Source organism: Sporosarcina sp. FSL K6-6792 (assembly GCF_038004885.1).
Lineage (GTDB): Bacteria > Bacillota > Bacilli > Bacillales_A > Planococcaceae > Sporosarcina > Sporosarcina psychrophila.
In genome coordinates this window covers 1,787,812-1,845,482 of the sequence record NZ_JBBOSA010000001.1, presented here as the reverse complement: position 1 = coordinate 1,845,482, position 57,671 = coordinate 1,787,812, and the positions used below count along the sequence as shown (strand labels likewise).

At 39.1% G+C, this 57,671-nt stretch carries 48 protein-coding genes and 5 pseudogenes (2 of these 53 only partly in view); 31 read left to right on the top strand and 22 right to left on the bottom strand.

Annotation, left to right across the window (positions count from 1 at the left end; translation table 11 throughout):
- From MKZ26_RS08805 to MKZ26_RS08790, 4 genes are all read left to right on the top strand, one after another.
- On the top strand, positions 1–240 hold the 3' portion of the coding sequence (locus MKZ26_RS08805; RefSeq protein WP_340765832.1) for a hypothetical protein. It extends 6 nt beyond the left edge of the window; 240 of the gene's 246 nt are visible here — the last part of the coding sequence; its start codon lies beyond the left edge, outside the window; its stop codon occupies positions 238–240.
- 509 nt (positions 241–749) lie between these two features.
- Positions 750–1,265: a hypothetical protein gene (locus MKZ26_RS08800; RefSeq protein WP_340765831.1), complete on the top strand. Its 516-nt coding sequence runs from the start codon at positions 750–752 to the stop codon at positions 1,263–1,265.
- Positions 1,266–3,045: 1,780 nt separating this feature from the next.
- Positions 3,046–3,507, top strand: coding sequence for a VanZ family protein (locus MKZ26_RS08795; RefSeq protein WP_340741615.1), 462 nt, complete (start codon positions 3,046–3,048; stop codon positions 3,505–3,507).
- A 275-nt stretch (positions 3,508–3,782) separates the two neighbouring features.
- Positions 3,783–4,385 (top strand): hypothetical protein, encoded by a 603-nt coding sequence (locus MKZ26_RS08790; protein WP_340765830.1) that lies wholly within the window; start codon positions 3,783–3,785, stop codon positions 4,383–4,385.
- Between the two features lie 695 nt (positions 4,386–5,080).
- Here MKZ26_RS08790 and MKZ26_RS08785 read toward each other — a convergent pair.
- A pseudogene (locus tag MKZ26_RS08785) lies at positions 5,081–5,613 on the bottom strand (ATP-binding protein).
- A 433-nt stretch (positions 5,614–6,046) separates the two neighbouring features.
- Between MKZ26_RS08785 and MKZ26_RS08780 the strand changes: the two are divergent.
- The 5 genes from MKZ26_RS08780 (at position 6,047) to MKZ26_RS08760 (ending at position 11,903) form a co-directional block, all read left to right on the top strand.
- A complete protein-coding gene (locus tag MKZ26_RS08780) occupies positions 6,047–8,203 on the top strand; it encodes an ATP-dependent helicase (RefSeq protein ID WP_340765828.1) in 2,157 nt (718 codons plus the stop codon).
- Positions 8,200–8,577 carry a fluoride efflux transporter FluC gene (locus tag MKZ26_RS08775; protein ID WP_340765827.1) on the top strand — a complete coding sequence of 126 codons (378 nt, stop codon included), beginning with the start codon at positions 8,200–8,202 and terminating at the stop codon, positions 8,575–8,577. Before MKZ26_RS08780 ends, MKZ26_RS08775 begins: the two co-directional genes overlap by 4 nt.
- Positions 8,574–8,936: a fluoride efflux transporter FluC gene (locus tag MKZ26_RS08770; protein WP_340765826.1), complete on the top strand. Its 363-nt coding sequence runs from the start codon at positions 8,574–8,576 to the stop codon at positions 8,934–8,936. Before MKZ26_RS08775 ends, MKZ26_RS08770 begins: the two co-directional genes overlap by 4 nt.
- 74 nt (positions 8,937–9,010) lie before the next feature.
- A complete protein-coding gene (locus MKZ26_RS08765) occupies positions 9,011–11,050 on the top strand; it encodes a catalase (protein ID WP_340765825.1) in 2,040 nt (679 codons plus the stop codon).
- A gap of 112 nt (positions 11,051–11,162) precedes the next feature.
- Complete coding sequence (locus tag MKZ26_RS08760; protein WP_340765824.1) at positions 11,163–11,903, top strand: thermonuclease family protein; 741 nt, start codon at positions 11,163–11,165, stop codon at positions 11,901–11,903.
- Between the two features lie 143 nt (positions 11,904–12,046).
- On the opposite strand, the gene MKZ26_RS08755 is transcribed toward MKZ26_RS08760, so the two are convergent.
- From MKZ26_RS08755 to MKZ26_RS08740, 4 genes are read right to left on the bottom strand one after another with little or no spacing between them, the layout of a single operon-like run.
- On the bottom strand, positions 12,047–13,228 hold the full coding sequence (locus MKZ26_RS08755) for a hypothetical protein (RefSeq protein ID WP_340765823.1): 1,182 nt from the start codon (positions 13,226–13,228) through the stop codon (positions 12,047–12,049).
- Positions 13,229–13,243: 15 nt separating this feature from the next.
- Positions 13,244–14,074: a hypothetical protein gene (locus tag MKZ26_RS08750; protein ID WP_340765822.1), complete on the bottom strand. Its 831-nt coding sequence runs from the start codon at positions 14,072–14,074 to the stop codon at positions 13,244–13,246.
- Entirely contained in the window at positions 14,071–14,760 is a 690-nt protein-coding gene (locus MKZ26_RS08745) for an ABC transporter ATP-binding protein (RefSeq protein WP_340765821.1), read from the bottom strand. The genes MKZ26_RS08750 and MKZ26_RS08745 overlap by 4 nt, the downstream gene beginning before the upstream one ends.
- 14 nt (positions 14,761–14,774) lie before the next feature.
- Positions 14,775–15,146, bottom strand: a complete 372-nt coding sequence (locus MKZ26_RS08740) for a GntR family transcriptional regulator (RefSeq protein ID WP_067206645.1) — start codon at positions 15,144–15,146, stop codon at positions 14,775–14,777.
- Between the two features lie 737 nt (positions 15,147–15,883).
- Here MKZ26_RS08740 and nhaC point away from each other — a divergent pair.
- The 4 genes from nhaC (at position 15,884) to MKZ26_RS08720 (ending at position 19,127) form a co-directional block, all read left to right on the top strand.
- Positions 15,884–17,281, top strand: coding sequence for a Na+/H+ antiporter NhaC (gene nhaC / locus MKZ26_RS08735; protein WP_340765820.1), 1,398 nt, complete (start codon positions 15,884–15,886; stop codon positions 17,279–17,281).
- Between the two features lie 434 nt (positions 17,282–17,715).
- Positions 17,716–18,081: a hypothetical protein gene (locus MKZ26_RS08730; RefSeq protein WP_340765818.1), complete on the top strand. Its 366-nt coding sequence runs from the start codon at positions 17,716–17,718 to the stop codon at positions 18,079–18,081.
- A gap of 47 nt (positions 18,082–18,128) precedes the next feature.
- Complete coding sequence (locus MKZ26_RS08725) at positions 18,129–18,539, top strand: NUDIX hydrolase (protein WP_340765817.1); 411 nt, start codon at positions 18,129–18,131, stop codon at positions 18,537–18,539.
- Between the two features lie 333 nt (positions 18,540–18,872).
- Positions 18,873–19,127, top strand: a complete 255-nt coding sequence (locus MKZ26_RS08720) for a GlsB/YeaQ/YmgE family stress response membrane protein (RefSeq protein WP_067206657.1) — start codon at positions 18,873–18,875, stop codon at positions 19,125–19,127.
- Between the two features lie 484 nt (positions 19,128–19,611).
- Here MKZ26_RS08720 and MKZ26_RS08715 read toward each other — a convergent pair whose 3' ends face one another.
- Together MKZ26_RS08715 and MKZ26_RS08710 are read right to left on the bottom strand one after the other, a co-directional pair.
- Complete coding sequence (locus MKZ26_RS08715) at positions 19,612–20,142, bottom strand: isoprenylcysteine carboxyl methyltransferase family protein (RefSeq protein ID WP_340765815.1); 531 nt, start codon at positions 20,140–20,142, stop codon at positions 19,612–19,614.
- A 12-nt stretch (positions 20,143–20,154) separates the two neighbouring features.
- Complete coding sequence (locus tag MKZ26_RS08710; protein WP_340765813.1) at positions 20,155–21,234, bottom strand: type III polyketide synthase; 1,080 nt, start codon at positions 21,232–21,234, stop codon at positions 20,155–20,157.
- Between the two features lie 132 nt (positions 21,235–21,366).
- On the opposite strand from MKZ26_RS08710, the gene MKZ26_RS08705 reads away from it, so the two are divergent.
- A complete protein-coding gene (locus tag MKZ26_RS08705; protein WP_340765810.1) occupies positions 21,367–22,371 on the top strand; it encodes an LLM class flavin-dependent oxidoreductase in 1,005 nt (334 codons plus the stop codon).
- 367 nt (positions 22,372–22,738) lie between these two features.
- Here MKZ26_RS08705 and MKZ26_RS08700 read toward each other — a convergent pair.
- Positions 22,739–23,199, bottom strand: a pseudogene (locus tag MKZ26_RS08700) (GNAT family N-acetyltransferase).
- 1,026 nt (positions 23,200–24,225) lie between these two features.
- Here MKZ26_RS08700 and MKZ26_RS08695 point away from each other — a divergent pair.
- On the top strand, positions 24,226–24,372 hold the full coding sequence (locus MKZ26_RS08695) for a hypothetical protein (RefSeq protein WP_340765808.1): 147 nt from the start codon (positions 24,226–24,228) through the stop codon (positions 24,370–24,372).
- A 294-nt stretch (positions 24,373–24,666) separates the two neighbouring features.
- Here MKZ26_RS08695 and MKZ26_RS08690 read toward each other — a convergent pair whose 3' ends face one another.
- Complete coding sequence (locus MKZ26_RS08690) at positions 24,667–25,113, bottom strand: YaiI/YqxD family protein (protein WP_340765806.1); 447 nt, start codon at positions 25,111–25,113, stop codon at positions 24,667–24,669.
- 60 nt (positions 25,114–25,173) lie between these two features.
- Positions 25,174–26,499: a M20/M25/M40 family metallo-hydrolase gene (locus MKZ26_RS08685; RefSeq protein ID WP_340765805.1), complete on the bottom strand. Its 1,326-nt coding sequence runs from the start codon at positions 26,497–26,499 to the stop codon at positions 25,174–25,176.
- A gap of 234 nt (positions 26,500–26,733) precedes the next feature.
- Between MKZ26_RS08685 and MKZ26_RS08680 the strand changes: the two genes are divergently transcribed.
- On the top strand, positions 26,734–27,237 hold the full coding sequence (locus MKZ26_RS08680; RefSeq protein ID WP_340765803.1) for a DinB family protein: 504 nt from the start codon (positions 26,734–26,736) through the stop codon (positions 27,235–27,237).
- Positions 27,238–27,587: 350 nt separating this feature from the next.
- On the opposite strand, the pseudogene MKZ26_RS08675 reads toward MKZ26_RS08680, so the two are convergent.
- The 3 genes and pseudogenes from MKZ26_RS08675 to MKZ26_RS08660 form a co-directional block, all read right to left on the bottom strand.
- Positions 27,588–28,798 (bottom strand): annotated as a pseudogene (locus MKZ26_RS08675) (IS3 family transposase).
- Positions 28,799–29,183: 385 nt separating this feature from the next.
- Complete coding sequence (locus MKZ26_RS08665) at positions 29,184–30,212, bottom strand: DUF4097 family beta strand repeat-containing protein (RefSeq protein WP_340765797.1); 1,029 nt, start codon at positions 30,210–30,212, stop codon at positions 29,184–29,186.
- Positions 30,205–30,528 (bottom strand): PadR family transcriptional regulator, encoded by a 324-nt coding sequence (locus MKZ26_RS08660; protein ID WP_340765795.1) that lies wholly within the window; start codon positions 30,526–30,528, stop codon positions 30,205–30,207. The genes MKZ26_RS08665 and MKZ26_RS08660 overlap by 8 nt, the downstream gene beginning before the upstream one ends.
- A gap of 348 nt (positions 30,529–30,876) precedes the next feature.
- On the opposite strand from MKZ26_RS08660, the gene MKZ26_RS08655 reads away from it, so the two are divergent.
- The gene (locus MKZ26_RS08655; RefSeq protein WP_340765793.1) at positions 30,877–31,062 is read left to right on the top strand and encodes a gamma-type small acid-soluble spore protein; all 186 of its coding nucleotides are present in this window, start codon (positions 30,877–30,879) and stop codon (positions 31,060–31,062) included.
- 127 nt (positions 31,063–31,189) lie between these two features.
- Here MKZ26_RS08655 and MKZ26_RS08650 read toward each other — a convergent pair whose 3' ends face one another.
- A complete protein-coding gene (locus tag MKZ26_RS08650) occupies positions 31,190–31,864 on the bottom strand; it encodes a DNA alkylation repair protein (protein WP_340765791.1) in 675 nt (224 codons plus the stop codon).
- A gap of 451 nt (positions 31,865–32,315) precedes the next feature.
- Between MKZ26_RS08650 and MKZ26_RS08645 the strand changes: the two are divergent.
- Positions 32,316–32,857, top strand: a pseudogene (locus tag MKZ26_RS08645) (amino acid permease); the annotation flags it as partial.
- 69 nt (positions 32,858–32,926) lie between these two features.
- On the opposite strand, the pseudogene MKZ26_RS22350 reads toward MKZ26_RS08645, so the two are convergent.
- From MKZ26_RS22350 to MKZ26_RS08630, 3 genes and pseudogenes are all read right to left on the bottom strand, one after another.
- Positions 32,927–33,214, bottom strand: a pseudogene (locus MKZ26_RS22350) (LysE family transporter); the annotation flags it as partial.
- Between the two features lie 124 nt (positions 33,215–33,338).
- Positions 33,339–34,571: an MFS transporter gene (locus tag MKZ26_RS08635; RefSeq protein WP_340765787.1), complete on the bottom strand. Its 1,233-nt coding sequence runs from the start codon at positions 34,569–34,571 to the stop codon at positions 33,339–33,341.
- Between the two features lie 151 nt (positions 34,572–34,722).
- A complete protein-coding gene (locus MKZ26_RS08630; RefSeq protein ID WP_340765785.1) occupies positions 34,723–35,349 on the bottom strand; it encodes a LysE family transporter in 627 nt (208 codons plus the stop codon).
- A 329-nt stretch (positions 35,350–35,678) separates the two neighbouring features.
- On the opposite strand from MKZ26_RS08630, the gene MKZ26_RS08625 reads away from it, so the two are divergent.
- Entirely contained in the window at positions 35,679–37,064 is a 1,386-nt protein-coding gene (locus tag MKZ26_RS08625) for a leucyl aminopeptidase family protein (RefSeq protein ID WP_340765784.1), read from the top strand.
- Positions 37,065–37,334: 270 nt separating this feature from the next.
- On the opposite strand, the gene MKZ26_RS08620 is transcribed toward MKZ26_RS08625, so the two are convergent.
- Positions 37,335–38,522 (bottom strand): ABC transporter permease, encoded by a 1,188-nt coding sequence (locus MKZ26_RS08620; RefSeq protein WP_340765781.1) that lies wholly within the window; start codon positions 38,520–38,522, stop codon positions 37,335–37,337.
- Positions 38,523–38,767: 245 nt separating this feature from the next.
- Between MKZ26_RS08620 and MKZ26_RS08615 the strand changes: the two genes are divergently transcribed.
- Positions 38,768–40,315 carry a sensor domain-containing diguanylate cyclase gene (locus MKZ26_RS08615; protein WP_340765779.1) on the top strand — a complete coding sequence of 516 codons (1,548 nt, stop codon included), beginning with the start codon at positions 38,768–38,770 and terminating at the stop codon, positions 40,313–40,315.
- Positions 40,316–40,383: 68 nt separating this feature from the next.
- On the opposite strand, the gene MKZ26_RS08610 is transcribed toward MKZ26_RS08615, so the two are convergent.
- Both MKZ26_RS08610 and MKZ26_RS08605 read right to left on the bottom strand, forming a co-directional pair.
- The gene (locus MKZ26_RS08610) at positions 40,384–41,268 is read right to left on the bottom strand and encodes a TRM11 family SAM-dependent methyltransferase (protein ID WP_340767631.1); all 885 of its coding nucleotides are present in this window, start codon (positions 41,266–41,268) and stop codon (positions 40,384–40,386) included.
- Positions 41,269–41,342: 74 nt separating this feature from the next.
- Complete coding sequence (locus tag MKZ26_RS08605; RefSeq protein ID WP_340765777.1) at positions 41,343–41,924, bottom strand: branched-chain amino acid aminotransferase; 582 nt, start codon at positions 41,922–41,924, stop codon at positions 41,343–41,345.
- 237 nt (positions 41,925–42,161) lie between these two features.
- Here MKZ26_RS08605 and MKZ26_RS08600 point away from each other — a divergent pair, with 237 nt between their 5' ends.
- Positions 42,162–42,815, top strand: a complete 654-nt coding sequence (locus MKZ26_RS08600; protein WP_067206706.1) for a DUF1232 domain-containing protein — start codon at positions 42,162–42,164, stop codon at positions 42,813–42,815.
- Between the two features lie 20 nt (positions 42,816–42,835).
- A complete protein-coding gene (locus MKZ26_RS08595) occupies positions 42,836–43,816 on the top strand; it encodes an LCP family protein (RefSeq protein WP_340741640.1) in 981 nt (326 codons plus the stop codon).
- Positions 43,817–43,867: 51 nt separating this feature from the next.
- Here MKZ26_RS08595 and MKZ26_RS08590 read toward each other — a convergent pair whose 3' ends face one another.
- Positions 43,868–44,770, bottom strand: coding sequence for a cation diffusion facilitator family transporter (locus MKZ26_RS08590; RefSeq protein WP_187046984.1), 903 nt, complete (start codon positions 44,768–44,770; stop codon positions 43,868–43,870).
- Positions 44,771–45,159: 389 nt separating this feature from the next.
- On the opposite strand from MKZ26_RS08590, the gene MKZ26_RS08585 reads away from it, so the two are divergent.
- The 4 genes from MKZ26_RS08585 (at position 45,160) to argH (ending at position 50,467) form a co-directional block, all read left to right on the top strand.
- A complete protein-coding gene (locus MKZ26_RS08585; RefSeq protein ID WP_340765775.1) occupies positions 45,160–46,644 on the top strand; it encodes a spore germination protein in 1,485 nt (494 codons plus the stop codon).
- 3 nt (positions 46,645–46,647) lie between these two features.
- Positions 46,648–47,727 carry a GerAB/ArcD/ProY family transporter gene (locus tag MKZ26_RS08580; protein WP_187046986.1) on the top strand — a complete coding sequence of 360 codons (1,080 nt, stop codon included), beginning with the start codon at positions 46,648–46,650 and terminating at the stop codon, positions 47,725–47,727.
- A 2-nt stretch (positions 47,728–47,729) separates the two neighbouring features.
- A complete protein-coding gene (locus MKZ26_RS08575) occupies positions 47,730–48,833 on the top strand; it encodes a Ger(x)C family spore germination protein (RefSeq protein WP_340765772.1) in 1,104 nt (367 codons plus the stop codon).
- Positions 48,834–49,138: 305 nt separating this feature from the next.
- Positions 49,139–50,467, top strand: coding sequence for an argininosuccinate lyase (argH, locus tag MKZ26_RS08570; RefSeq protein ID WP_340765770.1), 1,329 nt, complete (start codon positions 49,139–49,141; stop codon positions 50,465–50,467).
- A 597-nt stretch (positions 50,468–51,064) separates the two neighbouring features.
- Here argH and MKZ26_RS08565 read toward each other — a convergent pair.
- Positions 51,065–51,844, bottom strand: a complete 780-nt coding sequence (locus MKZ26_RS08565; RefSeq protein ID WP_340765768.1) for an enoyl-ACP reductase FabI — start codon at positions 51,842–51,844, stop codon at positions 51,065–51,067.
- A 217-nt stretch (positions 51,845–52,061) separates the two neighbouring features.
- Between MKZ26_RS08565 and argC the strand changes: the two genes are divergently transcribed.
- The 5 genes from argC to MKZ26_RS08540 all read left to right on the top strand — a co-directional run.
- The gene (gene argC / locus MKZ26_RS08560; protein WP_340765766.1) at positions 52,062–53,096 is read left to right on the top strand and encodes an N-acetyl-gamma-glutamyl-phosphate reductase; all 1,035 of its coding nucleotides are present in this window, start codon (positions 52,062–52,064) and stop codon (positions 53,094–53,096) included.
- 15 nt (positions 53,097–53,111) lie between these two features.
- Entirely contained in the window at positions 53,112–54,338 is a 1,227-nt protein-coding gene (argJ, locus tag MKZ26_RS08555) for a bifunctional glutamate N-acetyltransferase/amino-acid acetyltransferase ArgJ (protein WP_340765764.1), read from the top strand.
- Positions 54,301–55,080, top strand: a complete 780-nt coding sequence (argB, locus tag MKZ26_RS08550; protein WP_340765763.1) for an acetylglutamate kinase — start codon at positions 54,301–54,303, stop codon at positions 55,078–55,080. Before argJ ends, argB begins: the two co-directional genes overlap by 38 nt.
- The gene (locus MKZ26_RS08545) at positions 55,059–56,228 is read left to right on the top strand and encodes an acetylornithine transaminase (protein ID WP_445683413.1); all 1,170 of its coding nucleotides are present in this window, start codon (positions 55,059–55,061) and stop codon (positions 56,226–56,228) included. The genes argB and MKZ26_RS08545 overlap by 22 nt, the downstream gene beginning before the upstream one ends.
- Positions 56,229–56,879: 651 nt before the next feature.
- Positions 56,880–57,671, top strand: partial view of a stalk domain-containing protein gene (locus tag MKZ26_RS08540; protein ID WP_340765759.1) — the 5' portion only. Its footprint extends 156 nt past the window's final position; 792 of the gene's 948 nt are visible here — the first part of the coding sequence; it begins with the start codon at positions 56,880–56,882; the stop codon falls past the right edge of the window.

Genomic DNA, 57,671 nt, shown 5'->3' with positions numbered 1-57,671 from the left:
AATAAAGTGATTTTCTTATATCTGTTTTTATTAAGCGGTTTATTGTTTGCTTGTAATTCAGAGGAAGTTGAGAATAAAGTTAAAGCAACTTTTGTAGGAACAATCGAGGAAATCCGTAGTAGTGGAACTGCTACTATTTCTGAACTTGAAGCGAACGATAATAAACTATTAGGAACTGTTGTTATTGATCTCCCTGCGAATGCAGAAGAACCGTTACAAGTAGGTGAAAGTCGGATATGATGGCACGACTTTGGAAATGGCTCAAGTGAGAATTTCTACAATCACTATAGAAAAAGTGGAATAATCTTCATTTTACTTCTTAAACTCCCATGAAAATTAAAAAACGCTCAAAATCTATAAATCTACATAACAAAAAAAGCTCAGGAAATTTTTTTAAAAAAAAGACTGTGCCCTGAGAAGAATAATATTGAATGGATGGGTAAATCAAGAATCAGCTCCATCCTTCAGAAAATATAAGCAAGGCTAGTGCAGTAACCAGAGTAGGATTAATCTCCCATAAGTGCTACCCGTATTGGGTGAGACATTCTGATATGCACCGTGGTCGTTGGAGTCAGACTAACGGATAGGGCTCTACGGCACCATAGTTGATCGATCTTCTTCGCCAGCCGTAGTATCCAATACCCGTACTGCACACATTTTCATCCTCTGTGGTGTAGCGCTGATTTTGCGCTTCATGTATGGCTAACGGCGCAGGTTAGTTTAACAAGAAAGCTGAGAGGATTGATGACATGGTCAAATATAAGTTGGCTAAATTATTCCAAGGTATAGAAATAGGTGCTTTTGATACTGCTAAAGATTGGGGAGATGATACCAAAGACTACTATTATAATTATTTTGATTATAAGGATAATGAGATTCGGGCAGGGGCTATATTAGCTTTTACGGCTATGTTGGGCAATTTGTATAACGGACCAGCAGATGTTTTTCGAACCAAAGCGGGGGTTACGTATTTACCAAAAGAACAATTTTACTTTTTTGAAGATTATCTTACTGTATTTTTAGTAAATGCACACTCTATAAAAAGGGATTTTCCTAACCTATATTCTTATACTGTGTATTATTTGTATAAATTAGATAAACAAAAAGCATTTGAGCTTGTTTTCCCACAAATTGAACAGGAGCTATTTAAAAAAATGAGAGCCCAATTATTCCTAATTGAACACGGTGCTCAAATAAATCCTCCAGCATTTAATAAAATGCTTCGAGAAGTTGGATTACCAACTTTTTTCCCAAGTTGGGATTAGTACTTTAGTTAAACAATCGGATGCCTTTGTAGGGCAGCTTTTCTTATTGAGTAATGGAGTTAAGAACTTCCGTGAACGGCCGTTATGTTAATTTGGTGTGTATGGTCTATACAAGCCCGTCCAGCGATTGAATCGCTGTTTTTACAGTTTGATCTCATGGAACTAATCCAGTTTTTTGTAGAACTAACAGTGCAGGATAATTGAACATGGTTTGGAAAGAATGTCCCTAAAAAAAGTCGAGAAAACGAAAGAATGAGTGTGTAGAATAATGTCCTCGTCTACACCATTACCTCTAAATTCCCAAAGTTTTTTTACCCCTCTACCACGTATTTTGATAATAATATGAGTTATACCAGTGAAAAAAACAGCTGAAATAATCTGCGTAGGAATGGGAAAAAAATCCAATATATTGTTGTGAAATCATACTCACCATTAAAAATATCTTCAAAATAATAAGGAAAGAACATGAATGATACAAGTATAGACGCAGAAAAAATAAATAATGGGGAAATCCAAATATGTTTTGATTGTGTAAAATAGACAATTATGCAACAAACAACAGGGATAATCAAAAGGCAGATAATATAATAAAGTTCAAATTTCCATTCAAAAAACGGTATCAAATTGTTTTCTCCTTCTCAGATATGATAACTGCTTTGCATTCCTGACGTTATGTAAACCTGCTGTGCATAGACCATACAATCCCGTTCAGCAATTAATTCGATGTTATACCGATTAACATCGAGAAACTGGATAATTACTTTAACATTAGATTGAAAAGGAAGTGAAATAACATATGAGCAAAAAAATGGCTTGGAATATTTATCATTGTAATGTTGATAACCATGCTTGTTATTATCCCATTATTCGGTAATCCGTTATACCCCTTATTTGATTTATTTAAATAGTAATAAGCTTTTTGCCTTTCACGACAACTTTTACTTATTGCACTAAAGGGGCAAGTTAGTTTAACAAAACGTATGAACAATTATGGTAATATGGGATTGAAAAGGGGAGTGTTTGTGACCTATCTAACCATTCTTTATATCTGTTTGTTAGCGGTGTTTATCAGTGCTATTGGAGGTTTCCTGAGCTATAAAGTAAGTCGTAAATTTTTTAACGCTGAAGCACTTAGATATATATTGGGAGGCATAGTAGCTTTACTTTTAAGCTACCCAATGACAATATTACTGCAACTTGGTGGAGTATGGTTCTATCACTTGCCTATCGCAGTGCTGGCGATAGTGTTATATGTCGCGTTCTATTTGAATTCAAAGGGTAATTGGAAATTGATAGCGTGGTTCGGTTTAGTTGTGTTAACTGTAATTATTGCAGCACACGTTTATCTAATCATAATCTCTATCTTCTTAAGCTAACTGTGTACGCGCGACAAGTTCTGTTATAAATGTTAACAGCGTGAAAGACAGGAGATTCTGTGATTTTAAATCTCAACTTTACAAATGAGGGTAGGAATGAAGGAACCACGTCACCTAAAACTATCTCGTTAATACTTCTGCTTGCATTATGACTGACAGGTTAGAAGTTCTGAAGCCAGATGAAGTCTACAGAACAAAGACTAAAGACATTCCTAAGGAAAAGGTATGCCGAGCGGCTGAAAAGCTAGACATGGTGAGAATAGTTCCTTTATAAAGGAACTGACGGACTTTCCAAAAGGTTTAAAGTTAGAACATGAGGAAACTCATATCCTATCCAACGATGGGCTAAATGGTGTAAAGTGAAAAAAGCACCTTATGAATAACAGCAAGTGCAGGGGGAGAAAATGAAGAAAGAAATTAAGATTGTATTTAGTATAAGTTTTATATTTTACTTATTGGTATTGGTGTTTATATTATTCTTAGGTTTTAGGGGTTATAGGTATGACCTGCCATTCTTAGAGTATATGAAAAACTCTTCAAATTTCGTTCCATTTAAAACTATAAATACATATTTTCATGCAATACTTGATAGAAGTATAAATTTGGATATCCCTATCAAAAACCTTTTGGGTAATTTTATTTTGTTTTTACCAATGGGTATTTATTTACCATTTTTCATAAAGAAAACAAATAAAGTAATGGTATTTTCTATTTCAATGATTGTATTATTATTTATTATTGAGGTAATGCAATTAGTTACAAGAAAGGGTAGTTTCGACGTTGATGATTTCATCCTAAATATGCCTGGTGCTTTAATAGGGTTTGGAATTTGGAGAACAAAGTTTGTTCAGAAACTACTTAAATAGAATTGTAATTATTCTTCAACTATCTGGGGCTTTTAGTGAAGAGTCGGCTGCCTTTCACGGCGGCTTTTTCTTATTAAGTAATGGTGAGGTGGGTTATTGTGTTTATAATGGCTTTATCCGGTCAGAAAAGAACAGATGAAATTAAAAAAATTACTTTTAATCAATTTGGAATTGCGATCCTAATTTCTATTGGTTTAATGATTTTGGCTATTGGACTTATGAGTATAATGGAATAAAAGCAAATGTAGGATTGAGCGAAGCTAGGATGTGATTGAATGTTTCAAGATGGATTTCCAAATTATTTGAGAGAGGATGTAGCCGCAGTGGTTGGAATGATTCCTCATAAAAATAATGAAAATGTCACTAGTGGTGTGTCTCAGGATACTATTCAATACTTTCAAGATAATACCATGATTAGGTTTCCTTATCGCATCTACTACAATGATAGTTTAGATGAAGTTATAGACAATTTAAGTCTGCGACAAAAAATGATTTTGCATTGTATTTATTCAAGAAGTTGTGACGGGTTTGTTCGCCAAAAGCATATGTTTTCGTTGCTTCAGATGGATTATGAAGATTGGGCTATTCCTTATATCGTAAAAATATGTGATGAATATGTCGTAGAGATAATAGAAATGACTTATGATGCTTTAAAAGAACAGGATACAGAACGGATTAAGAGATTTTGTCTTGAAAATATTGTGCCGTTTAGCAAAAGTTACAATAGAATGATTAGCTATTGGAACGAATATTACAGATATAGAAACAATGATTTCAAAAAATATATTGGCAGGAAGTTATTTAGAGATTGTTTTGGTTACTCTAAATCCATGGAACGCAGAAGAAAAGAAGTTTGTGAAACATATCACTTAAAGTAACGGTTGCTGGTTTAGTTAAACGAGAATTGGCAGCCTTTTCTTTGAATTAAAGGATAAGAATACTTCCATGAAGGGGTGTAATATCAACTAGTGGTAAATAGTGCATACATTAGTTATGGGGATTTGTTTGAAATAAAAAAACATGAAAGTAAAATGTGTGAGTACTGAAAAAAGGAGTTTTTATATGCGAAACTTATCTATACTTAGCGTAGTTCTAGCAGCAATATTTTTATTAATACATATAGTATTTGATTTTAAAAACCACATGTCGGTTTTAATGGCCAACATTTTAATAGCCATTTTCACTTTTGTTTTACTTTTATCTGGAATTTATTTAGTCAATCAAAAAAAGAAACGCTTTTTTCTTTAACTCATCACGCTCTCCAATGAATTCCGAACGTTCGTTATATGATTCACATTCACCGATTACTTTTCCCTGAACACTTCGGGTGTATGCAGCATCCAAACTCGCATTAGAACAGTAAATGTATAAAAGTATGCTTGGGAAAATTGCAAAACTATCACAATACAAATATGTTAGATTTGCGAAAAGTCTCACTTTTATTTAGAAAGGGAGACTTTTTTATCTATTGCTGGTGTCATAACTTAAAAATCACGACACTGTTATGATGTGACAAAATCTGATAAAAGGATTGACCATTTTGCTCAACTAATCCGATAGCACAATATTTTTTTCAGTTCGAACTTAAATAATTGAGGACTATATTCACTCGCTCTTTTACCGTATCGTCACCTTCTATTCTCAATACCGGGCATTCTAAGTCCGACATCCAATGTACGTGTAACATTTTACTTCTGACTTCCATTCCTGCTTCATCATATAAGGAAGCCCACTTCAAAAAAGCCTTGGATTCGTCGTATTTACTACCACCATCCAATATTTCATTCCCATACCTATGAAATTCCCTTTGTTGCAATCTCTCAAGTCTTATATTTTGGGGAAGCTGCAAAAATATAACCAAGTCAAAATGGGCTTTAAATTCGTCACCCCAACCACATATTGCCCCCGAAAGAATACAGTTTTGATATATTGTTAAGTCATGCTTTAGCATTTTTGTTCTTTCAGGTATTGGTCTTTGTTCTGTGAACTTAGTTAACCAAAATAGTCGTCTGTATCAAGAAGAGTATAAGGAAGTGCCTGTGATAACGCAGTTCCGAGTGTCGAAGTTCCAGAACCAGCAGCACCAAATATATGTATTTTTGTAATAAGAATTTCCTCCTCTAATAGGCCATTTCATTATTTTTGATTATACAGATAAAATTCATCTTTAGTAAAATCCCCTTATTCAACTAACGTTGGCAATAGGTAAGCATTTGGTGTTATCTTCAAATTTTCCCAGTCGTAGCATTGTTCTACACACATTTTCATCCAAACAAAAGAAGTTAAACACTATAATTAATATTGAAATGATATAAGACAATATGTGAGGTTTTGAAAGTGAAGAAGTGTGCATATGTAAATTTAGTACCTTGGTTCTGTTTAGTTTTGTCCTTCGCGATTATATTCGACTAAATTATGGTAACCGTCACCTTTGCTTACTCAGGGGAGGTTTTTTGATATGAATGATGTTTGATTCCTCTACAAATAGGCGTTCGTATGGTAAATTAAGTACAGTGTAAGTAAAAGGAGTTACGGTAAAATGAATGATTTTTTTGAACGAAAAAAGAAAGAATTGAATATAGATTTGAATGAAGTGCAAAAGAAAGCAGTGCTGCAAACAGATGGCCCGCTTTTGCTTTTAGCATGCCCTGGATCAGGGAAAACGACGACAATGATCATGCGAATCGGATATTTGATTGAAGAAAAGAACGTCAATCCGAAGCGTATTAAAGCAATTACATTTAGCCGGGCATCTGCGCGAGATATGACGGAGCGTTTCACAAGGTTTTTCCCGCACAGTGCCCGCGTGGACTTTTCCACAATCCATAGTTTGGCATTTATGATTGCGCGTAGCTACTTAGAGAAAATAGGCACAACATACGAGCTGATTGAAGGAAGTAAAACAGGGCGTCAGTCTATCAATAAGGCATTTTTATTGAAAGGCATATATAAAGACGTATTGAAAGAGGATTGCACGGATGACGAACTGTCGTCTCTTTCGACATTCATCAGTGGGATTAAAAACCGTATGATCCCACTCGGAAAATGGGAGGAGCTTGAAGGGCCTGTTGATAAGGCAGGACGCATTGCCAGGAAATACGAGCAGTATAAGACGCGTACAAGTGGTCACCTGCTTCTTGATTTTGATGATATGCTGACAATTGCGGAACAGGCACTTCGAGAAGATGAACAACTTAGCGAGCACTTTCGAAACCTCTACGACTACCTCCTAACCGACGAAAGCCAGGACACGTCCCTTGTTCAACATAAAATTGTGGAGCATCTTGTGGCGCATCACGGCAATCTTTGTGTGGTTGCTGATGATGACCAGTCGATCTATACGTGGCGCGGGGCGGAGCCGGATTATCTTCTTGATTTCAAGAGTGTCTATCCGGATGCTCAAGTGCTGATGATGGAGCGTAATTACCGTTCGTCAAAAGAAATTGTGGAGATGTCTTCGAAGTTCATCAAACGGAACAAAAAGCGCTATCCAAAAGACATGCATACGGAAAACGGCAAGATCGAGCCAATTTATATTAAACAGCTTACTAGCCCGAAACAGCAATTAGAATACGTAACATATGAGCTGTTGAACGAGAAGAATTTGAATGAGATTGCTATTTTGTTCAGGAACAATTCATCGTCAACGATGTTCGTGAGCGAACTACATAGGCGAGGCATCCCATTTTATATGAAGGATGCAGATGACAAGTTTTTCACACATTGGATTGTCGAGGATATTTTGAACTTTATGCGTCTTAGTTTTAATATGGAACGGAAAGATATATTTGCGAAGATCATCATGAAAATGAATGCTTTTATTTCACGAAACATGCTCACCCAGTTTGAAAATACTGCAACAACGGGGAATGTATTCGATGCATTTATTCAAACGGTTGAAATGAAAGACAGTCAAGTCAAAAAGTTAGCTGACTATAAAAAAGGATACGCTGTGATTCCAGAGATGCGTCCGGAACGAGTGATTCAACTGATTCGGAATGATTTTGGGTATGAGGCGGCGCTTAAAAGTAGAGCTGAAAAGTTTGGATTCCGTTTTGAAAGCCTGCTTAGCATTTTAGATACACTTGAAGGAATTGCATCACAACTCCGAACGATGGTGGAATTTGCGACGCGTTTGAAAGAACTTGAACAGGCAGTAAAAAATGCGAAATTCAATGCACCTGAAAATGCAGTGACGTTATCGACATTTCACAGTGCGAAAGGGCTTGAGTTCCGGCGTGTGTTCATGATTGATTTACTAAAAGGGGTTATTCCATCAGAGGAAGATGAGAGTGATGTAGCGATGTTGGAAGAAGCGCGTAGGCTCTTCTACGTCGGGATGACACGTGCGAAAAACCGACTTGAATTGCTGTCATATGGTCAGGACGAAGGGAAGCCAAAAGAAGATTCTAGGTTTCTGAATGAAGTAAGGGGCCTTCTTTTGAAACCGGGTGAAGCGAACAAAGAGCAGAAGCCAGTGAAGATTAGGAAAGCGTCGATTGCACTAAATCCTGATGGTATTCAAGATAGTGACGAGCTAGCGGTTGGAACAGCGGTCAAACACCGTGTATTCGGGCAGGGTGAAGTCACACGGCGTGATGGTGATGAAATTCATATCCAATTTGGTAAAATCGAGAAAAGGCTTGATCTTGCAACGGTTCTTTCCCTTAGGTTACTTGAGAAAGTTGCCCTATGAAAAAGCTCTTATGGATTGGATTGGCAGGAGCGGCAGGAGCAATTATACGCGTGGCGATTGGCCATGTCGTTTCCAACGATTCAGGATTTCCCTTTTCGACGCTAGGTGTAAATATTGTGGGTACGTTTTTGCTATGTTTTATTGTAGCAGGAGCTTTTCGCAAACTAGCAGCGGATAAACAATTGCAAGATATTGTAACGACGGGTTTTCTTGGTTCATTTACAACGTTTTCAGCGTTAAGCATGGAGACTGTATTACTGATAGAAAAAGGTCAAATTATCTTGGCTGGATTGTATATCATTCTTAGTATAATCGGCGGACTTACTGCCGGGGCGCTCGGCTTTCATCTAGGCAGGAAGAAGGTACGTACATGACTTTCGTGGATTTATTGATGATTGGAATCGGAGGCTTTTCCGGTGCAGTCATTCGGTATTATATTTCAGCAAAGATGAATAAGCAGGATGGGTTTCCAGCTGGGACATTGCTCGTCAATCTGGCAGGGTCTCTGCTGATTGGAGTCATTTTCGGGCTAGAACTACCTTTATGGGCGACTATCCTGTTCGCCTCCGGTTTCGCAGGGGCGCTGACGACATTTTCCACTTTGAATAAAGAGCTGTTAGTCATGTGGGGAAACGGTAGGAAAAGGAATGCGGTACTCTATCTTCTGCTTATATATATATCGGGAATCGGCCTTGCATTTCTTGGCTACCTGGTGGGAAGTAGTATTTACTAAATTTGTCCGTTTGAGTTGAGTCCAATTGGGAATAGAGTAGTAGACTACTAAAATTCCGAATGGAGGAAACGACATTGGACAACAAACATAGTGATGAAAAGAATAGGCAGTTAGAGACGTTCCGTTCACATGATGCGGGTAAAAAGATGACGACGAACCAAGGACTTAACGTGTCAGAGGACGAACATTCCTTGAAAGCGGGATTGCGTGGCCCGACATTGATGGAGGACTTCCATTTCCGTGAGAAGATGACCCATTTTGACCATGAACGGATTCCTGAAAGAGTCGTTCACGCTAGAGGCTACGCGGCCCACGGTGAATTCGAATTATATGAATCGATGAAAGACTATACTAAAGCGGCTTTCCTGCAGGAGCCAGGTTTGAAAACACCGGTATTCACACGGATTTCCACCGTAGCCGGTAGCAAGGGATCGGCAGAAACAGTACGCGATGTACGCGGATTTGCGGTGAAATTCTATACCGAAGAAGGAAACTATGATTTAGTGGGTAATAATATGCCAGTTTTCTTCATCCAGGATGCCATCAAATTCCCGGATCTTATCCATGCCGTAAAACCTGAACCGCATAATGAAATGCCGCAGGCGGCTTCTGCACATGATACTTTTTGGGATTTCGTTGTAAGTAACCAGGAGTCTGCGCATATGATCATGTGGCATATGTCCGATCGCGCGATTCCTCGGAGTTTCAGGATGATGGAAGGATTCGGGGTTCATACATACCGTTTGGTGAACGCTGAAGGGAAAGCGCATTTTGTGAAATTCCACTGGAAACCGAAACTCGGCGTTCACTCCCTTGTTTGGGATGAAGCGCAGAAGATCGCCGGGAAAGATCCGGATTTTCATCGCCGGGACCTTTGGGAGTCCATTGAAAAAGGGGACTTCGTCGAATTTGAATTCGGCGTCCAATTGATTGAGGAAAAAGATGAATTCATGTTTGATTTTGATATCCTGGATCCGACTAAGCTATGGCCGGAAGAGAAAGTACCTGTCAAAATCATAGGGAAAATGACGTTGAACCGCAATGTCGATAATGTATTTGCGGAAACGGAACAAGTCGCATTCCATCCGGGAAGTGTTGTTCCCGGGATTGATTTCTCAAATGATCCATTGCTGCAAGGTCGCTTGTTTTCATATACGGATACGCAACTCATCCGCCTTGGCGGACCGAACTTCCATGAGTTGCCGATTAACCGTCCAGTGTGTCCAATCCATAACAATCAGCGTGATGGCTATGGCAGACAGGCAATCAATGTGGGGCAGGTCAGCTATCATAAAAATTCATTGGCAAACAATACACCGACAACATCTACCGAAGAAGAAGGCGGTTTCGTCCACTATCAGGAGAAAGTGGAAGGACGCAAAATTCAAGCACGCAGTAATTCTTTCAGTGACCATTTCTCGCAAGCACGTCTTTTCTGGAACAGTATGACATTGCCCGAGAAAAAGCATATTGTCGATGCGTTCAGTTTTGAAGTCGGTAAAGTAAAAGATAAGAATGTCAAACAGCAAGTCGTGGATATGTTTGTCAATGTCGATAAAGGCCTGGCAACGGCTATTGCTGAAGCGGTAGGCGTCAAGCATCCCAAGGGCAAGGAATCGGATGTGACCGAATCGTCACCAGCCCTTAGTCAGGAATTAACGGTGAAATCGCCGGCTACACGAAAAATCGCAATTCTCATTGGTGAAAAATTTAATGGCGGCGAAGTAGAAGCGGTTGTCAAAGCCTGCGTAGAAGCAGGAATGACTGTGGATATCATCGGCGAGAAGTTCGGTTTCGTTTATGGTGAAGATAAACTGGCAGTCGAAGTGACGGAAACATTTCTCACTATCCATTCCGTTTTGTATGATGGGCTATACGTCGTCGGAGGCGAGGCGGATAATCCAAGGAAACTTAAGAAAGATATCGTCAATTTTATCAACGAAGCTTTTCAACACTATAAACCAATCGGTATCGCCACAACCGGCAAGCCTTTCTTCGAGGCTTCAGATGCAGAAGAAGGTCTAGGCATAGTACTGTCTGACGTAGCAGATTTCAACAGCGAGTTTATCGCCGCGGTCGCTGAGCACAGGCATTGGGAACGTAAAATCTTTTGATGGATTGAAAGTGAAGCGGTCGTCACTTAGGTGGCGGCTGTTTTCATTTGGTTGCAGAACTGGTAACATAAGAATGTTATAACTAATGAACTAGTAAAAGGATGACGGATACATGAAACAAAACAAAAAGAATACTAGCACCTTACTGAAAAAACCAGCAGGCATTGTGAGTATCGGTGTCGTCTTACTCGCGTTGATTGTGTACAATATTTTCTTTCCTGAACAGGAAGCAGAACCGAGCCGAGCCGGTCTAATCCCGGTGGAGCTTGTGAAAACGATTGACGGCGATACGATAAAAATTATGTATGAAGGTAAAGAACAGAATGTCCGGTATTTACTAATTGATACACCGGAAACGAATCATCCACGTCTCGGAAAGCAGCCTTTTGGCGAGAAAGCAAAAGAGCGCAATCGTGAGCTGATGAACAGCGGGAAACTCGAAATTGAATTTGATATCGGTGGCAAAACGGACAAATACGATAGATTACTAGCTTATATTTATATCGATGGTGTGAGTGTTCAGGAAACACTGCTGGAAGAAGGACTCGCCCGCGTGGCGTACGTCTATCCACCAAATACACGACATCTCGATGCTTATAAGAGAGCAGAAGCGAAGGCCAAAAAAGCGGGAATCGGCATCTGGACGCTTGAAGATTATGCGACTAATCGCGGATTCGACAGCGAAACGTATGTAGAAAAGAAACCTGAAACACAACCTGTATCTGGTGCTAAGGAAGTGTTTAAAAACTGTACGGAACTACGTCAGAAGTATCCGAATGGCGTGAAAAAAGGGCATCCTGCTTACTCAGAAAAAATGGATGGCAATAAAGATGGGTATGCATGTGAACGTTGATATTATTGAGGGGGTCCATTGAACCCTGAATTGTGTTAGAATCCGTTACTCAAAATGAAAGAGATGAGAATGACAGCAATAATGCTGTCATTCTCATCTCTTTCTAATTAAAAGGTGGTTGACCAAACTACCCTTTTATTTTTTTATTGAACATACTCGATTCCATGAAAGTAAAGACGATAATTTATTTGAACTTCTCCTTGGTTTTTCACTTTCAACTTACCTTCATATAGAGATTCCCCTGTAATTAAATCGCCTATAAAAATGGTATGCCCGTTAGTTGTTGCATGAATAATATAGAACTTTCCATTCCTTACCTTAATGTAAGGAGCCTCCTCATCATTCTTAGTGTCTACTAAATCAAATGATAGTTTTTTGCCCCATTTGTCGCTTTCAATATCATATTGATTGACCTCTATACCATTATCTGTCTGTGAAGGAATAAAGAGTGTAGAATTATAGATAGCGGATGAACCACCTAAAGATACAAGTTTTTCATCAGAAGCAACAACTTTTTTCGATTGATTAGTTTCTATATCGTAAACGATGAATTCATTCGCCACTAAATTCGGTTCACCTTCTCTATAGATTTTATTATCTTCAAAAGCTTCGATTTTAATTAGAAGATATTTTTGTCGCTGAATAGAATAATTATCATTTATGATTCTTAAATCAGAATAACGATTCTCAACCGTCGGAATAGAAGCAATCGAGTCATCACTTACAAGTTTTTTCTTTTTCATATCAAATGTATAGACTAGTAATTCATTTATACCACCTATACGAGAAGCCCGTGTAATGACCTTTAATTCACTATTTATTACTTGAACTTCCTCAACTTGCATCCAACCGTAATTTTCTTTTTCGGATACATCCAACTGGATTGACGTAATTTCGTCCGTTTTTTTAGTTAACACTTCAATATCAAAGCTAAAATCATTCATATGGGCATATGCCACTAAATTTTCGTCTTCAAAAAAAAGATGCGGACTTAAATCCTTACTTCTCATAAAACTCCTATGCTTTTCTACCAATTCTTCAAGATCAATCGGAATACCTGTTCTTGATATTTTTTGTGAAAAAGATAAATTAGTTGGATTGATTGTTTCTTCACTTGTAATTTGTAAAGGTTGAAACTGATAGGGACGATCTCCTAAATAATCACCGTATAACACTATATTTTTCAACTCATCCTCATTGCCATTTACTTTTTCAAATTCAATTTTTAAATGCTCATTTGTAGCTAAACTTGATTGTATATAAAAAGTTCCAATCACAATTAACGTAGCCAAACAAATCGAAATGATTTTCCAATAGCGTTTCACTTATGTAACCTCCCATCAAACTCTTATTTTATTCTTTAGTAGAAAATTACCTATCCAAATGGCGCAAGCTAAAACGAGAAGACCTGCTACTAGTTCCAGGAAAAATAGTTCTATTGGATAAAAATAATTTCTTAAGATTAACCCATTAACGAATAGAGGTGCAAAGAAGATTAAAAGGGAACCAACACAATAGAGAACGCCATAAATAATCCCTTTAATACGGAAAGAACGTTCAAACAAAATCGCCGTAAAAACAATACACACCGCTAGCATTCCACCAGCATAATAAAGAACAAACTCTATAAAAAAGCTTGGCAATAATACGTTTAAATTGTGGAGGTTGGTAATTTCATAAATCGAAAGATCGGTACGAAACTCACTTGGTACCACCCACTGTAAAACTTGACTTTCAACTGGCAATAATACTAGTTGTAATGCAACAAGACCTAAAACGAAGAGTAAAATCGTTGTAGCCTTTGCAAAATAAATAGTAATGCGTGCTGTTGGCAACATGAGTAAACGATAACTAAATGTATTTTTTCCAAGCCAATCACGATACCAAATAAAAAAGACATAGATTATTAATACTACAACACAAAGCATAATGGGTAGCAGAAACCAAGCTGCCTGAGTAAAATTATAGAAAGAGATATTCCCATATTGTTCGATAAACTCGTCCTTCGTCATTAAATCCTTATACATTAATTCATTTGCCCGATTTAAATAGGCCCGTGATTGAACAATCACCCCAATGATTTGCGAAAGAATCGTAATGCCAAGTAAAACGAGGTAAAGCTTTAAAAATCGATTCACTTCGAAATTGACTAACTTCAAATAACGATTCATGCTTGATACACCTCTCTCATTACATCGATTACCGATTTCCCCTCTTTTTCTCTTACATCTTCTGTATCGAATTCTTTTAAAACTACGCCGTCATCTAGTAAAACAACTTTATCAATTAAATGTTCGATATCATTAATTTCATGTGTCGTGATAATAACGCCACGATTTTCAATTAAATGACTCGTAAATACATTGGCAATTTGCTCACGGCTAAATATATCAATTCCTGAAAATGGTTCGTCCATTAAGACATAATCGACATCCATTGCCAAACCAAGTATAAGGTTCACTTTTGCGGAATTGCCTTTTGAGAGTTCAGAAATACGATCCGTTTCGTTTAGTTTGAAAAACTGGAGCAGTTCAGTGGCACGTTCCTGATTCCAAGAGTTGTAAAAATCAGTCATAAATACAAAGGCGTCCCGTATTCGCATTTGCGGTAACATCGTTATTGTATCTGGTATAAAGGTGATTTTTTCATAACTCCCTTTATGAATTTTTTCACCATCAATGAGGATTTCACCTCCATTAATAGGAGTTAAAGCCATAATTGCTTTCATAATTGTTGTTTTCCCAACACCATTAATGCCAATTAGACAAGTGATTTTCCCTTTTTCAGCAGTAAAAGAAACGCCATTTAATACTTTTTTCCTACCGAACTTTTTTGTTATATTTTTTATTTCAATCACAAAGATCCCCCCATTTAATTATTTTCCCTTTCATACGTATTCTTCACTAAATCCAAAGCCTCGTGTACAGGAACATTGATGGATCGAACCGAATGAACAAACGTATCCACAGCCTCTAAAATCAATTCTTCTCTTACTATTTTGAGCATCTGCGCATCCCTCGTAATGCGACTTGGCAAATTCCCCTCCGTAAAAATCAACCCTTGTTCCTCCATTTCTTTATACGCTCGCTGCGCCGTATTTGGATTAATTTTCAGCTGATTAGCGAGTTCCCTTCTCGATGGAATCTCCTGACCCGGTTCAAAGTAACCTGTTGCAATTTGTTCTTTAAATTGCCGAATCACTTGCACATAAACAGGATCACGATTATTAAACTTTATATCCATAAACTCAACTCCTAAAAAACATAATGGTTTTACGCCTAACCTGTACTAAGGGGATAATACAGTGTTGGCAAAATTAATGGACGAAACACTAGTTACGATGACTGTATTAAGTGTCTAATACTTTTGCGATAAAAGAATGCGTCTAGAAAAGCAATATTATGTATTAAAGCATTTATACAGTAATCGCAAAGAAATGCCACGTAATACATTCACCTGTCCTACAAACAATGTGTATTAATTGGTTGATACACATTACAATTTGTATTATATCCTTAATACACTTTTACTGTCAACCAATAATATCCATTTTTTCTTGTTCGAGGGTTCTTATTGAGTTCTAAATTGCTTTAGAAGTTGGTTGTTATCTGAATTTCGAGAAACGTGCAACACTTAATTTTTTTACGAAACTCCTTGACATGCCCGCTAAACGTGATAAGATTCAAATCAATTACTTTTGTACAAAAGATAATCATTAAAATTGAATATATTTGAGAGATGGTCCAGTAATCATATTGTGAGCAGCAGCAAGAGACTGAATGGTAGGTGTGAATTCAGGCAGCAATATGTATGAAGTACGCCATCCGATTTTCTCAACAACTAATGAAGTGGATGGCCAGTCCAGAACTGGTCCATCAATTAGGGTGGTAACGCGGAGAGCTTCTTCGTCCCTTTCCAAGGGATTGAAGGGGCTTTTTTGTATCCAAAAATAGTTTTAAACCATCGAGGAGGATTTCACCATGTTTCGGATAAAGGAAGTTATTTCACCCACATTCATAGAGGCGTTAGCACTTGTCGCGGTAATTGTAACAATGATCAGTGTCAGTATCGTTAAATTTAAATCAGTTCCGCATATGCCAATTTTATTTTCTATATTGTTATTGATGTGCTATGGTCTGCTTAAAAAAGTTTCGTACCGTAAGCTTGAAAGAGGCTTAGTAGAAGGAGCCGGAGCTGGTATGAGTGCGGTATTCCTATTTTTCTTCATCGGAATATTAATCAGTAGCTGGATGATGAGTGGAACGATCCCATCGTTGATTTACGCAGGGTTTAATCTCATTACACCTTCCTTTTTCTTCGCAATCGTATTTGTCGTAACGTCAATTGTCGGAATATCAATCGGCAGTTCATTGACAACAGTCGCGACGGTCGGAGTTGCATTTATCGGCATGGCGACTGTACTTGACTTGTCGATGGCGATAACAGCTGGAGCAATCGTTTCGGGAGCATTTTTTGGGGATAAAATGTCGCCTCTCTCGGATACGACGAATCTAGCCTCTTCAATCGTCGGCGTCGATTTGTTTGAACATATACGGAATATGGGCTGGACGACAATTCCTGCTTTTGTCTTATCTCTAATATTCTTCGGCGTTCTTTCTCCAAGTGTTTCACTTACTGAAACTGATAAAATCTCCTTTTTTAAGGAAGGTTTATTGCAGACAGGGATGATCCATTGGTATACGGTGATTCCGCTAATCGTCCTTTTTATATTGACGATAATGAAAGTACCGGCACTCATGACGTTAGCAGTAAGTTCATTCAGTGCAGTTGTCATATCCTATTTCCATCAACGTACTAGTGCTTCAGAAGTGTTAGACATTTTATTCAGTGGCTATGTTTCTTCTACAGGTATTGCTGATATTGATGCTTTACTTTCTGGAGGTGGCATGCAAAGTATGCTGTTTACAGTCGGTTTAGTTTTGCTAGCGCTTAGTATGGGCGGGTTGTTATTCACACTAGGAATTGTCCAATGTTTGTTAGGGAAAATTGAAAGTCTTTTGAGGAAAGTGTCTTCGGTTATTGCGGCGTCTGCATTAACTGCCATTGGTATTAACGTGTTGATTGGCGAACAGTATTTATCGATTTTATTGACAGGGCAAGCTTTTCAATCACAATATGAAAAGGTAGGTCTCGCTGGCAAAAATTTAAGTCGGGTGATGGAGGACGCAGGTACTGTTGTTAACCCGTTGGTTCCCTGGAGTGTCTGCGGAATTTTCATCACTGGTGTATTAGGTGTCTCTACAGTAGAGTACTTGCCATTCGCATTCTTTTGCCTGTTGTCTCCGATATTAACAGTTCTGTTTGGGTTTACTGGGAAAACATTGACGTATCTGACGGATGAAAAGGTAAAAGGGTAAAATGAGAAGGGGCACACCTGTTAGGGAGTGCTCCTTCTTATTTTGAAATTAATATAGAAGGAATTAGTTTGCGGGAACATTCAAAGTCCTATTATTTGTAGATTATGGAACCATTTGAACATTAACAACGTATTAGTAGTAGGGTTGTTCCATATTGTGACGAATATAGGAGGTTATTATGTATTTTAGAGCATATGAAGTATGAGGCTTTTTAAAAAAACTATGGAGTTTTTAAAGAAATCTGCACAAGATGATGAAGGTATTTCAGAGGCCGACAAAGCGTATTTAGATAGCAAAACCGCTTCGGACTAGTCGCTTGTTAATGGCGGGGTTTCATTTACACTTGGACCTGTTTACGGTTTTCTACCTGTCATATCACTCGCTTATTGCATGTTGACTTATAAGACTTTTGAATAAGGGAGGCAGGTATATTCATGAAAATCGGTCGATTAGTACTCTTTATAACTTTCCTTCTATTGGTAGTATCAGGCTGTCAAGAAGCTTATAAAGGAAATCCCACACCGAAAGATTTTCTTGGAAGTAGTGATGCGGATATTTTTGTTTTAGATAGTATCGTCTACTCGAAGGCTCAAGATCTAGAATGGCTAAAAGAATTATCTTATGAATTGGGTGAGCAAGTGGGAGAAATAATAAAAAAGACGGACAAAGCATGGAACTTTAAAAGTGGTACATCTAATAAATTACCTGTTGGAACAAAGATATATATAACGGATACGCCCGCATATATTGTAATAGTAGACGGTAAGGAAATACCCTATATAGGCATGTATGAAGGGTAGTTTTGGGGATTCTGTTGTAGTTAATGGACATTGGGGGGAAGTCAGAAATGAAAAGAGTAAATGTTGTCTATGCACTTATTTATAAAGAAGATGAGCAAAAAGTACTGATGGTCAATAACAAAGGTAGCGGGTGGTCTCTTCCCGGCGGTGACGTTGAAGATGGGGAAACGTTAGAGCTGGCAATTATTCGTGAAGCCCAAGAAGAAACAGGTTTGACAATTGAAGTTGACCGTATCGTGGCGGTGAATGAAGCATTTTTTAATGCAAAAGGGCATCACGCTTTATTTCTAACATTTAAAGCAACGATCGTATCCGGGGAATGCTCGATTCAAGACGAAGAAGAAATTTTAGAAATAAAGTGGGTAGATTTGCCGACAGCGAATGGCTTTATGCTTTATCATCCTGGCGGAGTAGAAAGAATGCTTAAATCATCTTCGGCTTATACAATTCAAGTGTAATGGGAGGGATGCTAGAAGATAGAATAGAATATGGGATTAGTCGATGGTGAAATGGAGTGGAAAGAGTTATGGAGAAAAGGTATATTCAAGAATTATTAAGCGTATTAGTTTATAGAGAATACGAAATTTGAACTTTTTCATTGGAGTAAGGAAAAGGAACTGATGAATATGGGGAGGAGTAACGACATGTCATTTGTCTCTTCAATTATTCAGGGCAATTTCTAAGTATTCTATAGGCTTTATAATCATTCTAGTTGATTAATAAAAAATGGGTTTTTATCGTTATCATAATTAATTCATATACTAAAAATAAATAACAAGGGGATGTAATGTATGGGACTGTTATTATATTTAATTATTGGGGGAATCATCGGTTGGTTTGCGGGGTTAGTCGCAGGTAAAGATATGCCGGGTGGACTCGTAGGAAATGTGATTGCTGGTATCATTGGTGCATGGATTGGAAGTAGGTTGCTAGGGAATTGGGGTCCGAAATTAGCTGATTTTTACATTGTTCCTGCCATTGTCGGAGCACTTATCATAGTGATTGTTGTTAGTTTCGTTATGAAATCCATGCGTAGAAGATATTAATCTCTTCATGATTGAAAGTTATTTGATAGCTAGGAAATAAGAAAACGCTGACTAGTTAAGCTCAGCGTTTTTTAATCGTAGCTTAGAAAATCATAAGATCACGTACTGTGGATAAGCTGCAACATAGAGATTTTACGTCCAGACTCCAGCGCCTAGAAGCTCGGGTCATAAGTCGGTCCTGAACAGGCACTTGCGCTTTTGTTCTTTAGAAAAGTAGGTATCGAATGCATTCGTTAATTATATAGTCGGCACTTAACAATTAGAGTGTTCTTCCAACACCACTTTGTCGCTTGGTGATGGCCTCACGCAATAAGCCCGTCAGAAAGGGATGAACTGCATCCCTCCTTGGTCTATATTGCTCCGGTGCCTGCAGGATGCGGCGATATTGGGCTGTCTATCATTAGTGTCGCTCCTTCGCTAGATTTGTTCGTTATACGGGTGAGGTATACGACCTAGTTAATTCTAATAAGTAGTGCCAAATATATTAGTCCAGCGAAAACTTTTCTCTATAATTCGTCGCATCCTTCAATGCTTTCTCTTCTGCGGGAATCCGCACGGATAACATCCAAACATTCAGCAATGTGAAAATGATTGCTGTTAAATAAGCACCAAACATAAGGGGAAGCACCAAGAGCTCAGTCGTCACAATTACATAATTCGGATGGCGCACCCATTTATACGGGCCTTTCTGTACAACGTCTGCACCTGGTAAGATGATGATTTTTGTATTCCAGAACTTCCCGAGCGAAGTAAGGCACCAGATCCGTGCTACTTGCGCCGTTAGAAAAATGACGAGAAGTATAATCCATATTGATGACAGCGACCTGTCGAGCAGAGTGACTTCTGCAAGAAGGGAAATGAAAAAGGCTATATGCATGGCAACCATAATGGGGTAGTGGGCGGCACCCGCTTCGAAAGCCCCTCGGCTGCGCATCCATTGCTCATTGCGTTTCGCAACAACAAGTTCAACAAGCCGCTGTAAGATAACGATTGAAATGACAATGGCAAATAGCATCTGTAAAACACCTCATTCCCATTTCAATAACAGCAGTTCACCACAAAATCCAGGGCCGAGTGCAGCCATTAGTCCATACTCACCGGCAGCAGGTTCACTTTCCATGAACTTCTCTAACACGTAAAGGATAGTAGGGGACGACATATTCCCATTGTGACGCAATACATCACGCGAAATATCCGTTTTGTTTTGATCAAATCCTAGTGCTGTTTCATATGCTTCAAGTATTTTTTTACCACCAGGATGTGCGACGAAGTGTGTGATATCGTCTTTTGTTAGCCCGTGCTCACCGAGGAATTCATGGACGAAAGGTCCGAGCCAATTTGTTATGATAGCTGGAATGCTTTTTGAGAAAACAACATACAGTCCAGTGTTTTTCACATCCCAGCCCATAACATTTTCAGAATCGGGCATCAGTTTTGACGTGGTTGCAATAATCTTGGGCATCGCATTTTTGACCTTCACCGAAGATTTATCCCCAGAAACCAATGCGCAAGCAATCCCATCAGAAAACAGTGAGACACCTACTAGATTACTTTTTGAATAATCGTCTTTCTGAAACGTCAAACTGCATAATTCAGCAGAGAGTACAAGGACATTCGCTTCCGGAAAGGCAAGGCAATACTCATACGCCCTGCTGATTCCAGCGGCCCCTCCAGCACAACCAAGCCCCCAAATAGGAACACGTTTCGTATCATCCCGAAAAGGAAGCCGATTCATAATACGTGCTTCAATGCTTGGTGTTGAAATCCCACTGCTTGAGATGAAGTAAATGGCGTCAATCATTGACGGTTCAATCGGTTCATCAAGCATGCCATCCCCTTTGAGACATGACAGCACAGCTTGTACACCGAAATCGACAGTATGTTGAATGTATAAATTATTGCGCTCTTCAAAGTCATGCTCTTTTCCATACCATTCGATAGGCATACAGACATTCCGCGTTTCGATGTCGCCATTTTGAAAGACTTTTAAAAGCCTTTCAATATCATTATATTTCTCACTGAAAAGTGATCGGGTTAACTCAACTGCTTGTTGCTGTTTCACTTCATGAGGTGGTTTAAAAGTACTGACAGAAAGAATTTTTGGCATAGGCTACCTCCAGCTTCATTAATAGTACTCATTGCCTTAATATGACTTTATCAAACATTGATACTGAGCATGCCCACCATGTAAATAGGAAACTTCATGTAAAATGGAGGGAATGATAATAGGGGGGCTTTTATGTCCATAAAATTAAGCATTTTAGACCAATCGCCGATTTCCGAAGGCAGTAACGCCGTGGAATCGCTAAAACACACAGCACAACTTGCAAAAAAAGCTGAGGAATGGGGTTATACAAGGTTCTGGGTTTCTGAACACCATGACGCAACGACGCTTGCTGGGTCATCACCTGAAATACTCATCTCACATCTTGCATCTGTTACGTCTTCAATCCGTTTAGGGTCAGGTGGTGTAATGTTGCCTCATTACTCGGCTTATAAAGTAGCTGAGAACTTCAAACTTCTTGAAGCACTTTTTCCAGGACGGATTGATGCTGGGGTTGGCCGCGCACCGGGTGGAATGCCGCGTGCGACATATGCACTGCATGACGGGAACTACCGAGATGTCAATAAATTCCCTATTCAAGTGGATGACCTGCTCATGTATTTGAATGACACAATGCCAGCAGAGCACATATATCAAGGCTTGAAAGCAACGCCCATCATTGAAGAAGCACCACCAGTTTGGATGTTGGGATCAAGCCAAAGTTCCGCACTTCTCGCAGCAGAAAAAGGGTTACCGTATATGTTTGCACAGTTCATCAACGGAGAAGGAGGCCCTTCTTACGCGAATCACTATCGCAAAAGATTCCAACCTTCTGCATATTTGCAAAGGCCAAAGCAGGCAGTTGCTGTCTTCTTCGCCTGTGCAGAAACGGAAGAAGAAGCGGAGCGAATTATCTCTTCACTTGATTTGTCCATGGTTATGCTTGAACAGGGAATGCCCTCAGTTGGAACTCCTTCACCCGACAAAGCGCTCACTTATCCATATAGTCATTATGAACAGCAACGGGTTATCGAAAATCGCAAACGGATGATTGTCGGTACGCCAAAAAAGGTCCGTGCTGAGATTGAAAAAATTGCAGAAGAATATAATGCGGATGAAGTGATGCTTGTCATGATTGCTTACGATTTCCAAGATAAGCTGAAATCCTATGAATTGATTGCTAAGGAAATGTTAGTCTGAACGATTGTCTACCCTTCAACGTACGCATAACTTGTACAAAAGATGACAGAACGATGAAAAAAGCTTGTCGATAGGCTGCTGGATTTCATTCAGGGAGAGCAATGTATTTCAATTTAAGATACCAGCATAGACGAGCACTGCCTTTTGGCGGTGCTCTTATTTTGTTTTTTTGAAATCTAAGGAACTGTATAAAATAGCCCGTTAGATCTGACAAGAATAGTGAAACTGATTTGATAAAAGTAAGGAAAGAAATTTAAAAGTAAACAAAAAGAAAGTGCATGTTTTGAAAGGAATTATTCGAAACATACTCTTTCTATCTTCAATTGAATCATCGATTAGGACGGAATTTAAGATACTTATTGGTTTATTAATCGGTTATATATTTGATAACAGCCATTTCTTTACCGAACCTATCACCATTATCAATAAATCCCAAACTAGCGTACAAATTATGGGCTCCCAAGTTATTTGGATGATAACCTACTACAATTTTTTTTGCATTTAACGATATAGCCATTTCTGACATCATTAGTTTAGTAGCGGCTTTACCTATACCTTTGCCTTGGAATTGCTTATCCACCATTATTCTATATACCCAATAACCATCAAGTTCCTCTGGGACAGAATTGTACATCAAAAAACCCACTACTCTTTCTTCAGCATAAATAGCATATCATATGGCTTTAACGTAAGTTCAAATTTTGATTGAGCTATTGATGTTGCATTTGGCTCAATATATTCTTGTTGTTCTTTTGATACTTCTAATTCACAACAGTCATACCAGTTTTCTTCATTTAATTCTACAATTTTCACATTTTCTGTACTCATAATTTTCCCCTTTCAAAATTCGGGGAAACACTAAACCAATTTGTTAATTAGTCGCTATCCCCTTGTAGTTGTTAGCAATAAAAGTAATTTTGTTTGTCAAAATGAACGCCTCCTCTTACTATTTCCTGCTACTAATTAACAGATAATTTGCGAGCATTTTGTTTTATCATATTAATTATCACAAATATCTTTTTTCTTCTACTATATATTCAGCACACGTCTGTTGATTAACCATTACCTTGCATAAAGAGCAGGTAAGAAAGACTTGAAAAACTCTATTTTCACTGGATCATTTCCGGTTCGCTTTCGGCGAACTATTCATGACCTCTTTACCGAGTGGCAAGTGTGGCTAGAAATGACGAAGTCATTCCTAGCCACACTTTTTATAAAGGTTGTAAGTGCCCGAAGGTACAATTTCGGGCACTCAAGTACTTTGTACAAGGTGTTCCTTGCTTACTTTGAGTAAAGATTACGCGTCTTATCATGCGATGTACTATAAGAAAGTGACTCTTCCTTAACTAAAAAAGACAAGACTATGGAGAAGACTTCAGCCGTCAAAATTGTATCTTTGGCGGCTATTATCCAGATGAAAAGTTCCGCTATTCTTTCGTTCCGAAAAGTTTTAGCACTTTGTGTACGTATACATTTGGAGAGCGACGGATGAATTAGCACCATTCCTACACTCCAAGACATCTCGGTAATCCTATAGAGGTCGTTCAATCTAAAGCAATCCAAAAGTAATTGCACACGAATCGCCTAGTGTTGGAATCAGTTATTTACTGGTTGATTTTGGTTAATCAATACATGTGTATTCGGCACGACTTATTTGGGGTTAAATGGGTGATATACCTCGCCCGTATAACGAACAAAGCGGTGTTGGAAGAACATTCTATTTGTTAAGCATCGACTATATACTATTACTCTTATCAAGGCGAAAATGAAAACATATTGCATATATACGCCTTACTGTTATGGATAATTGTGGTAGAGTGGAGGGAGATACGATTAATAAAGGGGGTTAGTTTATTGTCAATTTTAGGGATTATACCTTTCTTACTGTATTTAGGTATTCTAGGATTTGGTATTTATGCAGTTGTTGCTATTATAAAGTCCGCGAAACAAAGGAATGAATACCTGAAAGAAATACGTGATGAAATGAGGAAAAAGATATAAATCGCCGACATTGCTTTAGACTGAGGTAACTAGAAAAAATAAATAATGAAAAGAGTTATCTTATGGGGAAAAGCATTGGAATTGATTATTGGAGTGAATATTGTACTGATTGTGTTTTTTTCTTCAAACACAATTGAGAAAAGTTTAAAGACCATTGAAACGCAAAACAATCGAGTAATAGATCTTTTAGAAGAAATAAGGGACAAAAAATATCGATACTGACAAAAAAGAGCCCAACCGATTATGGTTTGGGCTCTCTTTCTATTTTTCATAAGATGCTTACAGTTTCTTTTCTTACTTTTCTATAAGTTCCGTACACAACTTCTTTAAACTCTCTTCGAACTTCAAATCACTCTCTTTTGAACGCTTTTTTGGGCCGCGTAGTCGTCCGCCAGCCATTCGAACTTTCTGGGCGGTATGGCGAGCATATAACAGCTGGTCAATATTGTCTTCCGTATAAAGTCGCCCGTTTTGGTCAATTGGATGCCCTTTTTTTGCAAGCACCATCGCGGCCAAACCATAATCTTGTGTAACGACAATATCATCTTTCTGTACTCGATTTACAAGAACAAAATCAACTGCATCCGCCCCCTTAGAGACGATAATAGTCTCTGCACCATCTCGATGCATTTCGTGGGTCGTATCGCAGATAAGGATGCAGCGAAATCCGAAGGTCCCCGCTATTCGGATCGTTTCTTTCACAACCGGACACGCATCCGCGTCGATTAGAATTGTCGTCATAAAGCAGCCTCCCTTTATCTTTAGTATGCCAGATTTTATGAATAAAGAACTCGTTTTGTATTATTCTTTGGTTGAACCTGAAAAGGTTAGTTCAAAAATCGATGTACCAACAATTTTGGCGACGTTAACAAGACGGGCCTTACTTAACTTTTCAATTGTGTCCTCTGGCGTATGATACCACTCTTCCACTGGATCATAAATGAACAACGCTGCGTCGATTCCTGCATTATGAAAAGGTGTGTGATCGCTTCTGTCTCCGAAGTCGGTCTCGATTGGGTCACCATTTAGTGCTTCGTTCGCTTTACTTGCGGCTTTTGTAACTACATTGTCTGAACCATCTATCGTTTGTATGGCTAAATCTCCAGCGTCGGCACTGCCCACCATATCCAAATTGAACATGGCGGCAGAGCGCTTGATTTCATCTTTCGTCAAAGTACTTACATACTTTTCTGAACCGTGCAATCCTTCTTCTTCAGCACCAAAAAATAGGAATCGAATTTCTTTATTTGTTGGAACCGTTTTGAACATCCTTGCCAGTTCAAGGACAACTGCTGTACCGCTTGCATTGTCACTCGCACCGGGTGCTTTGGCGACGGAATCATAATGGGCACCAATTAGTATGATGTCATCATCCGCTTCGGAAGTGGGATGCTTAGTGGCAATCAAATTTTGTGATGCAGCTTTGTCAATACGGGCTCCTTTAATTTTAACAGCCGCACTGACGGGGGGACCATTTTTCACAAATTCAACAAGCTTCGTCCCTTCATCATAAGTAAGAGCTAGAGCGGGGATGAAGTCTTTAAAATGCTCTCTACCAAGCGTCCAGTTATCAATTTCCAGTTCATCAGGGAAATAGAGAAGAATAGCCTTAGCACCTGCCTCTGAAGCGAATAAAACCAGTTCATAAAAAGCAGTTTTATCAACAGCGACAAGCGCAATTTTTCCTTTTACATCAATTTTTTTGTAATCCTTTTTCAAGCCATATCCTGCATCGATCAATTGACCGTCGACATTACCGTCAACTGAATATTGAAATGGGGCAGGAGAGAGTGGGCCCGGAAAGCCTTCGACAACTAGGCCATGCGACTCCGGTATGACGTACCTTTCGAAATCAAATGGTTGAACTTCGACTTCATATCCTTCCGATTTCAATTGTGCAGTCAAAAAAGCAGCTGCCTGCATTTCCGAACTTGTGCCAGCTACTCGGGGGTTTTTCGTTAATTCACTTAATGAAGAAAAAATATTTTCAACACTTAATTCCTGGATAAATTCAGTTTGTGCTTTATCAAATTCAGGACCTTTCACGCCAGATGAACTAGCTGAACAAGCTGTCATTAGGATAGAAATTAGTAATAGGAATGGGAACAGCATTTTTTTACGGGTCATAAGATTCCTCCATTCTAATTATGGAAATTATACCATGACGATACAGTTACATTAAAATCGTGACAGGGATGGATTCACAAAGCCAGGCAAGCAACGCTACTAGAGGAAGTGAAACGGCGAGTTCTCTAAATAGCAGGAGAATGCCCATGTCCTCTATTTTTATGATAATGAAGGGGAAATTACGACAGGTGACGAAAAGGTTTATAGAGTAAAGAAAAAATTGGAGGGATATATATGTTTAAAACAATCGAAGAGTTTCTTATTAACTGGGGCCATGAAAGTGAATCGACACAGAAAATCCTAAACACATTAACTGATATGTCTCTTGATCAAGAAGTGTCAGCCGAAGACCGTACCCTTGGCCGAATCGCATGGCATATCGTTACAACGCTTGGCGAGATGATGTCACGAACAGGCCTTGATTTCGAAGCAAATCCTCACGATGCAGCTGTACCAACATCGGCTGTTGAAATTGCTGGGGCTTACCGTTCAATAAATGAAGCAATGGTTGCGGCAATCAAAGAACAGTGGACTGATGAATCGTTAGCTGATTTAAAAGAGATGTACGGGGAGCAATGGACGATTGGAACTGTGCTTGGCATATTAACAGCGCACCAAACGCATCACCGCGGTCAAATGACCGTACTCATGAGACAAGCCGGCTTGCCTGTGCCGGGCGTCTATGGACCATCCCGCGAAGAGTGGGCAGCATTTGATGGAGAAGCACCGGTCGTGTAAAGACATGAAAAAGCTGAGGACACCTGGAAATCGGTGTCCTCAGCTTTTTTTATTTGAGTTTAACTAGTTAACATAGAAAACGAGCATATAAGGTTGTAGACCGAGCATAACTGTAAGCTATGCGATCAAATGCCATTGCCTCCCGAGCATATCAGTAAGCAAAGCGATCATATCCCATTGCTCCCGAGCAAATCAGTAAGCAAAGCGATCATATCCTATTGCTTACCGAGCAAATCAGTAAGCAAAGCGATCATATCTGGTATTCTGTCAAGAAAGTGGACATGAATTAATGAGCAGTTATTTTAAAAAGCCTACCGCGCTGCGCTTGCTGTACTTTCGTGGAAGAGCAGTTAAAAAGCCAACTGCTCTTCCACGAAAGTTGTGAGTGGTTTCTGGGCATTTTTCTCTTTCAATTCTTGATACTGTAACTCGAAAAAATTAGGGGAGACATAGTCTAACGTGGAATGGATGCGTTTCTCGTTATAAAACGAGATGATGTAATCCAACACTGCCGTCTCTGCTTCCTTTCGTGTCTTGAACTTCATTCGGTAAATCAGTTCCTTCTTGATTGTCGCATGGAAGGATTCAATACACGCATTGTCGTAACAGTCACCTCTACGACTCATGCTGATTTGGCACTGCTTCTCTTTAAGCAGTCCAGTATAAGCAACAGACGCATACTGGGAGCCCTGATCTGAATGGTGAATCAACCCTTCTTCTGGGGAACGGAAATGAAAAGCACGCTCCAGCGCCAGTTGAGGCAGCTGCGTGGATAAGGTGTTCGCTAAGTTAAAACCAATGATCTTACGAGAGAATAAATCCATCACCGTAGCCAGGTATAGCCACCCCTGACTTGTCCAGATATAGGTGATATCCACGACCCACACTTGATTGGGATGATCCGCATGGAAGTTTCGTTTTAACAAATTAGGATAAATCGGATGTTCATGATTAGATTGAGTTGTCACCGTATAGTGAAAAGGCACTGTAGCGCATAAGCTCAGCTCTCTCATATAGTTTGAGACAGTCTTCTCTGAAAGTGGTACCCCTTGTTTCTTCAGAATCCGTTGGATTCGGGGGCTTCCATAGACCTCCCGATTCTCGTAAAAAATTTGTTTGATTAACTTTAATGCCCCTTCTTTTTTCTTCTGCGAGGCACTTTGTACTTTTTCTCGCCATTTATAGTAGCCGCTCTTTGAAACCTTTAGAACTTCGCACATCCTATTCACGCGGTATTCTTCCCGGTGCTTTTCAATAAATGAATAGATCACTGCAGGTTTTTTGAAAAGATGTGCATGGCTTTTTTTAAGATTTCATTCTCTTCCTTCAGTTCCTGGATTTCTTTTTCAAGCGCTCGTTGCTGCCTTAGCCGCTCGGTAGAGGTTACAAATTCTTCCCCATTACGTTTTCCTTCCAGTTCTTTTCGATGTTGACTTACCCACTTTCGCAAGGTACTAACAGGCACATCCATCTCCCGTGAAATTTCAATCTGTTTTCTTCCGTCTTCCACCACCAGCTTGATCAAATGCTCTTTCAGCTGATTATCTATTCGTTTCTTCATAATGGACACGCTCCATTCAGTTAGTTTGTTCTCTCCATCCAAACACGCTCATTGGATTGTGTCCACTTTCTATACTACATTCATATCCCATTGCTTACCGAGCATATCAGTAAGCAAAGCGATCATATCCCATTGCTTACCGAGCATATCAGTAAGCTAAACGATCATAAACCATTGCTCCCGAGCAAATCAGTAAGCAAAGCGACCATATGCCATTGCTATCGAGCATATCAGTAAGCAAAGCGATCATATCCCATTGCTCCCGAGCAAATCAGTAAGCAAAGCGATCATATGCCATTGCTCCCGAGCAAATCAGTAAGCTAAACGATCATAAACCATTGCCACCGAGCAAATATAAACCATCACCAACCAATCATATCCATGGTCACCCGACCGTAATCCGTCCATTATCCGACTTCAAACGAATCGTATGTTCACCAGCGCCGATGACCGTCCGTGAATTGCGTTCGCCAAATACATCGACTTTACCATGGCCCGTTTTCGTATGAATGGAGACATTTGTTGGCTTGCTAGTTGATTGAATAACAATGCTTCCGTTATCAGTTTGAAAATCAATATTTCGATCAAGGCTGTCCGTCTGAAGTGTAATACGGCCATTATCAGTACTGCCAACAATGGAACCCGTGACATGTTCGAGCTCGATTCTACCATTATCAGACTCAGCTGCAATGCTGTCCGCATCGACATGACGCATTTCAATTCGCCCGTTATCCGTTTTCGCTCGTAAATGATCGATTTGCACCTTATCGATTTCAATTCGTCCATTATCCGTTTCAGCTGTCAACGAAGTGGCAGCAATCTCTTTTAATTGGATTTTTCCATTGTCGGTATTTACACTGACTTTTTTGCAGAGTATTTTCTCAGCAGAAATCCGTCCATTATCTGTCTTCATCGCAATCGATTGATACAGCTTCATTGGAATGATCACGTTAAGGGTCACCGCTTTCATATTGAAATTGAACATGAGTAACCAGTGGCGTAAACTTTTAAGCCTGATGAACAATGTATCGCCAACGACTTCCGCAGTTAGTTTCAATTTTTCATTAGAACCAATCAATTCAACGGTCGTCATAGAACTGTCAGATGGACTGACAAATAGTGCGCCATGCTGGACGTTGATATCGACATTCAAAAACAGGTTATCTTGGATTGTAATGATTTCATTCGTTGACACGATTTCCGCCTTATTTTCCACAAATGAAGACGACTCAAGTAATTCTTCAGCAATTTTCCTAGGAGAGCCTAGGGAGGTGGCGATGTCGTTTTCTGATTTTCCATCCTCACGGCCATTCGTGAAGTATTCTTGGATATCTTGAATAATTTCATTCCGTTCCTCAGCAGGCAGTTGGTTCAATGCAGTTTCAAGTTCAACTATAAATTGGTTTTCAGTCATTCCTTACACCCTCCTCGATTAATGTATTCACGCCATCCGTGAAACTTTTCCATTCGCTTAACTGTTCATGAAGATATTCTCGGCCAGCATCCGTCAATGTGTAGTACTTACGGGGAGGGCCTTCCGTTGATTCCTGCAAATAGGTCGTGAAATATCCTTCTTTTGTTAAACGACGCAACAGGGGATAAACAGATCCTTCGGAAATTGCAATTTGATCGGAAATCTTTTGCACAAGCTCATAGCCATAGCGATCTTGCTTATCAAGAAGAACAAGCACGCATAAATTCAGCACACCTTTTTTGAATTGTACATTCACTTCGCTTACACTCCTTTCACTATAGTTCAATGGACAGTACTATCTCATACAAAGTACTTGTTGACAACAATATATCATATAGTATTATTCATTGCAAGGTACTGGTTTTGTCATTTATACAAGTACTTTTCATACCCACACAATTTCCGCATATAATTTTGAGTGTTAGCCAAACTAATGTGTAAATCCGAATTGCCTCAATTGGGAAAATTGCGAGCATTTATGAGGAAGGCAAGTAACGGTGATATTCCTGGCATTTGATAATAATTTCATAGTTGGCAGGAAGAGCCTGCGTGAAAATCTTTCATTGGGGAACTATAAGGGGACAAAATAATTGGAGGTTCTCAAATGAAAAGTAATAGTCAAAAGAAATTTACAGAAGCGGGTACGGACATTATGAAGGTTAAACGACAAAATGAAGAATCTGGTCTAACGTATAATGAGGTGAAAGAAATACTTGCTAAAACGGGTGGAACTGGAACCGCAATTTATAGTGATACTAATATGGAAGAGGTAAAAAAGAAAAATCTATAAAAAAGATGCCAGGTAACCGAACCGTTTTTAATGGTGTGGATACTTGGCATTTTTTTAGATTAAATAACTTCAACTTAAGGGGAGATTTTCTTGTTTTGATGGTTTACTTACACTGACAAGAGAGAAGTCACTTAAAATGCTTCAACGCCTCCCGCTTACTAAGCGGCTTTAATGGATGCTCCCCCACAAATACTTTAACAAGATCTGGATACGTTTTTGCATATTCTCGCAATGCCCAACCAATCGCTTTTTGTATGAAAAACTCATTAGAATCTGAATGCTGTTTGATAATCTGGAATAATAGCTCGGTATCTGTCTGTTGTTTGAATTTTAATTGATGAAGAATTGCTGAACGGTTTGTCCACATATTGTCCGAAAGAGACCACTCCAACATGATTTTTTCACCATATTCGCGATCAAGTTTTACAATGTGACCTACAAAGTGAGGCGCAATTGAATCCACGCTATCCCACCATGATTTCGTTTCAATTAATTGAAGTAAAGCAGGAAAATCATCTGTCGTTAAATGCTTTTTCATTTTCTCAATCAGCGCAATTGCTGCATATTGGTACTCCCTCTTCGGCAGTTCATAAAGTTTCCACACTTCTTCAAACAGCTGCTCAGGTCCAGGCAACGTATATTCGGCGAAGTGCTCTTTCAATAATTCCTTACGTCGAGGACTTTTGATACCGAGGAAAGGGAAATGATTTTTCAGATAGGCCATCATCGGTCCAGCTAGTTCTTCATTGCGATTTGCTTCAAATTTCTCAATAATTCCTTGATGATTCCATACTGTTTTCAATGAAATTACCTCCTGACGGTGTGATTAAGAAAAGCGTATCAAAAAGAATAACTTAATGCTATATACTTGGCACTATTAATTTAGAATTCAATAGAAACTGCAATAATCTATTTGTACGACACATGAATCTAGCGACGTAGCGATATTGGAAACTGATTCCTAGTAAAAATCATTTCCTTTCCAATTGTTAAGTGCCGAGTATATAGATGATATTGAGGTATATTTCTTGAATAAATAATTTAATCGGAATGAAATAACAAAGTTCTCAATATGGAAAACAGTCCTGTGAAGCGAGTAACATTCGCATCACGGGGCTGTTGTAGTAGTGATGCTTTCTTGTGTTAAATTAAGGGAAGCTAATAATTTTAATAAGTTGAATCTATTGCATTAATAGAAGTTTTTTATCATTTCGATAACAAATAAATCCGCTGATTTGTGGAAGTCTATCTTTATGTGGAGGTGTAGAAATGGGGGGACGTCGGGCGGCAGGAATGAAACAGCAAATTTTGCTTGGTGGCAATTATCCCTTATCGGAGTAGGTCGCATTATTGGTACAGGTTTTTTCCAGGCATCAAGTATTGCGATTAAAATAACAGGTCCTTCTGTTATCAGGGCTGCAAGTGCAACGTTTATCGTGTTTGAAATACTAGCGAAAATGTCTGCAAAGGATCCGCAGCAAGGATCATTCCGTACCTATGCCAAAAATGCATATGGACGTTGGGCCGGTTTTAGTAGTGGTTGGGTTTTCTGGTGTTCGGAAATATTAATCATTGGCAGTCAGCTTAAGGCGATTTCAATCTTGTCTAGATTTTGATTTCCTAACGTTTAGTTATGGATATTTACACCGATCTATGCCGTTTGCGGAAATTAGAAAATGTATACGCTGTAATGAAAATCGCCGCTATTTTTATGTTTATTGTGATTGCCATTTTAGCGCTGACAGGGATAATTGAGGGCAATCTAAAGGTCGGAATTCCTCAATCTGCAGAAGATTCAAAAGTGACATGAAAAAACCTGGTAATAAGGAACGTCTAAGACGAACTTTTTACCGAATTTCTAAGCTAACTCAATTTTATGTAGCGAAAGTAAACCCTCAATACCCGTATATTTAAGAACAAAACAACCAAAAGACCAAAGAATTATTTTTACAAGAGGGAACTCAATAATTTGGCCAATCCCGAAATATACCATAATCATATACAAGACATCAGCTGTTAAAGCTCCAATACCAAAAATCCAAGCATGAAAAAATCCGTTTTAAATCCCTGTGTCTAGTTGCGCCGCGTTAACAGGGCCGATTGACGCAGCCAAGGATACACCTAAAAAGATATAGGTAACTATTGAATTCATGAAAAAGTCCTTCCTTAAAATGATATCTATGCATCTTATTCGAAGGGATTGACCTGTACAGCTATCTAAAGGAGAAATTCTACTTGAAAAAGGACTTAGCAACAACCGCTACTAGGTCCTTTTTTTACGCTATTTTATTTGTTTTTTCAATTTCCTCGACTTTGATGAACTTAAAGACAATGAACATTAGGATGAATCCCAATACACCTGCAGTAATATAGCTGACATTGAGAAAATTTTTCATAGCAAGTGACATAATAGGGGGACCAGCTGCAACACCGATAAATCTCGCTGAGCTATAAAAAGAGGAAACCGTGCCTCTTAACTCTTTTTTTATGTTTTCTGTAATAATAGCGTCGAGTGCAGGCAATAATGCACCAATAGCTATTCCAACTATACTCGTTACTACTAACAGAAGGATCAGTTTTTTACTTGTAAACCCTACGAATATAACGCTGACGGACATTGCAATCAAGCAAATAATCATTACTTTTTTTATCGTCTTTAGATCCCCTTTAATTTTTCGACCGGAAATAAACGAAGAAATACAAAGTAACAGAAGCGGTATGGCCAAAACAAACCCTTTTTTTATGCCCTTTACATCATGAACTTTTTCAAGGTTTTCTGATAGGAAAAATAACATACTGAATAATATCAGCATAACTAGGACCCCATTAAGGAACACGGTATACAACCATTTACCTTCCACCTTGAATACTTTTTTTGTGTTACTTACAAATTGCTTAAACTTTACAGGATCATCTTTTTCTTTGGGGACTTTAACAAAGAAAAAAATAAGTGCAAAAGAAATTAAACTAAGCGCTGAAATGGAGAAGAATGGCAGGAACCATAAAATAGCGGCAAATACTGAACCTAAGATGGGACTTAATACTTTTCCAAACGTGTTCGACGTTTCGATAATACCCAAACAAGAACTCATTTTTTCATCATCATCTTGATAAAGGTCACCCACAAGTGGCAAAATGATTGGCATGGCTCCAGCCGCCCCTACTCCCTGCAGGATTCTACCAACGATAATCATTGTGTATGGGTCCCCCATTTTCCATGAAGCAAACCCTGCAATCAGACCCCCGATTAAAGCGAAGATTAAACTTGGTAATATAACCATTTTCCTACCAAAACGGTCTGATAAATAGCCGGCTACTGGTATTAGAAAAATAGCCGCAACTGAATAGCTTGTAATGATCATGCTCGACTGAAATGATGTGATTCCAACCTTTTCTTCCAGTATCGGGAGTACTGGAATAAGCATGGAATTCCCTAGTGTCATGATAAGAGGAATTGAAGCCATACTTACAGTGCACCATATACTTACTTGAACCGTACTTTTTCCCATTACCACACCTCGACTAATCCTGTTTTTGACTAATAAAGGTATGGTCTCCTTGTGTGTTCATTTTATGCGTTAGATGTTTATTGTATAGTCTTTACTAAACAGTACTATGTGAAAATGGGGGAACAGACTTATGAAACCAGGTGAGGGTGTATTAAAATAACGCTTGAAAAGCCTGCATGCCAAAGAAGATTCCGAAACCAATCATTATTATGGATGAAATAAGAGAGACGATTTTCAAAAGCTTGGTGGATAATAATTTACGAGCTCCACTGGATAAAAAGGACATTATAAAATCCACTAAAATAATGCCAGCCAAAATGGCGATACTATTTATAAAAATTTGATAACCTGTAGAGACTCTAGCCGTATTCGCGAGTATAGAACCATATATCCCTAGCCAAAAAAGAATGGTCAGTGGATTCAACAATGACATGAAGAAACCAGATAGTATTGATTTTCTAAGTCGGACTCTTTTACCGTATTTCAAATTCATCTCAATTTTATGTAGCGATAGTAAATTTTCTATACCCGTATACAAAAGTACAAAACAGCCAAAAGACCAAAGAACTATTCTCATTAAAGGCGAATCAATAAATTGACCAACGCCAAAATACACTATGAACATATACATGATGTCGGTTGTCAAAGCACCAAGACTAAAAAACCAGGCATGAAAAAAACCATTTTTAATACCCGTATTTAATAAGACGGACTTAACAGGTCCAATTGGTGCGGCCATTGATATGCCTAAAAAGATATAGGTGAATATAGAATTCATGAATAGCCCTCCGCTAATATGACGTCATTTCATTTTATTCAAAGGCGATGACTTATAGGACTATTTAAAGGGGGAATTCAAATGGAATGTTTGAGGTTGTATTCTCTGCTTTAGAGGCGTCTTTTTACATAATATAAAGTGGCGATGGCTCCGTTCATCCGATTAAAGATTGCCTTTATATAGTGGATTTGGCAAGAAGCAATGAAAAATTTCGATTTAGTAAATAACACTTTGCCTCGTGATTTCCGAAAAAAGATAATTCGTTGAAGTTGGACAACTTGTGATAAACTATTTTAGAAGTCGAAATAATTTGTCCAGGGGGAAATCATATGTCTAATGAAGTAAAAGTTATTTTCGCGAACGATCCAATTGTTTCGGAAAATGCTGCGATCAAACAATTCGTAGCCAATCAAAAGGCGGGGCATAGTTCTGTATTAATTGGAGAAACGCATTATATTGTCGTGAAAAAGTGTAAAGAAAAAGATATGACACTAGAGAAAGTTCGCGCAACAGCAGGGAATATCGTTCGCGATGTAAGCGCTCAAAAAGCCGAAACAGCAATTGTAGAAGCAGAAGTTCTTGCGGACGCCTATACAAAGTTGGATAAAGGATCTGTGCTGACAGCATTTACAGAAGGATGGGAACTAGGAGCGTACCAGTTTGTTACATATAAATCGGATGTCACAGCATTTCAAACTAAGCTTCATGTAGTTGGAGACGAAGCGAAACCATTCGTTGAAGCAGGGAAGATTCGTGCGGCAGCAACTGCATTCTCACGCGACTTGATGAATGAGCTGTCAAACGTCTTAAATCCAGAAACATTCCCGGAAGTATTGAAGAACAACTTTGAAGGTACTGACGTTGAAGTGAATGTGTTCGATAAAGAAAAGCTTGAGGAAATGAAGATGAACGGCGTCCTGACAGTCGCGCGTGGCAGTATCTACAAGCCTTCATTCGTTGAACTAGTTTACAAAGGTGACGCATCGAAACCGCTTGTGGCACTCGTCGGTAAAGGCGTGACATTCGATACAGGTGGCATCAGCTTGAAGAGCGGCAAAGACCTAAGTGATATGCGCATGGATATGGGGGGAGCAGCTGCTGTTTCTGGTGCACTCACATTGCTTGCGAAATCGAATGCGAAAGTGAATGTCGTGGCACTTATTCCAATTGTGGAAAACATGCCGGACAACACATCTGTTTTACCAGGTGAAGTTATTACCTACAAAAATGGATTGACGGTGCAAGTCGGCAATACCGATGCAGAAGGACGCCTCATTTTAGCAGATGCACTTATTCGTGCAGGTGAATGGAAAGCGGACTACATCGTCGATATCGCAACGCTCACAGGCGCAATCGTCAATGCACTCGGCACTGAAATCGGTGGCGTTTTTGGAGATGAGGAACTTTCTGCCCAAATGAAAAAAATCGGCGATCAAAACGGTGATTTCATCTGGCCGATGCCATTAGTCGAAGCGTATGATAAGTCTTTAGACAGTGATTATGCGGACATGAACAACATCAGTTCATTAGGTGGTGCAGGATCCATCACGGCAGGCTTATTCCTTCGTCGTTTTGTACCGAAAGAAACTAAATGGTTGCATGTCGATATGGCGGGCATGATGAGTAAAAATAGTGCTTCAGGATACTATGCAAAATCCGCGACAGGCTACGGTGCACGCCTGTTGGCTGACTATACAACATTTGTTTCAAACTAAAAAGAGAAAGTACTCAGTTATCATGCTGGGTACTTTCTTTTTGTTTATAAAATTGACTGTGTAGTGCCCAAATTAGATAAGTACTTATACAACTATCATCCACATATTACCTCTATTTCTACCTATTATTCCTGGTAGAATGAAAGGCTGGAAACTAATCAATATAAAAATATTTAGGATTTAGTGAAATTTGGTTTTATTGCAAGTGACGTGTATATTAGTGAATTCAGCCTATGAAATTTCTCGAAAAACTCATTTAGAAGTAAATAGTTATTCAGGTTGTCTCATAATTCGTTTTGATGCAAAAAAGTAAACAAACCAATATATAACTAACAACTCCGAGAAAATTATTACAACCACTTTTATAAGAGGATTAGGACTAAACGAAGCCAAGTTGAAAAAAAGTAGCTGCACGATTAATAGGTTCATTAGTAGTTTTTGAAAAGACTGCTTAAGGGCCTTAATGGATACGGGATAAATACGGGAACTGTTATTTATCGAGTATTGTAAAGGAAGTAACTGGTACCCAGATAAAAATAACAGTGGAAAAGCTATAATCCAGCCATTAGCAGGAAAGAAAAAATGAATGCTAATCCCTATTAAGGTTAATCTTGCATACAAATAATAAAATTCATTATACCTAATAAACAAGTGTGAAAATAAGTATGTGTAAGAAGAAGATTGCTTATAAGTTATTACGTTCTTTATTAGCCAACCCAAGAACCTCCTGCGTTTAAACGAATGCTGAAGATGGGGGACATCAATATATAGATTAATAAATTTGTAAATCTTTAATAGGGACTTCTCTTCTTGGCTTATTAAATAGTCCCAATTAAGCCCCGTTCCTTTCTTATTAAATACATAGAACCAAATGAAGGAATTGATAATTAGTAAAGTTCCTGCAATTACCCACTGACCCGTAAACATCAAATAAATAATAGTATAAAATGTTAGAAAGCGAATGACTTTGTGAAGTAACTTTTGAAGTTTAGTAGTCATCCATTGTTCAATCCAAGTCAGGTGAATATTCAAGAGGATTAAGCCTGAAAAAGTAATAAGGACTGTGATCGAAATAATTTCAGTCTGTTTTACAAGAGGACTAATAATAATTAACATGATTAGTAGTTTGATTACATCCATAAAAGTGCTATAAAACATCGATTTTTTAAAATATGAGGATAACGCTGTCTCTGCTGGCATTAAAAAGATGACATCAGCTTTTTTGACAAATGTCCGAATGTTCGTCATCAAAAAAGTAAACGTAATTACTAATGACGCTATCATTTCGGTTGGAAGAAAGGGAGGTAACCATTGAAGAAATTTCACGTAGTAATAAAGAAAAACGCTACCAAAAATGATAAAGGAATAAAATACACCCATTGCAATAAGTGAAAAGTATTTTACGATTTCAACATAAAACTCCTTCAATCTTTTATCCCATATTGAATTATTTTCCATTATATCACCATGACTTTCGAATATGTACTATACTATAAGGGACATTTACTAGGCAAAGTAATCCCTATAGTATATCTTATAAAGTGAGTGTATACCATATATAGGAAGCCGTAGTCTATCCACAACCAATAAAATGCTTCCTAATCCTGTACATATTTTTTGTTAATAATCCAAGCAATTCAACAGTTCTCTAAATAACCGATATAATAATAGAAGTGAAATACAACAAAAAAGAGGTATTAAATATGATCAAAACATTACGATTCTGGATAACGCTTCTCGTATCATTTGCGATGATTGGTATTCTCAGTATCACGTTGTTATCTGGATTTTTTGTTACAAAAGAAAATTTAATAAATAACTCCCTAGAGATTAATAGAGTTTACTCAATGAAGCTGTCGCAACTAACGGAAGAAGTATTTAAAGGAATGCAAAGTAATTTGCAAGTTAAAGCGTCTGAAATGAGTGCTGAAATTGACGATGCTGAAAAGTTAACTGAAAAACTTGCGGACTTAATAAGCAGTAGTAAAAACTTTAACTCGCTCTCCGTTGTTAACAAAGATGGCGTAGTACTTGCCACATCGCCGGAAGTGGGCATAGTAGGGAAGAAACTAGATACAGAAGGTCCAAGAGAAGCACTATCTGAAAGAAAGAACCTGATTTCTACACCTTACAGAGCTGCAACCGGCAGACTGCTTATTCTAATTTCCACTCCATTGTGGAACGAAAAAAATGAATACCTCGGTTTTTTAAGCGGCACGATTTATTTGCAGGAAGATAATATTATTCATGATATTCTTGGCGAACACTTTTCCACGGACGGTTCTTATGTGTGGGTGGTCGATAATAAAGGGATGCTGATTTACCATCCGGACCCTGAAAGAATCGGGGAAACGGTCCTTGAAAATGAAATCACACAAAAAATCCTCCTGCATAAAAGCGGTGCACAAAAAATTATGAACTCAACAGGTAAAGATTATCTTGCCGGTTACACATACATAAAGTCTAGTAAGTGGGGAGTTGTTTCGCAAACACCCTATGAAGCAAGCGTCAAACCTTTATCAGGAATGGTGTACAAAATGTTACTTTACGCGCTTCCATTTGTCATGTTTTTCTTCGTGTTGACGATTGTATTGACTGAGAGATTATCGTCACCGTTGCGCAAATTGGCGATGTTTTCGGCGAATCTGAAAGGAAATGAAAGGACAGGCGAATCGGCGGACATTCCAACGTGGTATTTCGAAGCTAAGCAGTTGAATGAAACAATTCACGATTATGCTAAGAGTCAGCAACAGAGGGTGGAGGATTATAAGGAACGCTCCTACACAGACCCTCTTACCGGACTAAAGAATCGCAGGTATGGAGACAAAGTCACTGCAAAATGGACTATGGACAATCGACCATTTTCTATGATTATGATTGATATCGACCATTTTAAAGCTGTCAATGACCGATATGGCCATCAAATCGGAGACGAAGTACTTAAGTTTCTATCTGGAAAAATGCGCGAAATTATACGGGGCGACGATGTCTGTATTAGATTGGGTGGGGAAGAGTTTGTAATCCTGCTAGCTGAAACGGATGTCAAGGAAGCAATGGATATCGCTGAAAGACTTCGTATAAATGTCTCGTCAACTATATGTCCAACAAATAATAATATAACAATTTCATTAGGTGTCGGTAGTTATCATAGTAATCGGGAATCAATACTAGAACTATTCAGCAGGGTAGACAAAGCATTATATCAAGCAAAAGTGGATGGAAGGAATAGAGTTGTGCTATCTGAAAATTAAATAGCCTCGATTTTTCCCGTGAAATAACAAAAGGAAAGACCTCGTTACTTTAAACGAGGTCTTTCCTTTTATTCACAGACAAGCACTTGTCTGTGAAAATGTCCTTTTTTCGCAACACAGCGATCAGTAATGACGAATCCAGCCTCTTCAAGCATGTGATCGATTGTTTCAATCGTCACTACGATGACTTTCTTCGTAAACCGGCGTGCTTCCTTCAATATTTCAAGCTGTTCTTCAGGAGTAATATGTGTAAAAAGATTATAAGGCATGTCAATAATCGCAACATCATAGTCGTCAACGACTTCTGCAATAGGACCGATTTCTACAGTGCCTTCTAGCTCAAAGTGAGCAATGTTCTTTCTTGATCCCAAAACGACACGCGGGTTAATATCTCGTCCGACGATATTAATGCCCATCGACAATGCTTCAACCAGCACCGTACCAATGCCGCAACATGGATCGATGGCTCGTACACCTTTTGGATGCGGAATCGCAATATTGGCCACTGCTCTTGCGACACGTGTACTTAATGCCGTAGAGTACATATGCGGTTTTTTCTGATGAAGGAACCAGACCGACTCACTTTCAACAAGCTTCCCAAAATGCCACTTACCATCTAATAAAACAATGCCAAACGTATTTGCAGGTGGGTTCACTAAGTCGGGAGTACCATTGACACGTAGTCCAATTTCACGCTCAATTTTCCTACGCTCCGGATGCCCAATCTTTTTCGTCGTATCGAGATCCGTTGTATTCAAACTGACGACTCTAAATGTAGAGCCACCTAAATCGTATTGTTCAACTTGTCGGGAGATTTCCTCAAGATTGTCGCCTTCATACATAATGTCCAGTCGTTCTTTCATAAATGCGCTGCGACTTGGATCGATTTCAATCGAACTTCTCAACACAGTAGAAGTGACATCAAAGCCGAAAAATGATCTCATCTCTAACATGCACAAATCATGCTCATCTGTGTGCTGCGTATATGTGTAAATAAAACCTAAATCATTCAATTAATTCCCATCCTTCATTGCGCTTCATCAACGGCCTCAACCATTTTGAATATAAAGTCATACATCAGTTGATAAACCTCAACAAAAGATAAATCTTCACTAAAACCTTCAATATAATTAAGTGCAAAATTCATATCCCATAACCCGTCTTCATTTGAAAACATCACACTATATTTAGCTCCATCTCCATGTAAATGCTTGTCAAGATATGCCTTCATGTCATTCCCGAATTTCTTTTGTAATTTTAGTCCGAATAGGGCTGTATACGTTTCGAAGACATCATCAAGTTCTAGAACGACAGCGTCGACTCTGATTACTTCAAAAGCATTTGATTCTACGTAAACGAATTCATTCATATGATTTTTTAAGTAGGAAATGCTGTCATTTAGAAAGTTCTGATCTTCCTCCCGTATCAGATTTTCCGTCTCTTTCACACACCGCTCTATGGCACTGAATTTAAACGCTTTCTCTACAACGGTTACATCACCGGCAATCAATTGATGTTTGGCGACATATTCTTTATCCACATTAAAGAACTCGATTTTATTATCCAGCGTATTTTCAGCAATATACTTTTCCATCTGTTTTTTTAACATTTCAGATCAGCTCCTTGACTAGAGAGGAATTGAATTATACTCTGTTCCTCTTACCTACTAGTATAGCCTACATTGTTTCATTAGGCTTTTAATTTGTAACACGTATTTCCTTCAACTATTTTTAAAAAAGTGGTCGAAGAAGATGGGGTTTATTTATATTGACAAATTGTCAACACAATTATACAATTCTTCATAGCGTCTAATTCTCGGTTAGTTTCATGGAAAGGAGAATTGATAATGGCTAAAGACGTAATCAATTCGCCTCTTGGTTTGTTACTAAGGGAATTATTAAAAGAGCGTTCATTGTCAATGCGAAAACTAAGTGAACTTAGCAAAATCGATACAGCTACCATTTCACGAGTGATAAACGGTAAAAGAAAAGCGAACCTGCAACATTTAGAGCGATTTGCTGACTGTTTAGAAGTGCCTTTGGTCGATCTTGTTGAAGCAGCTGGTTACCCTATTGAACAGAAGCAGGAAGATTTTTTGTTGAAGAACCGTACATCTGCTGAAAGTATTCAGGAGGTTTTTGCATCTTCAGACGTGGCAAATCAAAATGTAACTGAAGCCGTCATCGAACAGAAGTTAGCAAAGTACCAACAGTATGTACAAACAGTAGAAGGAAAAAACGATATTCTTACTGGATTCGGAAAGAAGCTGGAAAGTGTGGGTAGCATCGGGCCACTTATTTGTCAGATGAAGGACTTATTCAAGAAGTTTCGTCTGGGGAAGGGTACACGGAGTGAACTTGCGATAATTGGAAGTGCATTATTATATTTTATCATTCCTTTAGACGCTATCCCTGACTACCTATTTGCCATTGGTTATTTAGATGATGCGATTGCAGTACAACTTGCTTCAAATTCAATAGGAAGAACTAACATAGAATAAAGCGATAGGTGGATTTTTGAATGAAAAGAAGCGAGCGAAGAAATAAGAAACGTAAAGGACTAAGAAATTTCTTTATTGTAACTACATTGATTTTGTTAGCGGGAATCATATACGGAGTAGTTCAATACTATAGCGGGTTATCTATAGCAAACGAAGGATCACTTAAAGATGACAGCGCGTCATTTGATGAATTTGAAGGTGCGGATCCACAATTTGGTGAAATTAATGTTCTGTTATTAGGTAGTGACTCGCGGGGAAATGAAGATGCGCGAGCCGATACGTTAATGATTGCTCATTATAATCAAACGACTCATCAGATGAAACTCGTTTCTATTATGAGAGACACGTATGTGGATATCCCTGATCACGGGTATCATAAAATCAATTCTGCCTTTTCACTTGGAGGTCCGGAACTTGTAAGGCAAACAATTAAGCAAAATTTTGATATTGATATTCATTCCTATGCAATTGTTGACTTTACTGGATTTTCGAAAATCGTAGACGTTGTAGCTCCTAATGGGATAGAAGTTGATATTCCTTATGCCATGTCTCATGGAATTGGAATGACATTACAGCCTGGAAACCAAGTTTTAAATGGCGAACAGTTACTTGGCTATGTGCGTTTCCGCCACGATAAAAATAATGATTATGGGCGGGTGGAACGGCAGCAGGAAGCGTTGTCGAAATTAAAGGATGAAGCTGTGAGCATCCACAGTTTACTAAACTTGCCTAAGTTACTCGGCGTTGTGGAGCCTTACGTTAATACAAATGTGGATAATCGAACGATCCTTACGATCGGTAAAGGTTTACTTCTTGGCAAGACTGATAAAATAGAGACGCTACGTATTCCTGTTGAACACTCTTTTGAAGAGAAGCGTGTAGCGGCAGGGGAAGTTCTAAGTATTGATTTCGAGCAAAACAAAGAGGCATTACAACAGTTTTTATCGACAGAGGACGAAGTGGTAGATACTGAATTAGTCGAAGAGCAACCTGAAAACTAAGTAACGAACAAAAAACGACGTACATGTCAGCTGACATGTACGTCGTTTTTATTATTCATCGTCTTTATACCAAGGGTTTAAGTGAATTAAAACTTCATCTACATCTTCATTACTAGCCATGATGGTATCCTTGATTTTTCGTGAAGCATCATGCCCTTCTTGGATAGTCATTTCACCTGGTACACCTACACGCAGGTCTACAAGAATATAATGTCCATGTTCTCGAGCGCGCAAACGGTCAATCCGTTTCACTTCAGGGATAGTCATGATTAAGGCTGCGAATCCATCCAGTCTGTGCCGGCTTATGTTTTTCTCCATCAGGACATCCATTGCTTCTTTTCCGATATCATAAGCAAGTTTGAGCACTAAAAACGACACAATGATACCGGCAACCGGATCACCGTAAGAGAGGAAGTGAATGTTGTACAGATCACCAACAAGTGCAAGTCCAATTCCGACAACAGCTGCTAGTGAGGCGTAAACGTCTGCCAAGTGGTCATAGGCGGTCGCAATCAACCCTTTACTATTAGTCAATTTACCAATCCGAATTGTATAGACATACAAGGCGTGTTTCCATATAAGTGAAATAAATGCAGTTAGTAATGCTATTAAACTAGCCTTTGCTGGTTCCTCAAAAAGTGCAGAAATCGCTTCATACGCAATGTAAATTGCCGCTAGCCCTAAAATCAGTGCGACAATGGCAGAACTGATGACTTCCGCTTTTCCATGACCATAAGGATGGTCATCATCCGCGGGACGTTTGGATATCCGCATCGAGGTCAGGGCAGCACCGCTGGCAATCACGTCGCCTGCATTATGGAAACCGTCAGCTAGAAGGACCGGACTTTGAAAGAGGAAGCCCACAACAAGTTTAATCCCTGTTAGGAGGATATTGCTTATTAAACTAATCCAAACCGCAATTATTGAAGCGCTTGAATGACTATGCTTATTCATCAATGATGACCTCCTATTGATATGTTTCCCGAGGGAAACAAAAAACCTTGACAGGCTCCTGTCAAGGTTTTTGGGTATTCGTATAATCGTTTAAGTTGAATGCATGCATAGCTATCACTCGCTAAATTAAGACGTTTTCCAATTGTAACACTGACAGATTAGGACAGCAAGGAAAAGAGCTAGCACTTCATCAATTCTTTACCCTAAGTCTTGAACAAATGAATATCTTTTTAAACAGAGCAAAGGCGCCTTAGCCAATCCAAGGAAATTCTTTATTTCAACATAATATAAAGGAGAAAATTATGGTGTATACTACCCCCGTTTAGAATAAATTATCAAGTTTTAGGAGATAGTGAAACTAACAGTATACAAAAAGGGAGGTGATCTTGATGAGCTTTTTGCAAGGAGGGGAGGATAGTCACAATAATGGAACATCCAATTCTACATCCGCTCAGAATGACAAAGTGCTCATTACCATTGCCGCTATTAAGAACGAGTTAACTGGAATAAATGATGCCGTATTTAAAGACATTCAAACACCCGATGAGCTAGTGACGATCATTTACTTTAGCTCACTGATCGAAAAGCTCACTTTGTACAGAACTGTAATTTTTCCATTGTTAGATCAAAAGGAAGACTTGCTAAAATCGGCTGATGTGCCAGAGAAAGTCAATCTTTCTGGTGTTTTATTTTCAATCACTGAAGGAAATACGATCGTATATTTTCATGAAAAAAATCTATTTATAACTGTTCATACATATAGCCCTCCCATGAGTTCAATTATTGGATCTGATACTGAATCGAGCGTCATTGGTCCGCAAGATGCCTTTACCGAATCGTTACAAACAAACCTATCACTAATAAAAAGAAGGCTTCGAAATACGGGTCTAAAAAACGAGGACTACACCATTGGAACTGAAACAAATACTAAAATTTCTGTCGTTTATATGGAGCATATTGTGAATAAGGACAATTTGGATAAAGTATTAAAAAAAATTTCTGAAATTAAACATCCGGGATTTAATGATATCTCTGTATTAAAACAACTAATGGATGATCATCCATTTTCGCCATTCCCACAATTTCATGGGACGGTTAGACCTGATGCTGCAGTAAACTATTTGTTAGACGGAAGAGTCGCTATTTTAATGAATAACAGTCAAGCACTGTTAATTTGTCCAATTTCATTTTTTGAACTATTTACTTCCCCTGAAGATTATTATAACCGATGGACAACGGCCTCACTCCTTCGTGCTCTTCGTTTTTTTGGTTTTTTCTTAACGATAATATTAACGCCTACGTATATTTCAGTGCTGTCTCATCATCCGGAAATGTTGCCTTTTAATGTTTTACTAAACTTACAAGAGTCTAGAGGAAAGGTTCCTTTTTCTCCTGTTCTTGAAGTGCTATTTATGGAGCTCGTTATTGAAATATTAAGAGAAGCTGGTACACGAATGCCGACAAAAATTGGTCAAACGATAGGTATTGTTGGTGGGATTGTCATTGGGACAGCAGCGGTTGAAGCAAGTCTTGTGAGTAATGTACTTATTGTTTTAGTCGCGATTTCAGCGCTGTTGTCCTTTTTACCGCCGAATTTTGTAATGAGTAACGCGAGTCGTTCGATTCGCTATTTATTTATAGTGGCTGCAGGCATGTTTGGACTATACGGTCAGATGATTGCATTTGCATGGCTTTTTCATCATTTATTAACTCTAACTTCTTTAGGGGCTCCATATATGACGCCTATAATACCAAGGAAATGGTCAGATTACCTAAACAGTGTTGTGCGTGTGCCAACTTTGTACCGTAGACGAAAGGCGGGTATTTCAAGGGCACAGAGTACAAAAAAACCTCCTGTAGAAGGGGGGAAATGAGTAATGGATAATACTAAATTAAAAGTACTGAATAGTTACCATGTCGTGTTTCTTGTTCAAAATGTGATTGTAGGCACCACTGTCTTGTCATTGCCGAATCGAATAAGCGCAATGGGCTACAGTCAGTGGTGGATGCCCCTATTGTTTGGGATTATCGCAAATATCGCACTCATTCCGATGATATGGCTCGGTCTAAAATATACTGACGATAATTTATTCGCCATTCATGAAAAACTGCTTGGCAAATGGCTAGGGAAGAGTTTAAATGTTGTTCTGCTGGTCTATTTCATCATTGTGATAGCAGCCGTCTGCGCAAGTTACTTTCAATTAATCCAAGTTAGTGCACTTATAGACCGTACAATTACAGGCCCTCTACTCATTTTTTTACTCTTGCTCGTTTACATCGTAAGCGGCGAAATTAAATCAATCGCACGATTTTGTATCATGGCCTTTTTCTTAACAATAGGATCCGTTTACTTTTTGAAATGGGGGTTTGTTGCGGGGGATATTCGTCATATGATGCCTTTTTTTAACTTCAATAAGCAGGAGTTTTACACAGCAACTAAAAAAGGGTTACTAGCGGTTGGCGGTTTCGAATTAATATTGTTTTATTTTCCACATATCATCAATCAAAAAAAAACATTGAAACATGTTTCAATTGGAATATGGATATCCGTTTTGTTCACTTTCGCATTCACCTTCGTGAGTGTAATGTATTATTCGGATTGGCAACTTAAAAATGTTTTGTATCCTGTTTTAGGATTATTTAAAGAAGTAGAATTATCATTTCTTGAACGAATCGACGTTCTAGCCATGACGATGTGGGTGTTTCTTATTTTATCAACGACTGCTGCTTACTTGTGGGTTGCAAAGAGAGGGTTAGATTCAATTCGCTCAACATCTAAGAAGGCACATCTATATATTTTAGCAGCGCTCGTCTACGTAATTGTCCAATTTCCGTTTATGGAAGAGTTTCAAAAGCTGTTGTTTGAACGTGTTTTTTATGTTATGTATGCGCTGTTTATATGGCCAGCTGTATTATGTATAATCCACGTACTTAAACAAAAAAAGAACGAGGGATAGAGATGAGGAAAATTAATTTACGACTGCTCATTATATGTTCCTTATTCATAGCAGGTTGCACGCAAGATGGCCAGCGGGGTTCCGTGGAAGATTTAGCGTTAGTCAGTAGCGTTGCCCTCGATTACGTGAATGATAAAGAAATGTGGATGACCGTATCGATACCCCAACCAATGGGCGAGTCTCCAGTACTAACGGAAGTCTATTCAGTTAACACAGAGATGATACAAGAAGGTCTTGTCAAAATATCTTCAGAAGCAGACAAAATGATTATATTAAACCAGCTACGTACAGTTTTAGTTAATGAAGAGTTTGCGAAGAGTGGGAAGATGACGCAAGTAATTGAACATTTTTATAGAGATTCAACAGTTGGGAATAAAGTTCGTCTTGCAGTGGTAAAAGATAGAGCGGAAGATATTCTACAAGCCGATTACCCTGAAAATGAACATCTGGATGCTTATTTGAATGATTTGTTTCAGCCTAAACTCCATAATTCTTTTAGTCCTTTTACAACGATTCAAGAGTACATGAACACCCAAACAAGTCCGATATATCATACGATGGTTCCTTTTTTAGAAAAAAAGGGGAAATCACTTAAAATCTCTAGTATCGCTTTGTTTAATGATGAAAAAATGATTCAAACGATTACGAATCAGGAATCGTTATTAATTCAAGCGTTGAAAGGGCTTCAAAAGCTTTCGCCAATTGCAGTTGAATTCAAAGAAAGTGAGAAGGATCAACAACTATTTCTTGAACAAATTAAAAACAAATTAAAAATAAAGAGCAATAAAGATATTGAATCTCCAGAGTTGTCCATTTCACTTGAAATAGAAGGAGTGATTGTTGAATATAAGGGGAAAAGGGATCTTAGTAAAGTTGAGGAGAATAAAAAGCTCGAAAAAGAAATTAGCAAACACATAAAAAAAGAAATAGAAGATTTGCTGAAAAAGTTACAGGAAATGAAAGTTGACCCAGTTGGATTCAGTGAGAATTTTAGAATGTATCACAAAGGGAAATGGACAGATGAATTAACGGAGAAAATAATAGAAACGGCAGATTACAAGGTAGATGTGGAGTTTAAAATTCTTAACGCAGGTATTATAAAGTAAATCACACATGTCTTACGGTAAATATGTTGTGATTAGTTCGTCGAAAGCGGACGGGAAATGATCCAGTGAAAATGGATCTTCCCAAGCCCTACTCACCAATATTTCATGCGAATAAATGGTTAATTAACAGAAGTGAAGAAAATTGTTCTATTGGTGATATGACAAGTGCAATGATCGGTTGCACTTTTTATAACTACTACAAATTATTGCAATACAGTCAATCTGTAATTATTGTTGCAATCATGTAGAATGATTATTATAATACATTAAAATGAATAATAATACATTCGGGAGGTTGATTATACATGAAACTTTGGGGCGGACGTTTTACAAGTCGTGCGGATGAAATAATGGAGCAATTTAATACATCATTACCTGTTGATCATAGGTTGTATAAAGAGGATATTGCAGGAAGCTTTGCGCATGTTACGATGCTGGTACACTGTGATTTATTGACACCAGAAGAAGGCGAACTGCTTGTGGGTGGACTCGATTCCATTTTGCAAGATATCGAAACGGGTGCGATTAAAATTGAAGGTAATTATGAGGATATCCATTCATTCATAGAAATGCATTTGACGGAACGTATTGGAGAAACAGGAAAGAAACTACATACAGCACGTAGCCGTAATGACCAAGTCGCTGTGGACATGCGCTTGTATGCAAAAGGCAAAGCGGCGCAAGTGATGGATAGTCTGCAAATGCTTATCGATTCGCTGAATACTAAAGGGGCAGCTAACAACGTAATTATGCCTGGTTATACACATTTACAGCGTGCGCAAGTCGTAACGTTCAGCCACCATTTAGGGGCTTATGCACAAATGTTCAAAAGGGATAAAAGGCGTGTAGGCAATGCGATTGATATCTTGGATGAAAACCCATTAGGCTGCGGAGCGCTTGCAGGTACAACGCATAACATCGACCGCGACGTAACGACTGCGTTATTAGGGTTTGCAAAACCTGTGGATAATTTCCTGGATGGCGTTAGTGACCGCGACTATTTACTTGAATTAATGTCGGATTTCTCGATCGTTATGATGCACTTGAGCCGATTGAGTGAAGAACTTATTTTGTGGAGCAGCCAAGAATTTAAATTCATCGATATGGCAGATGCCTATTCAACGGGAAGTAGCATTATGCCACAAAAGAAAAATCCTGATGCTGCAGAATTAATTCGCGGGAAAACGGGACGAGTCTATGGTTCCTTGTTTTCATTGTTGACGACGTTGAAAGGATTGCCCCTTACTTATAATAAAGACATGCAGGAAGATAAAGAACAATTTTTCGACGCACTTGATACAGTAATGGACTGTCTTGAAATTATGTCAAAAATGATTGATACGCTACACGTCAATGCGGATAATATGAAAGCAGCGATTAAAGCAGGCTTCCTCAACGCGACGGAAGTTGCCGATTATTTAGTAGGCAAAGGAACAGCATTCCGTGATGCACACGAAATCGTTGGAAAACTGATTATTTACTGCGAGCAACAGAAGAAAGCAATCGAGGATTTGACGGTTGAAGAGTTGGCGAAGTTCAGCGAGCAGATTACGGATGATATATATGATTACATCGATTATGAAAATATCATTACAAAAGGGAATAAGCACTTGATGAAGCAAGTGGGGAAATAAAGGATGGGACTGTCTGATTGAGGACAGTCCTTTTTATGTTGTGTTGTGGCATGTAAGTGGGGGGGATGCTCGGTGTGCGGAGGGATATGCTCGGTTAGGGGGAAGTGTGCTCGGTTGGCGGGATATATGCTTGGTAAGCGGGGGATATGCTTGGTTAGTGGGATATATGCTTGGTAAGCGGGATATATGCTTGGTAAGCGGGATATATGCTTGGTAAGCGGGATATATGCTTGGTTAGTGGGATATATGATCGGTAAGTGGTTTATATGCTTGGTAAGCGGGATATATGCTTGGTAAGCGGGATATATGCTTGGTAAGCGGGATATATGATCGGTAAGTGGTTTATATGCTTGGTAAGTGGGTTATACGCTTGGTAAGCGGGTTATATGATTGGTTGGCGGGGGATATGATCGGTAAGTGGTTTATATGCTTGGTAAGGGAGAAATATGCTCGGGTGGCGGATTATATGCTCGGTAAGTGGCTTATATGATCGGTTAGGGAGATATATGCTTGGTCCCCAGAGATATATGCTAACACTCGCCATATCGAAACAAAAAAATAGCTTGAAAGGACAATTTATCCTTTCAAGCTATTTTCTTAACCCATAATATTATAGCCAGCATCTACATAAATGATTTCACCAGTTACGCCGCGGGACAGATTGCTCAACGTAACAAGTGTCATGTCCGCTACTTCTTCTTGTGTGACGTTGCGTCTTAATGGAGCGTTTTCTTCAATTTGAGTCAAAATCGTATTGAAGGAAGCTATGCCTTTTGCAGACAGTGTGCGAATCGCACCAGCTGAGATTGCGTTGACACGGATATTTTCTTTCCCTAAGTCAAACGCCAAGTACTTCACAGATGCTTCAAGCGCTGCTTTAGCAACACCCATCACATTATAGCCATCAAGCACACGTTGCGCGCCTAAATAACTCATTGTTACGATCGAACCACCGTCTGTCATGTATGGACGTGCTTCTCTAGCAGTCGCAATGAGTGAATAAGAACTCGTATCCTGCGCAAATGCATAGCCGCTTCTCGTAGTCTCAACAAAGTCATTTTTCAAATCCTCAGCATGCGCAAATGCAAGCGAATGGACAACTCCGTGAATTGTACCTACTTCAGCGCCAATTTTTCCGAATGCTTCGTGGATACTTTCATCTTCATTTACATCACATTGCACAATCAGTTTTGCTTCAAAACCAGCTGAGCTCAACAACTTTTCGAGTTTAGCAAGTGAACGCTCTTTTCTATATGTGAAAATAACATTTGCACCGACTGCAAAAAGTGTTTTTGCGACGCCCCAAGCAATGCTTCGTTCATTTGCCACGCCCATTACAACAATGTTCTTACCTTTAATTTTAAGTAAATCGTCCATAGTAACCTCCTGAGTAGGTAATGAAATCTTATATACCTATTATTAGTACCAGATGCTAAAAGAATTATAGCACATTTGTTCAGAAGTTGTGAATAGCCATTACATAAAAATGAAAACGTATTCAAAGATACATAATTCAAACATAAGTAAAAATACAGTTGACTTTATAATTATGCATACATATAATTAGAATAACTTATGAACAGGGGTGATTGTAATGAAAGTAGGAATCATTGGCGCATCAGGGTATGGTGGACTTGAGCTCATCCGGCTACTGCATAACCACCCAAAAGTCGAACAAATTGAATTATTCACTTCATCTGAAGAAGGTGTAGTGTTTTCGCATAAGTATTCACATCTTATGAATATAGTCAATCAGCCACTTCAAAAAATAGAGCTAGACAGGTTAGCGGAATTCGATGTCGTATTCTCGAGTGCTCCAGCGGGTGTTGCCAGTACACTTCTTCCTCCGTTAATCGGAAAAGGACCGAAGCTTATCGATTTGTCAGGAGATTTCCGTTTAAAAGATCTGTCTCAATATGAGCAGTGGTATAAAAAAGAACCAGCACCGGCGTCAGCTGTTGAGCAGAGCGTATACGGATTGACTGAATGGAATTATGAGGCAATCCGGCAAGCGCAGTTAATTGCCAATCCGGGTTGTTACCCAACAGCGGTTCTGTTGTCGCTATTGCCATTATTGAAAGAAAATGCAATCGATGCAAGCCAGTTAATTATCGATGCAAAAAGCGGCGTATCCGGTGCTGGCAATCAACCTAGTCAGATGACACATTTCAGCGAAACAAATGAAAATACAGCCATCTATAAATTAAATCAGCATCAGCATATTCCAGAAATTGAGCAGGCGTTGGCATTCTTTGCAAAAGAAATTCCACCTATCACATTTAGTACACATCTTGTTCCTATGACAAGAGGAATTCTGGCGACGAGTTATGCACCAGTTGTGGAGGGGGTAACAGAAGCTCACCTCATTGATTGTCTGAAAGAAGCATATGCTAATCATCCATTTGTTCGTGTTATGCAAGAAAAAGATAAGTTTGGAACCAATCAAGTATACGGCTCAAACTATTGTGATCTCCTTGTGAAAGTGGACCCGCGGACGAATCGGGCAACAATCGTTTCTGTCATCGACAACTTAGTCAAAGGGGCAGCAGGGCAAGCCATTCAAAACATGAACGTTCAATTCGGTCTCAAGGAAATAACCGGCCTGTCACTTGTCCCGGCATTCATCTAACTTAGGGGGAGTATTATGACGACAACAGTTTTAGCTCTAAAGCGCATATCGGGAAATAACATCGTGTCCCCAATTGGTTTTAAAGCCACGGGCATCCATTGTGGAATTAAACATAAGAAAAATGATTTGGCATTACTCGTTAGTGAAGTACCCGCAAATGTTGCAGGTGTATTTACAACGAATGCAATTCAGGCGGCACCGCTAATGGTTACAAAAGAAGCGATGCAACAAACGGGGAAAATGCAGGCAATCATTGTTAATTCGGGAAATGCGAATGCGTGTACAGGCCAGCAAGGATTGAAAGATGCCCGTCTTATGCAACAAAAAGCGGCAGAAAAACTCGGTATTGCACCTGCATTAGTTGGAGTTGCATCGACTGGAATTATCGGTGAGATGATGCGAATGGAACCGATTGTAAATGGAATTCAAAAGCTTGAGCCAAGTTCTGAATTAGAAGGTTCGATTCTTTTTTCACAAGCGATTCTAACAACAGATACCGTAACAAAAAACACAGCATACAGCACAGTGATTGATGGCAAAAAGATTACTATCGCCGGAACTGCAAAGGGATCGGGAATGATTGATCCGAATATGGCAACAATGCTTGGTTTCATCACAACGGACGCTAAGATTGAGTCAGTTCATCTACAAGCTGCTCTCAAAACGGTGACAGATTTGACGTTTAACTCGATTACAGTAGATGGCGATACATCTACAAACGATATGGTGCTCGTAATGGCAAATGGGATGGCAGGGAATAATTCATTGACGCCGGCACATCCAGATTGGGAACAATTCACGGAAGCTTTGCATGCTGTTTCTCAAGACCTTGCGAAAATGATTGCGAAAGATGGAGAAGGCGCGACGAAGCTTATTGAAGTCGAAGTATCAGGAGCGATTACGGATATCGAAGCACGTAAAATTGCTAAAACGGTGGTTGGTTCACCGCTTGTGAAGACGGCTATCTTTGGCTGTGACGCCAACTGGGGAAGAATTATCGCGGCTGTCGGCTATAGTGGGGCCACGCTGGATCCGAATGCCATAAAAATTAAGATCGGTCCAACAACTGTTGTTGAAAACGGGGAGCCTGTCCCATTTTCCGAAGCGCAACTGCTGATCTATTTGAAACAACCGGAAGTGAAAGTTAGTGTGGATCTTCATCAGGGAATAGGTAAGGGAGTAGCATGGGGGTGCGATTTAACATATGACTATGTCCAAATCAACGCAACGTATCGCTCGTAAACGAATGGTTATAAAGCTCGGCGGAAGTATGCTGGAAGGGTTAAATGAAGACTTTTTCAAGAATATGATACAACTGCAAAAAGTCGGTAATGATGTAGTGCTTGTTCACGGAGGCGGACCTTTTATTAATAAAGAACTTGCCAGAAATAAAGTGTTATCATCCGTAGTAAACGGTATCCGTGTAACGTCGAAAGAAGCGGTGGGGATAGTTCAATCGACATTAATAGGTCAAGTGAATCCAGCCCTCGTCCATCAATTAAATAAAGGTGGCATCGATGCGATTGGCCTTAGCGGATACGATGGAAAACTCCTAACATGTAAAGTGTTGAATGAAAAACTGTACGGCTCTGTAGGAGAAATCCAGGATGTCCGCACCGAATTAATAGAAACACTTCTTAAAGATGGGCTTGTGCCAGTTATTTCGTGTATCGGTGCAACAGAAGATGGAGCTCCTCTCAACATTAATGCGGACACAGTCGCAAGTAAGATTGCTCTGGCAATAAATGCAGACAGCCTGCTTCTTGTGACGGATACTCCTGGCATTCAAATAGAAGGAAGTGTTCAACAAACGGCATCACCGACCGAAATTGTCCATTGGATCGAAACAGGCGAAATATACGGAGGCATGTTACCGAAAGTGAAAGCTGCACTTGATTGTCTAGATGCAGGTATTCCATCGGTGCAAATTGTCGGACAGCAATTAGAAGGTACCATAATTAAATGCGAGGAGGTTTTCATTTGACTACGCTATTTCAAAATTACGCACGTCGTTCAGTTCATCTTGTAAAAGGGCGAGGTACAGTCGTGACGGATGATAAAGGAAAAGAGTACCTCGACTTCATAAGTGGAATCGCGGTCGTCAGTCTTGGTCATGCACATCCAGCGCTCGTTGAAGCAGTCAAACAGCAAAGTGAAAAACTATGGCATGTCTCAAATTTATTCGAAAGCCCCGAGCAGGAACTGTTGGCAACTAAGCTTATAAAGGATACACCTTTCAGCCATGCTTTTTTCTGTAACAGCGGTGCTGAAGCAAATGAAGCAGCCATTAAATTAGCTCGAAAGCATACACAGAAAAACGTCATCATTACCTTCGAACAATCCTTTCATGGCCGGACATTCGGCGCCATGTCTGCGACTGGGCAAGCGAAGGTTCGTGAGGGCTTCGGTCCACTGCTAGAAACATTTCGTATCATTCCATACAATGACGAACAACAACTGGAAGCTGCAATTGACGGCGATGTAGCCGCAATTATGCTAGAAGTTATACAAGGAGAAGGTGGCGTCAACCAAATTGACCCGGACTTTGCACAAAAAATAACAGATATCTGTAAGTCAAAAGGTATTTTACTCATTGTCGATGAAGTACAGACTGGCATTGGTCGTACGGGAACGCGATATGCCTATGAGCAGACAAACCTTGAGCCAGATATCATTACACTTGCCAAAGGATTAGGCGGTGGATTCCCGATTGGTGCCATGCTTGGATCAAGTGAGCTTTTTCCTTCATTCGGCCCAGGAACGCATGGCACGACATTTGGAGGAAATCCACTGGCTGTCGCAGTTGCACAAACAGTTGTCGATATTGTATTTAAGAAGAAGTTTCTGGAAGAAGTTGAAGACAAATCGACTTACTTGATTGAAAAAGTGCAGGCATTATTGCCGCAAGACCAGTTTTCTATTCGTGGGGCGGGTCTGTTACTCGGTATTGAATGCGAAGAGGAGATTCTGCCATTCATTCAACAGTCAGAACAAGCAGGTTTACTGCTCGTTCAAGCAGGAGCTAACGTCATTCGACTATTACCACCGTTAACGGTTACATACGAAGAAATCGACCAAGCTGTGGATATTCTTTCGGCAGTTCTACTCCCCGAAAAAACGGCAATAACGTAATGAGCTTTTGAATTAAGGCGTTCAGTGAAGCGCTATTCAATAGACCTCAGTCTGAAGGTTAAAACAAAAGGATTCGCTAAAAGTAGCGGGTCTTTTTGTATTTGAAACGAAACATTCATACAATTGACAAGCATACCCAATGATGCAAAAAGGGCGTCCGATCATAAATTTGGCAACCCGATCATAACCCCCGCGTCCCGATCATATACCAGTCGTATCGATCATAAATCCGGTGTCCCGATCATAAATCCGGTGTCCCGATCATAACCATGTCGCACCGAGCATAACTCGGGCGCCCCAATCATAACCCTGACGCATCGATCATAAATCCGTCGTCCCGATCATAACCCTGCCGTATCGATCATAAATCCCGCGTCCCAATCATAACCCTGCTGCATCGATCATAAATTCGTCGTCCCGATCATATACCAGTCGTATCGATCATAAATCGGGTGTCCCGATCATAACCCTGTCGCATCGATCATAACTCGGGCAACCCGATCATATACCTGTCGCACCGATCATAACCCCCGCGCCCCGATCATATAACCCGACCGATCATATCCCATAATGGCACCGCCAAAAAAAATGAAACTTCTTCCATCGTCCTCCGTCTAATCCATTGAATAAGGAAAAGTGAGGAGAGATATTATGAAGAAAATCGGTACAATCGCATTGGCAGCACTATTAGCAGGAAGCGTAGTGGGTGGCTATTCAGCACAAGCACAAGAAGATACTACACAAGCCATTAGTGAAAAAGAACAAGTTACGACAAACTTTATGAAAGCTACGGGTGTCATTCAAGAAATTGAAAAAGAAGAAGAGGGAATTCGTGTAACGATTGAAAATGAAGATAAAATGATTACGATTTTGCGCATCAATGATAATTCCTTGCTATTTAATAGTGGGACGACAAAATCTTTAAAACCAGCAGACTTTAAAAAGGGTGCAACTGTTTCAGCCTATTATGATAAAAATAAACCTATGATCCTGATTTATCCGGCAACAGTGACACCTGAAATTGTCATTTTAAACGATAAAGATGTTTTTGGTGAAGTGAAAGTCAGCCAATTTGACAAAGAATTCTTAAGCTTGGATGGCGAGTTGAAATTGAATATCGGCAAAGATACGCCTCTTTTCAATCAACAAGGTAAAGCAATCGAATTGAAAGAGTTGAACGGTAAAGAATTGATGGTATTTTACTCAATCACAACGAGAAGCCTACCACCACAAACACCACCAACTAAAATTATTGCTTTGGATAATGCAACAGTAGAAGCACCTGAAGTTGAGCCGGAAGAAAAACCAGAAGTATCAACAGGCTTACAAGACATCATCGCTAACGACCACTACATGAAAAATGGCGTTAAGATGATTCCACTTCGTATAGTCGCTGAGCATCTTGGTTATCATGTTCTTTCTCAACCAAAAGTAAATGGTGCA

What these genes read in the sequence shown, in the direction of transcription:
- MKZ26_RS08800 (WP_340765831.1), top strand. Translation starts at nt 750, where the DNA reads ATGGTCAAATATAAGTTGGCTAAATTATTCCAAGGTATAGAAATAGGT.
- MKZ26_RS08795 (WP_340741615.1), top strand. Translation starts at nt 3,046, where the DNA reads ATGAAGAAAGAAATTAAGATTGTATTTAGTATAAGTTTTATATTTTAC.
- MKZ26_RS08790 (WP_340765830.1), top strand. Translation starts at nt 3,783, where the DNA reads ATGTTTCAAGATGGATTTCCAAATTATTTGAGAGAGGATGTAGCCGCA.
- MKZ26_RS08780 (WP_340765828.1), top strand. Translation starts at nt 6,047, where the DNA reads ATGAATGATTTTTTTGAACGAAAAAAGAAAGAATTGAATATAGATTTG.
- MKZ26_RS08775 (WP_340765827.1), top strand. Translation starts at nt 8,200, where the DNA reads ATGAAAAAGCTCTTATGGATTGGATTGGCAGGAGCGGCAGGAGCAATT.
- MKZ26_RS08770 (WP_340765826.1), top strand. Translation starts at nt 8,574, where the DNA reads ATGACTTTCGTGGATTTATTGATGATTGGAATCGGAGGCTTTTCCGGT.
- MKZ26_RS08760 (WP_340765824.1), top strand. Translation starts at nt 11,163, where the DNA reads ATGAAACAAAACAAAAAGAATACTAGCACCTTACTGAAAAAACCAGCA.
- MKZ26_RS08750 (WP_340765822.1), bottom strand. Translation starts at nt 14,074, where the DNA reads ATGAATCGTTATTTGAAGTTAGTCAATTTCGAAGTGAATCGATTTTTA.
- MKZ26_RS08740 (WP_067206645.1), bottom strand. Translation starts at nt 15,146, where the DNA reads ATGGATATAAAGTTTAATAATCGTGATCCTGTTTATGTGCAAGTGATT.
- nhaC (WP_340765820.1), top strand. Translation starts at nt 15,884, where the DNA reads ATGTTTCGGATAAAGGAAGTTATTTCACCCACATTCATAGAGGCGTTA.
- MKZ26_RS08730 (WP_340765818.1), top strand. Translation starts at nt 17,716, where the DNA reads ATGAAAATCGGTCGATTAGTACTCTTTATAACTTTCCTTCTATTGGTA.
- MKZ26_RS08725 (WP_340765817.1), top strand. Translation starts at nt 18,129, where the DNA reads ATGAAAAGAGTAAATGTTGTCTATGCACTTATTTATAAAGAAGATGAG.
- MKZ26_RS08720 (WP_067206657.1), top strand. Translation starts at nt 18,873, where the DNA reads ATGGGACTGTTATTATATTTAATTATTGGGGGAATCATCGGTTGGTTT.
- MKZ26_RS08715 (WP_340765815.1), bottom strand. Translation starts at nt 20,142, where the DNA reads ATGCTATTTGCCATTGTCATTTCAATCGTTATCTTACAGCGGCTTGTT.
- MKZ26_RS08710 (WP_340765813.1), bottom strand. Translation starts at nt 21,234, where the DNA reads ATGCCAAAAATTCTTTCTGTCAGTACTTTTAAACCACCTCATGAAGTG.
- MKZ26_RS08705 (WP_340765810.1), top strand. Translation starts at nt 21,367, where the DNA reads ATGTCCATAAAATTAAGCATTTTAGACCAATCGCCGATTTCCGAAGGC.
- MKZ26_RS08690 (WP_340765806.1), bottom strand. Translation starts at nt 25,113, where the DNA reads ATGACGACAATTCTAATCGACGCGGATGCGTGTCCGGTTGTGAAAGAA.
- MKZ26_RS08685 (WP_340765805.1), bottom strand. Translation starts at nt 26,499, where the DNA reads ATGACCCGTAAAAAAATGCTGTTCCCATTCCTATTACTAATTTCTATC.
- MKZ26_RS08680 (WP_340765803.1), top strand. Translation starts at nt 26,734, where the DNA reads ATGTTTAAAACAATCGAAGAGTTTCTTATTAACTGGGGCCATGAAAGT.
- MKZ26_RS08665 (WP_340765797.1), bottom strand. Translation starts at nt 30,212, where the DNA reads ATGACTGAAAACCAATTTATAGTTGAACTTGAAACTGCATTGAACCAA.
- MKZ26_RS08655 (WP_340765793.1), top strand. Translation starts at nt 30,877, where the DNA reads ATGAAAAGTAATAGTCAAAAGAAATTTACAGAAGCGGGTACGGACATT.
- MKZ26_RS08635 (WP_340765787.1), bottom strand. Translation starts at nt 34,571, where the DNA reads ATGGGAAAAAGTACGGTTCAAGTAAGTATATGGTGCACTGTAAGTATG.
- MKZ26_RS08630 (WP_340765785.1), bottom strand. Translation starts at nt 35,349, where the DNA reads ATGAATTCTATATTCACCTATATCTTTTTAGGCATATCAATGGCCGCA.
- MKZ26_RS08625 (WP_340765784.1), top strand. Translation starts at nt 35,679, where the DNA reads ATGTCTAATGAAGTAAAAGTTATTTTCGCGAACGATCCAATTGTTTCG.
- MKZ26_RS08620 (WP_340765781.1), bottom strand. Translation starts at nt 38,522, where the DNA reads ATGGAAAATAATTCAATATGGGATAAAAGATTGAAGGAGTTTTATGTT.
- MKZ26_RS08615 (WP_340765779.1), top strand. Translation starts at nt 38,768, where the DNA reads ATGATCAAAACATTACGATTCTGGATAACGCTTCTCGTATCATTTGCG.
- MKZ26_RS08610 (WP_340767631.1), bottom strand. Translation starts at nt 41,268, where the DNA reads ATGTTAGAGATGAGATCATTTTTCGGCTTTGATGTCACTTCTACTGTG.
- MKZ26_RS08605 (WP_340765777.1), bottom strand. Translation starts at nt 41,924, where the DNA reads ATGTTAAAAAAACAGATGGAAAAGTATATTGCTGAAAATACGCTGGAT.
- MKZ26_RS08600 (WP_067206706.1), top strand. Translation starts at nt 42,162, where the DNA reads ATGGCTAAAGACGTAATCAATTCGCCTCTTGGTTTGTTACTAAGGGAA.
- MKZ26_RS08595 (WP_340741640.1), top strand. Translation starts at nt 42,836, where the DNA reads ATGAAAAGAAGCGAGCGAAGAAATAAGAAACGTAAAGGACTAAGAAAT.
- MKZ26_RS08590 (WP_187046984.1), bottom strand. Translation starts at nt 44,770, where the DNA reads ATGAATAAGCATAGTCATTCAAGCGCTTCAATAATTGCGGTTTGGATT.
- MKZ26_RS08585 (WP_340765775.1), top strand. Translation starts at nt 45,160, where the DNA reads ATGAGCTTTTTGCAAGGAGGGGAGGATAGTCACAATAATGGAACATCC.
- MKZ26_RS08580 (WP_187046986.1), top strand. Translation starts at nt 46,648, where the DNA reads ATGGATAATACTAAATTAAAAGTACTGAATAGTTACCATGTCGTGTTT.
- MKZ26_RS08575 (WP_340765772.1), top strand. Translation starts at nt 47,730, where the DNA reads ATGAGGAAAATTAATTTACGACTGCTCATTATATGTTCCTTATTCATA.
- argH (WP_340765770.1), top strand. Translation starts at nt 49,139, where the DNA reads ATGAAACTTTGGGGCGGACGTTTTACAAGTCGTGCGGATGAAATAATG.
- MKZ26_RS08565 (WP_340765768.1), bottom strand. Translation starts at nt 51,844, where the DNA reads ATGGACGATTTACTTAAAATTAAAGGTAAGAACATTGTTGTAATGGGC.
- argC (WP_340765766.1), top strand. Translation starts at nt 52,062, where the DNA reads ATGAAAGTAGGAATCATTGGCGCATCAGGGTATGGTGGACTTGAGCTC.
- argJ (WP_340765764.1), top strand. Translation starts at nt 53,112, where the DNA reads ATGACGACAACAGTTTTAGCTCTAAAGCGCATATCGGGAAATAACATC.
- argB (WP_340765763.1), top strand. Translation starts at nt 54,301, where the DNA reads ATGACTATGTCCAAATCAACGCAACGTATCGCTCGTAAACGAATGGTT.
- MKZ26_RS08545 (WP_445683413.1), top strand. Translation starts at nt 55,059, where the DNA reads ATGCGAGGAGGTTTTCATTTGACTACGCTATTTCAAAATTACGCACGT.